This window comes from Microcoleus sp. D3_18a_C4 (genome assembly GCF_036702415.1).
Lineage (GTDB): Bacteria > Cyanobacteriota > Cyanobacteriia > Cyanobacteriales > Microcoleaceae > Microcoleus.
This window is the reverse complement of sequence record NZ_JAUBTI010000044.1, coordinates 1-51,778: the sequence shown is the minus strand read 5'-3', so window position 1 is coordinate 51,778 and position 51,778 is coordinate 1. Positions and strand designations below refer to the sequence as shown.

Annotated in this window: 49 protein-coding genes; 25 read left to right on the top strand and 24 right to left on the bottom strand. The window is 45.0% G+C overall.

Translation table 11 applies throughout. The features are described from left to right. The first annotated feature begins 56 nt into the window (after window positions 1-56). On the top strand, window positions 57-3,296 hold the full coding sequence (locus QUB16_RS19185) for a DUF4347 domain-containing protein (RefSeq protein WP_333318479.1): 3,240 nt from the start codon (window positions 57-59) through the stop codon (window positions 3,294-3,296). A gap of 209 nt (window positions 3,297-3,505) precedes the next feature. Here QUB16_RS19185 and QUB16_RS19180 read toward each other — a convergent pair whose 3' ends face one another. Further along, a complete protein-coding gene (locus tag QUB16_RS19180; RefSeq protein WP_333246673.1) occupies window positions 3,506-4,006 on the bottom strand; it encodes a hypothetical protein in 501 nt (166 codons plus the stop codon). A 992-nt stretch (window positions 4,007-4,998) separates the two neighbouring features. Here QUB16_RS19180 and QUB16_RS19175 point away from each other — a divergent pair. Beyond that, on the top strand, window positions 4,999-6,750 hold the full coding sequence (locus QUB16_RS19175; RefSeq protein WP_333318477.1) for a site-specific integrase: 1,752 nt from the start codon (window positions 4,999-5,001) through the stop codon (window positions 6,748-6,750). A gap of 186 nt (window positions 6,751-6,936) precedes the next feature. Here the strand turns inward: QUB16_RS19175 and QUB16_RS19170 are convergent, their stop codons facing one another. After that, complete coding sequence (locus QUB16_RS19170) at window positions 6,937-7,479, bottom strand: hypothetical protein (RefSeq protein ID WP_333318475.1); 543 nt, start codon at window positions 7,477-7,479, stop codon at window positions 6,937-6,939. A gap of 216 nt (window positions 7,480-7,695) precedes the next feature. Here QUB16_RS19170 and QUB16_RS19165 point away from each other — a divergent pair, with 216 nt between their 5' ends. After that, the gene (locus QUB16_RS19165; protein WP_333318474.1) at window positions 7,696-7,953 is read left to right on the top strand and encodes a hypothetical protein; all 258 of its coding nucleotides are present in this window, start codon (window positions 7,696-7,698) and stop codon (window positions 7,951-7,953) included. 886 nt (window positions 7,954-8,839) lie between these two features. Here the strand turns inward: QUB16_RS19165 and QUB16_RS19160 are convergent. The 5 genes from QUB16_RS19160 to QUB16_RS19140 form a co-directional block, all read right to left on the bottom strand. Continuing rightward, complete coding sequence (locus QUB16_RS19160; RefSeq protein ID WP_333033453.1) at window positions 8,840-9,880, bottom strand: hypothetical protein; 1,041 nt, start codon at window positions 9,878-9,880, stop codon at window positions 8,840-8,842. Window positions 9,881-9,899: 19 nt separating this feature from the next. Continuing rightward, entirely contained in the window at window positions 9,900-11,609 is a 1,710-nt protein-coding gene (locus QUB16_RS19155; protein ID WP_333078719.1) for a DEAD/DEAH box helicase, read from the bottom strand. Between the two features lie 470 nt (window positions 11,610-12,079). Then, window positions 12,080-13,621, bottom strand: coding sequence for a relaxase/mobilization nuclease domain-containing protein (locus tag QUB16_RS19150; protein WP_333318472.1), 1,542 nt, complete (start codon window positions 13,619-13,621; stop codon window positions 12,080-12,082). Between the two features lie 188 nt (window positions 13,622-13,809). Next, window positions 13,810-13,965 (bottom strand): hypothetical protein, encoded by a 156-nt coding sequence (locus QUB16_RS19145; protein WP_333318470.1) that lies wholly within the window; start codon window positions 13,963-13,965, stop codon window positions 13,810-13,812. 50 nt (window positions 13,966-14,015) lie between these two features. Further along, window positions 14,016-14,417 (bottom strand): plasmid mobilization protein, encoded by a 402-nt coding sequence (locus QUB16_RS19140; RefSeq protein ID WP_333318468.1) that lies wholly within the window; start codon window positions 14,415-14,417, stop codon window positions 14,016-14,018. A gap of 476 nt (window positions 14,418-14,893) precedes the next feature. Here QUB16_RS19140 and QUB16_RS19135 point away from each other — a divergent pair, with 476 nt between their 5' ends. Next, window positions 14,894-15,082: a hypothetical protein gene (locus tag QUB16_RS19135; RefSeq protein ID WP_333318466.1), complete on the top strand. Its 189-nt coding sequence runs from the start codon at window positions 14,894-14,896 to the stop codon at window positions 15,080-15,082. A gap of 563 nt (window positions 15,083-15,645) precedes the next feature. Next, window positions 15,646-15,831: a hypothetical protein gene (locus QUB16_RS19130; protein WP_333147938.1), complete on the top strand. Its 186-nt coding sequence runs from the start codon at window positions 15,646-15,648 to the stop codon at window positions 15,829-15,831. Between the two features lie 62 nt (window positions 15,832-15,893). On the opposite strand, the gene QUB16_RS19125 is transcribed toward QUB16_RS19130, so the two are convergent. Beyond that, complete coding sequence (locus QUB16_RS19125; RefSeq protein ID WP_333318464.1) at window positions 15,894-16,082, bottom strand: hypothetical protein; 189 nt, start codon at window positions 16,080-16,082, stop codon at window positions 15,894-15,896. 957 nt (window positions 16,083-17,039) lie between these two features. Between QUB16_RS19125 and QUB16_RS19120 the strand changes: the two genes are divergently transcribed. Then, window positions 17,040-17,276 (top strand): hypothetical protein, encoded by a 237-nt coding sequence (locus tag QUB16_RS19120; RefSeq protein WP_333318462.1) that lies wholly within the window; start codon window positions 17,040-17,042, stop codon window positions 17,274-17,276. Between the two features lie 214 nt (window positions 17,277-17,490). On the opposite strand, the gene QUB16_RS19115 is transcribed toward QUB16_RS19120, so the two are convergent. Continuing rightward, entirely contained in the window at window positions 17,491-20,481 is a 2,991-nt protein-coding gene (locus tag QUB16_RS19115) for a phage/plasmid primase, P4 family (RefSeq protein ID WP_333318460.1), read from the bottom strand. 122 nt (window positions 20,482-20,603) lie between these two features. Between QUB16_RS19115 and QUB16_RS19110 the strand changes: the two genes are divergently transcribed. After that, on the top strand, window positions 20,604-20,726 hold the full coding sequence (locus QUB16_RS19110; RefSeq protein ID WP_263053643.1) for a hypothetical protein: 123 nt from the start codon (window positions 20,604-20,606) through the stop codon (window positions 20,724-20,726). Between the two features lie 134 nt (window positions 20,727-20,860). On the opposite strand, the gene QUB16_RS19105 is transcribed toward QUB16_RS19110, so the two are convergent. The 5 genes from QUB16_RS19105 to QUB16_RS19085 form a co-directional block, all read right to left on the bottom strand. Further along, window positions 20,861-21,091: a hypothetical protein gene (locus QUB16_RS19105; RefSeq protein WP_015179864.1), complete on the bottom strand. Its 231-nt coding sequence runs from the start codon at window positions 21,089-21,091 to the stop codon at window positions 20,861-20,863. 282 nt (window positions 21,092-21,373) lie between these two features. After that, on the bottom strand, window positions 21,374-21,571 hold the full coding sequence (locus tag QUB16_RS19100; protein WP_333318457.1) for a hypothetical protein: 198 nt from the start codon (window positions 21,569-21,571) through the stop codon (window positions 21,374-21,376). Window positions 21,572-21,589: 18 nt separating this feature from the next. Further along, window positions 21,590-22,225 (bottom strand): Uma2 family endonuclease, encoded by a 636-nt coding sequence (locus QUB16_RS19095; protein WP_333318455.1) that lies wholly within the window; start codon window positions 22,223-22,225, stop codon window positions 21,590-21,592. Window positions 22,226-22,488: 263 nt separating this feature from the next. Beyond that, on the bottom strand, window positions 22,489-22,869 hold the full coding sequence (locus tag QUB16_RS19090; protein ID WP_333318453.1) for a hypothetical protein: 381 nt from the start codon (window positions 22,867-22,869) through the stop codon (window positions 22,489-22,491). Between the two features lie 88 nt (window positions 22,870-22,957). Beyond that, a complete protein-coding gene (locus QUB16_RS19085) occupies window positions 22,958-23,242 on the bottom strand; it encodes a ribbon-helix-helix domain-containing protein (RefSeq protein WP_333147908.1) in 285 nt (94 codons plus the stop codon). A 158-nt stretch (window positions 23,243-23,400) separates the two neighbouring features. Between QUB16_RS19085 and QUB16_RS19080 the strand changes: the two genes are divergently transcribed. The 10 genes from QUB16_RS19080 (at window position 23,401) to QUB16_RS19035 (ending at window position 29,420) form a co-directional block, all read left to right on the top strand. Further along, window positions 23,401-24,018, top strand: coding sequence for a hypothetical protein (locus QUB16_RS19080; RefSeq protein WP_333145241.1), 618 nt, complete (start codon window positions 23,401-23,403; stop codon window positions 24,016-24,018). Then, the gene (locus QUB16_RS19075; RefSeq protein WP_333318451.1) at window positions 24,018-24,194 is read left to right on the top strand and encodes a hypothetical protein; all 177 of its coding nucleotides are present in this window, start codon (window positions 24,018-24,020) and stop codon (window positions 24,192-24,194) included. The genes QUB16_RS19080 and QUB16_RS19075 overlap by 1 nt, the downstream gene beginning before the upstream one ends. 2 nt (window positions 24,195-24,196) lie before the next feature. Beyond that, on the top strand, window positions 24,197-24,394 hold the full coding sequence (locus tag QUB16_RS19070) for a hypothetical protein (protein WP_333318449.1): 198 nt from the start codon (window positions 24,197-24,199) through the stop codon (window positions 24,392-24,394). A gap of 20 nt (window positions 24,395-24,414) precedes the next feature. Beyond that, a complete protein-coding gene (locus QUB16_RS19065) occupies window positions 24,415-24,630 on the top strand; it encodes a hypothetical protein (protein ID WP_333318447.1) in 216 nt (71 codons plus the stop codon). A 13-nt stretch (window positions 24,631-24,643) separates the two neighbouring features. Beyond that, complete coding sequence (locus tag QUB16_RS19060) at window positions 24,644-24,934, top strand: hypothetical protein (RefSeq protein WP_333318445.1); 291 nt, start codon at window positions 24,644-24,646, stop codon at window positions 24,932-24,934. A gap of 64 nt (window positions 24,935-24,998) precedes the next feature. Beyond that, complete coding sequence (locus QUB16_RS19055) at window positions 24,999-25,721, top strand: hypothetical protein (RefSeq protein ID WP_333318443.1); 723 nt, start codon at window positions 24,999-25,001, stop codon at window positions 25,719-25,721. Between the two features lie 13 nt (window positions 25,722-25,734). Next, window positions 25,735-26,274, top strand: a complete 540-nt coding sequence (locus tag QUB16_RS19050; RefSeq protein WP_333318441.1) for a hypothetical protein — start codon at window positions 25,735-25,737, stop codon at window positions 26,272-26,274. Further along, entirely contained in the window at window positions 26,274-28,259 is a 1,986-nt protein-coding gene (locus tag QUB16_RS19045) for a hypothetical protein (protein WP_333318439.1), read from the top strand. Before QUB16_RS19050 ends, QUB16_RS19045 begins: the two co-directional genes overlap by 1 nt. A 398-nt stretch (window positions 28,260-28,657) precedes the next feature. Beyond that, complete coding sequence (locus tag QUB16_RS19040; protein WP_333318437.1) at window positions 28,658-29,113, top strand: hypothetical protein; 456 nt, start codon at window positions 28,658-28,660, stop codon at window positions 29,111-29,113. Window positions 29,114-29,222: 109 nt separating this feature from the next. Then, window positions 29,223-29,420, top strand: coding sequence for a hypothetical protein (locus QUB16_RS19035; protein WP_333318436.1), 198 nt, complete (start codon window positions 29,223-29,225; stop codon window positions 29,418-29,420). 500 nt (window positions 29,421-29,920) lie between these two features. Here the strand turns inward: QUB16_RS19035 and QUB16_RS19030 are convergent, their stop codons facing one another. The 4 genes from QUB16_RS19030 to QUB16_RS19015 all read right to left on the bottom strand — a co-directional run bounded on the left by QUB16_RS19030 (window position 29,921) and on the right by QUB16_RS19015 (window position 36,420). Further along, entirely contained in the window at window positions 29,921-33,646 is a 3,726-nt protein-coding gene (locus QUB16_RS19030) for a hypothetical protein (RefSeq protein ID WP_333318434.1), read from the bottom strand. A gap of 1,353 nt (window positions 33,647-34,999) precedes the next feature. Continuing rightward, on the bottom strand, window positions 35,000-35,563 hold the full coding sequence (locus tag QUB16_RS19025) for an SMI1/KNR4 family protein (RefSeq protein WP_333318432.1): 564 nt from the start codon (window positions 35,561-35,563) through the stop codon (window positions 35,000-35,002). A 3-nt stretch (window positions 35,564-35,566) separates the two neighbouring features. Next, window positions 35,567-36,094: a hypothetical protein gene (locus QUB16_RS19020; protein WP_333318430.1), complete on the bottom strand. Its 528-nt coding sequence runs from the start codon at window positions 36,092-36,094 to the stop codon at window positions 35,567-35,569. Window positions 36,095-36,126: 32 nt separating this feature from the next. Beyond that, window positions 36,127-36,420 (bottom strand): hypothetical protein, encoded by a 294-nt coding sequence (locus QUB16_RS19015; RefSeq protein ID WP_333318428.1) that lies wholly within the window; start codon window positions 36,418-36,420, stop codon window positions 36,127-36,129. 354 nt (window positions 36,421-36,774) lie between these two features. Here QUB16_RS19015 and QUB16_RS19010 point away from each other — a divergent pair, with 354 nt between their 5' ends. The 3 genes from QUB16_RS19010 to QUB16_RS19000 all read left to right on the top strand — a co-directional run bounded on the left by QUB16_RS19010 (window position 36,775) and on the right by QUB16_RS19000 (window position 38,451). Beyond that, window positions 36,775-36,903, top strand: a complete 129-nt coding sequence (locus QUB16_RS19010) for a hypothetical protein (RefSeq protein ID WP_333318426.1) — start codon at window positions 36,775-36,777, stop codon at window positions 36,901-36,903. A gap of 102 nt (window positions 36,904-37,005) precedes the next feature. Further along, window positions 37,006-37,302, top strand: coding sequence for a hypothetical protein (locus QUB16_RS19005; protein WP_333318424.1), 297 nt, complete (start codon window positions 37,006-37,008; stop codon window positions 37,300-37,302). A gap of 264 nt (window positions 37,303-37,566) precedes the next feature. Further along, entirely contained in the window at window positions 37,567-38,451 is an 885-nt protein-coding gene (locus QUB16_RS19000; protein ID WP_333318422.1) for a tyrosine-type recombinase/integrase, read from the top strand. 661 nt (window positions 38,452-39,112) lie between these two features. On the opposite strand, the gene QUB16_RS18995 is transcribed toward QUB16_RS19000, so the two are convergent. From QUB16_RS18995 to QUB16_RS18985, 3 genes are all read right to left on the bottom strand, one after another. Continuing rightward, on the bottom strand, window positions 39,113-39,235 hold the full coding sequence (locus QUB16_RS18995; RefSeq protein WP_333318420.1) for a hypothetical protein: 123 nt from the start codon (window positions 39,233-39,235) through the stop codon (window positions 39,113-39,115). Between the two features lie 75 nt (window positions 39,236-39,310). Continuing rightward, window positions 39,311-39,988: a hypothetical protein gene (locus tag QUB16_RS18990; protein WP_333318419.1), complete on the bottom strand. Its 678-nt coding sequence runs from the start codon at window positions 39,986-39,988 to the stop codon at window positions 39,311-39,313. A gap of 58 nt (window positions 39,989-40,046) precedes the next feature. After that, entirely contained in the window at window positions 40,047-40,688 is a 642-nt protein-coding gene (locus tag QUB16_RS18985; RefSeq protein ID WP_333318417.1) for a hypothetical protein, read from the bottom strand. Window positions 40,689-41,377: 689 nt separating this feature from the next. On the opposite strand from QUB16_RS18985, the gene hsdR reads away from it, so the two are divergent. The 4 genes from hsdR to QUB16_RS18965 all read left to right on the top strand — a co-directional run bounded on the left by hsdR (window position 41,378) and on the right by QUB16_RS18965 (window position 49,196). Further along, window positions 41,378-44,734, top strand: a complete 3,357-nt coding sequence (gene hsdR, locus QUB16_RS18980) for a type I restriction-modification system endonuclease (RefSeq protein ID WP_333318415.1) — start codon at window positions 41,378-41,380, stop codon at window positions 44,732-44,734. 399 nt (window positions 44,735-45,133) lie between these two features. After that, a complete protein-coding gene (locus QUB16_RS18975) occupies window positions 45,134-45,988 on the top strand; it encodes a hypothetical protein (protein ID WP_333318413.1) in 855 nt (284 codons plus the stop codon). A gap of 41 nt (window positions 45,989-46,029) precedes the next feature. After that, window positions 46,030-47,481, top strand: a complete 1,452-nt coding sequence (locus QUB16_RS18970; protein ID WP_333318411.1) for an N-6 DNA methylase — start codon at window positions 46,030-46,032, stop codon at window positions 47,479-47,481. Window positions 47,482-47,609: 128 nt separating this feature from the next. Next, complete coding sequence (locus tag QUB16_RS18965) at window positions 47,610-49,196, top strand: restriction endonuclease subunit S (RefSeq protein WP_333318481.1); 1,587 nt, start codon at window positions 47,610-47,612, stop codon at window positions 49,194-49,196. Window positions 49,197-49,293: 97 nt separating this feature from the next. On the opposite strand, the gene QUB16_RS18960 is transcribed toward QUB16_RS18965, so the two are convergent. Next, entirely contained in the window at window positions 49,294-49,455 is a 162-nt protein-coding gene (locus QUB16_RS18960) for a hypothetical protein (protein WP_333318410.1), read from the bottom strand. A gap of 41 nt (window positions 49,456-49,496) precedes the next feature. On the opposite strand from QUB16_RS18960, the gene QUB16_RS18955 reads away from it, so the two are divergent. After that, entirely contained in the window at window positions 49,497-50,432 is a 936-nt protein-coding gene (locus QUB16_RS18955) for a WG repeat-containing protein (protein ID WP_333318408.1), read from the top strand. A 237-nt stretch (window positions 50,433-50,669) separates the two neighbouring features. Here QUB16_RS18955 and QUB16_RS18950 read toward each other — a convergent pair whose 3' ends face one another. Then, entirely contained in the window at window positions 50,670-50,798 is a 129-nt protein-coding gene (locus QUB16_RS18950) for a hypothetical protein (RefSeq protein ID WP_333318407.1), read from the bottom strand. 484 nt (window positions 50,799-51,282) lie between these two features. Further along, window positions 51,283-51,495, bottom strand: a complete 213-nt coding sequence (locus QUB16_RS18945) for a hypothetical protein (protein ID WP_333318405.1) — start codon at window positions 51,493-51,495, stop codon at window positions 51,283-51,285. Window positions 51,496-51,778 lie beyond the last annotated feature (283 nt).

Sequence of the window (51,778 nt, the reverse complement as noted above, 5' to 3'; positions counted from 1 at the left end):
TGATGAGATAACTCCGGGGTGTATCTACTAATAATGCCCTTAATGGAGTCTCCAATATGAGTTCTACATTCGCTCAACTTAACTCACAATCTGCTTTTGAAAAACAGCCAGTGCGCTCCTTAGTCTTCATTGACTCCGGCGTTAAAGATTACGAGTCAATTGCAGCGGGAGTGCTGCCGGGACAGCAGGTAGTAATACTCGATAGCACCAAAAACGGCATCGAGCAAATCACCTCTGAAATTGAAAAATACGCCTCTACTAAGGGGGCGATAGACTCGGTTCACATTTTTTCTCACGGCAATTCGGGCAGCTTGCAGCTAGGTTCTGCAACGTTAAATGCGGATAATTTATCACAATATGAAAGCCAGTTGCAAGGGTGGCGAAATGCGCTAAGCGACCAAGCAGATATTGTGCTTTATGGTTGCGATGTTGCAGCGGGTTCGGGGAGCGATTTTGTCGATCGCCTAGGCGAGTTAACCGGGGCTGATATTGCTGCATCTAGCGATCGCACTGGCCGCGGTGGTAACTGGAATTTGGAGTTTGCCAAGGGTGATATTGAAGCACCGCTAGCCTTGACTCCAGAAGCAATGGCGGATTACCGAGGGACTTTAGCAACTATTACCGTTACCAACAATAATGATAGCGGGCCCGGTTCCTTGAGAAGTGCGATCGCCTCCGCAGCAACCGGCGATACCATTCAATTTGCCTCGACTCTTGCCAGCCAAACAATTACTCTCACTTCCGGTCAACTTGTCATCAATAAAAACTTGACAATTGATGCAAGCGCTGCTATCAATTTAACCATCAGTGGCAACAATGCTTCGCGGGTGATGCTCACCGAAGGTTCAACCAATGTTACTTTAAAAAACCTGATTGTTGCCAACGGCAAAGTTTTAGGAACCGATCTAAATAATGAGGTAACTAGCGCTGGTGGTGGCATTCAAACAGGTGGCAACAGCACTTTAACTTTAGAAAATTGCCAAGTCAATAATAACGTCGCTGGTTACGCTGGTGGCATTTACGCGGGTTTCAAGAGTACCACTAATGTGCTCAACAGTACCTTTACTGGCAACGACGGGCGATCGGCTAACAGCGAACGAGGTGGCGGTGCGATCAGCACAAAAAGTGGAGGTTCTCTCACTGTCAAAGGCTCTACTTTTACCAACAACAAAGGCATTAACGGCGGGGCAATCAACCACCTTTTGGGCAACCTAACCGTCGAAAATTCTACTTTTTTAAATAACGATTCTACGGCAGGAACCGGAGCAAATACCAGTGGTTATGGCGGTGCAATTTACACCGACGGTGCTAATGCTTCCGGCCCAAATAGTACACCTGGGTCTGTCGGTGGGACGATCGCCATTCGCAACAGTCGCTTTGAGGGCAACAAAGGCGCAGGACAAGGCGGCGGGATGTTTCTCTTTGTATATCCCCCAGACAAAATCATTGTTGAAGGCAGTACAATAGTCAACAATCAAGTCGTCAAAAGCAGCAACGGCGATGCTTTAGGCGGCGGCTTACGAATTGGTAACGGCGAATTCACAATCAGCAACACTACTTTTTCTAACAATTTAGCGCAGAGTCAAGGTGGTGCTTTGTGGGTGGGAGAAAAATCCCCTGGTACGATTATCAACAGTACCTTTGCAGGAAACAAAGCAGAGAATACTAGCGGTACAAGTGGTTTGGGTGGTGCAATCGTCTTAAACACCTCTGAATCTATTAGCATTGTCAACAGCACTATTGCTAAGAATTCAGCGGGATTTCAAGGCGGGGCATTTTGGGGTGGTGGTTTGCAAACTACTCTCAAAAATACGATTGTTGCTAACAATACAGCAAATAATGGTGGCAATTCTTGGAATATCAAACAAAATGCCGGTAATAGCAAATTTAGTGATGGCGGTGGGAATTTTCAATGGCCTGCCAAAAATCCCAATGACTCCAGTGATTTTAATGTAACAGATGCTGTGACTATTGCTGACCCTAAACTGGATGTTTTGCAAACTATTAACGGTTTCTCTGTCATGCCATTGCTAGCAGGAAGTCCGGCAATTGATAAAGGTATTGCTGCTGGCGCGCCGGCTGCGGATCAGCGCGGCGTGAGTCGCCCTCAAGATGGTGATGGTAACGGAAGTGCGATCGTGGACAGCGGCTCTTTTGAATTGGGAGGTACTGTCGTCCCAGTGCCAACTCCGACGCCCGCGCCGACTCTTAGTGGTTCTTTGGGTCAAACCAATAATTACAGCAGTGTTAATGACCTGATCACAAAATGGCCGAATGCCGCCCAGAATCAAGGCATCAAACTGTCTGGGATAGCTTTTGATGGCGCGGAAACTGACTATCTTAACCCGAATGTCATCAGCAACCTCACCTTAGCAAGCAACGAAAACCCTAAAAGCTGGATGAGCTACGGCAGTATCGGTGGTATTGGTGTCCCATCCTCTTATGATGGTTGGTTCACCGACGCTAAGAAAATTCGGGCGGAAATCAACCATAACCCCAACACCAATCAATCTCAGGCGCTGAAGGTGAAATGGGCAGATAACCAAGACATCACTAGCACAACGATCGACCTCGCTGGATTGACCCCCAAAACAAGTCCAGATTTGGGCGATCAAGGCAATGAAGTTGCTTTCCTGCAAATCTTTAATAATGGGGTTCTGGTACCAGCCACCAAATTTACGATCGCTCGCCTCAACGCTCCGAGCGCTCCAAAACCCATTACTGTGTCTTCAGATGGAGTGACTTTCATTGGCGATCGCACCGATGGCAGTTTCCAATTCAAGATAGATGCAAACTCTCTGGGCGACGCTACTTTCGACGAACTGCGGTTCTCCACCAAAGCCTACGATAGCCCCACCGCTGCCTACGTCGCCACCCCCTTCAAAAGCGATGGTTCCGACTACCTAGTGGGGAAGATTGAATATCAAGGGATTTCTAATATTGATACTAATGCTGTGCCTCCGACTTTCTTCTCTTACGGTTCGTCTCCCGATCCTATTATTGATGGTGGTTCTGGAGTTGTTACAATTAATCGGACTGGCAATACTTCGGTTTCGGCTTCGGTGGACTATTTGATTGTTGCCCCTAGTGTTGGTCAACCTGTGAACAACGTAGACTACAACATTAGTCCCTTTGCTGTGAATCCTTCGTCCGGTACGGTGAACTTTAATCCCGGTCAAACTAGCGTTAGTCTGACGATTAACAATCTTCCGGGTTTGGCTGGTGGGGTGGTGAATTTGGGCTTGGGCCCAGGTTCGAGTGGCGCTTCGGCATCGACTGCAATTACTCTGCTTTAAGGCTGTTAGTAGGGCGAGGAATCCTTGGTCTACTAATATGTCCCGAAAGTAGTTAAATATTTCATCCTCATACCTAATTACATCACCAACTCTCTATACAAACGCAAAGCTTCCGCGATTGATTTGAACGTCGTGTGGTTTGACTCTGATGAGCGATCAAACTTCATTGGTGCTGAACAACCATTATTCAAAGCGATCGCCTTAAAATCTCATATTTTTTCAACTTTCCATCCAGCCTGATTCCCCACTTTGTCGGCTCGGATGAATACGAAAGCGCCCCGCTTGAATCGATCGCCACTGGGCTTAACTCCGATGAGTGATCTAACTTCGGCTGTTGATAGAATCCAACCAGAGGCGATCGCCTGTTCCAGCGCTGCGTAATGTTGTAAAGGGTCGCGAGTTGCTGCAATATGTCTGGCGATCGCCTCGATGAGTTCAAGAAAGTTTTCTCTGTCTTGATTTATAGCTGTTGAGGTCGTAGGTTCGATCGCTTCTGTTTTGAAAATTTCGGTGTGGCTGCTCTCAAAATCAGATAGGGTGCCGCCAGATTTTAGATGCTGATTTAACTTGTCCAGTTGATCTAGTTGGTCACTGGATATTTTGCCTCGGGCTACTGGTTCGATCGATAAAGCTTTTATGCGATCGTACACAGATTGCTTGCTGCTTAGGTTGTAGCGCTCTTGCAGGCTTGCGATCGGGTAAGTTTCCATGTCCAGTCACTTGTCCAGTTTGGTACTGGACAAATTATAACTCTGCTTAGTCCAGTCGCTCACTGGACAATTGACTGGACTAAAAAAAACCTTTTTTATGGGGGGTAGAGACGCCTTGCGAGACGTTTATAGATTACCAATTGAGTAACGCCTGTAATTGCTCAGCGTTTAATCCTTGCAAGCTTTCTAGTTTTTCAGCCATAACAGCCAGAAACTTCTCAAAATTTGGGCAATTTTGACCAGAAGATAAGTCGTTGGGGACTAAAAAATTGGCACAGGTTGGGTATGGGTTTGGTTCCGCTTGCATTCCTATTGACGACTTTCAGGCGCTCGCTCTCAAATCTCAAACCGACGGTCATTACCACTACCTCTTGTCAATTCGGATTTATTAATGCTATCCTGTTTACAGCAGTCACGACTTTCAGGAATATAACACTTTAGTGGTTTCCAAAAAGTAAGCACTACTATCTGAAACCAGCACTCATATATCTCTCTAAAATTCTGCTAGTCATCTTGTTTTGCAGGCGCTTTTTTTTTAACGCCTCACAACCAAGAATCGGCTTTCCGATTAATCATAATAAAACGACCTATACAGGAGCCCTACCAGGAGCTCCTTTTTTTTGGTTCGTTTCCAGAGCAGAGCGAAGTGAGAGCTGGTTGCAAAATCTAATAAGCAAGGAGACTTTGAAATAGCCCAAAAAGGTTACAAGAGTCAAAGCAATAATTGAATAAAACACCCTTGGCAGGGGCGGATTACCGTCCCGGCTTTTTTGTTTTTTTTCGAGGGGTTGCTAACAGAAACTCAAGTCTAAATAGCGTGATAAGTATTCTTGCAGTTATTTATCACGTTTGAGCTACAGCTTGAGGCTGTAAGGGCTTATCCGCAAGAGTTTCACCGCATTTGTTTGCTTATATCTTAATAGATAAAGAGCAAAATGAGTGCCATTCAATTGATGTTAAAGTGTGATATATCACACCCCAAAGGAGTAAAAATGGACAAACTCATCAATACCGTACCGCAAAATTGGGAGGAGGCTTATCGCCTCTACGAGCAAAATTTTAAGGCAAAAAATCTTCAGGCTAAAAATCATGGTTTAACTCTCCTGCGAACGGCTTTATTCCGATATGTTTTACCTAAGTATGGCTTGCCTTTCCCGGAGGGCAAAAAGTTAACCTCAGTTGAGTCAAAAGCAGCTTGGAAATTGCTGGGGAAAATTCCTACCCATGAATTGAAAAATGCTCTGAGTTATCAAAAGGAGGTTTTTAAAATTCTGAAGTGTACGCTCTCTATCTGTAGAACTTATCGAATGCACTTGACCAAGTTTCTCTTGTGGAGTCAGCAACAACCTTGGTGGAATGGGGCAGTTATTGTTAGCGAGAAAGACCGAGAGAAACGCTGTCCGAAAATGCGGAATACAAGAAGCTTTAGTAAGGACAAACCTCGGGTGACCGAGCGCCAGATCAATCGGGGTTGCCCTAATTTTCAATACACCTTGAAATCTGAAGAGATTTCGCCTGATTTACAGCAGGAACTCGATCTGTTCTTGAAATTCCAAACTGCTCTGGTTGGGAATCGCAATCGCCAAGATCAAGCTCTGCGCCCTGTTAGTGCAATGGCTCACGTTACAGCCGCGAAGAGGCTATTAGGTTGGCTCCATCGTTATCAGGGCATCCCCCTCGACGAGTTAAGTCTCAAAAAATTGGTAGCTTACAGTGGATTAACTCCTGAAGGCAAGAAAGATGAAGCAGAGATAGAGGCAGTGATAGAGCTAATTGACTCTCACTTAGAATGGTTGAGGGAAGCCCGAGGAGCGTCTCCTAATACTGAACTTAAAGCTGTGGAATGTCTGGTAGCTGTGGCGAAATTTCTTTATCATAAAGCATCGAAACAGCGCAGTCGCCACCAAGTTGGTGGCAAGCAGGTCGGGTACAAAGATATTCCAATTATTGAGGAATTGAGGCTGTTGGAAGGCGAGATTATGGTCAGGGTAAATCAAAGCCCGCGCTGTTCCGATGAATCGAAGAAATGGCTCGATTGGCCAGTCTTCTTAACCTGTGTAAAACAGTTGGTAGAGGAATGTAAGGAGCGGAGTGCTTGTGGCAAGAAGCGGCCACTGAAGGCGATCGCCCAAAGTTACCAAATAGCTTTGATTTTTATGCTGTTGAGTGCTTTTCCAGACCGCAGCCGGACGCTGAGGGAACTAGAGGTTGGCCGCACTCTATTCAACCGCGATGGGAAGTGGTTTATTGAGCACAGTGCTGCTGACTTCAAGACGGGTGATAGCTTTTGCAAGAATGGTCAAAAGCGGGTAATAGAACTGCCAGAGAGCTTGTATCCCTTTTTTACGGAATGGCTGGAAAAATGGCGGCCTATTTTCAATCCTAAGCATGGGTATTTTTTTACAAAAGTCAACGGCGATCCGCTTGACACCAGCGCTTTGGGTAATTACTTCCGTAGTCGGAGCTATCGGTTGACAGGCCAAGTTTTTACACCGCATATGGTGAGGGATTCCATTGTTACTCACCTTAAATTATCGGGAGCGGAGGATACCGTGCTGGCAGCTTTGGCGGACTTGATGGCTCACTCTCAGAAGACTCAGGGTCAAATCTACGATCGCCGCACTCCTTCTCAGAAGGTGGCTCCGGCTTTGGAAGCGTTGCAGTCGCTCTCAGCCGGCATTCTGCCTGAACCAATTGTGGAACCGTTGATAGTGATTTCATTTGAGAATGATGCTGAAACTTGATTATTACTGCACTTTTGCAGGTTCGTGAAGTACAAACAACTCGGTTTTAGGGGCAGAACCCCCGTGCCTGCCCCGATTCCGGGTTGTTAAGCTGTACTTCATAAATCAGCCCCTGACATCGGATACTGATTCAGTGACCTAAATCCCGATCGCTCTGGGGAGTTGTATTTTCGCTGCTGCCGAAACTCACTTTAACCGAAACGAATCCAGGAAAGTTTTGGCTCGGGTTGGCGAGTCTGACACCACGATGATTAGATACAAGGTTCCTGGTGCAATGATGCAGCGCTTTATTAGCTTCTGATTTGGATATTTCTCGCTGGTGTAATTTAGTTCAATTCCCGGATTGCCGTTCAACGCAAATTTTCGTTGGCTAATAAGCCTATAATTCGATTGTGGTTTCGCCGCTATGTCGGCTAGTAGATTCGCCTCCTTTCCCCTCACTTTTGCTGACATATCCCACAAGGCTACGGTGAAAACTTCTTGCTCGGTGCGGACTGTGTAATCTTTTTGGGTTCCATTCCCCATTAAGTTTCTTTCGATGTTTCCGATGGGCATTAGGATTGAAAATTGCTCTTCTTTTGGCGATAGTAATTTCCATTCAGCGAATGCGATAGTCTGGATGTGCGATATCTCGCCTTGTGCTGAGGTTGAATCCCCGGTTGCTGGATAACTGAATCCTGTAGCCAGTAAAACTGTCATAGCAATTAATGGTTTTTTCCACCAAGACATAAGCAGGCTTACCTCTAAGTTTATCCTTCGATCTTACGGGGTTAAAGGTTATTCAGCTAAATCTTGACCTCTGCAAGTATTACGTGCGCGCTCTCCTCTATTAGGCGTTGCTGAATACAGGTATGAATCAAGTTTTTGGAATGGCTATAAGCCAAGTAGAGTGAGTTTTGTAACATCAAACGAAAAGTTTATTCATACCGTGAATCAGCAACGCCTATGCCTTTTCCGGTTGTTGCCGGAGAACTCACAAGCTTTTTGAACTGGGCAAATTCTACCTTGCCAACGATCACCAAAACATCGGTGGATGCAAGAAAGACCCGCGTCGGTTGCCTCCGCAAAATCCTCCTCAATAGCTGGAGCTACGGCGCGAGATTGGTAGCCGTGAGCCTGTTTGATTCTATGAGCTCCGGCATGGGCGATCGAGCTGTCGCTCAAGCCGATCGCTCGCTACCCAGGTGTGGCGACAGCAATTGATGCCAGTGCTGCTAGGAAGTTGTCACAACAACAGGAGCAATGTGAGCAATCGGCACAGTCGGAGAGCGGGTAACACTCAAGCCCCTTGACACCTATGATGCCCCATTCATAAAGGTGCATTATTTTTTGTCTGCACGTAAAAGTCAGGTTTGTGATCACAAAACCATTGCTTGCTACCGATTGAGAACAGCCAAAACCAGCCTCAACAGGCAAAGGCAGTCCTTGCACCAAAAAGCAGTAATTTGACCGAAAAAGTCAGGCATTTGCAGGATATTTGCAGGTATTTGCAGGTAAAGTGCACCCCCTGCAAACCCCTGACTTTATACTGCACTTGCCTGACTTTATACTGCACTTGCCTGACTTTATAATGCACTTGCCTGACTTTAGCTGACGCAACAATTAGCTATTTTTTAGCCCTTTTAACAAAATCCGAATTGATTTAATAGTCAAGTTACAATACCTAAGTTGAATTAAGAATCAAGTTGCTGCATCTGAATTGAATTAATAGTCAAGTTGTTGCATCTGAATTGAATTAATAGTCAAGTTGTTGCATCTGGATTGAATTACAGCAAGCGTATCTTTTCGTTTGGTCACTCAACTCAAAACCTGGACGCACCTTTGGGGTACAGCCGAGATACCTGCAAAATAGGACATGACGTAAAGTTTTGTAAATATAAGACAAAATGACTTGAAGTAGCAAAGCCTGAAATGTTTAGCAGTAAAAGATTTCCGCTTTTTGGGTCTGTACGAGGGCAGAGTAGTAATACTACTCTGCTCTACCTGACTGAGTGTTGGCAGCTTCTGTAGGCGGAAGGGACATTGAAAAGCGGCATTGTTACAAAACTTTACGTCGTGTCCTCGGAAAGCCCGTATCTCGGCTATACCCCTATCTAGTCCAAACTGTCGGGGAGATAATTTTAGCTGATAGATCATCTAAATAGAAATCGTAAACAGGTTCTCCTGATAATTCACAGCAAAGAGGTTCAATAATTTTAGTGAACGGATTCCAAACTACTGTTACAGTCCGTTTCGTTTTCTTTCTTTGCAACTCACATTGAATATGTACTGTAGGTAGATGGATAATCATTGCACTGTGCAACCAAGCTTCTACACTCATTGCATAACGCTCTTGGATATCTAACAATTTTCGATCTAGCTCTCTATTAGTAGCTTCAATTCGAGCTAATTCTTTGTCTAATTCATCACCAATCAAATTTTTTAACTCAATCTTGTGGCGAATCCCAGAGCTAATCGTGTTGTAATAATCCTTGAGTCTTTCTTCATCCCTAGCTCTTGCTCTTGTTAATTTAGCCTGCCAATTATCTAAAGATTTTCCAATCAATATTCCACTTTGATGTTCGATTAACTTCAACAACTCATCAAAAGGAATAGAAAATGGTGTTTCTTGATTATCCACATCCATTCTGTCAGACTCCCAAAATAAAGCATCCCCAATTTGTACTGGTGTTACTCCTGTTATTTCATTGATAATAAACGAAACTAGACCAATCCTTTTTTCTTCGGCATTCGCTGTGTAAGCCACATTACATAAAATGTAGCGAGTGGTTGATGGTTTAGCATCTACAAAACGAATTAACCCATTTTGAGGTTTGAATCTCTCTGGTATGCTTTTGTCAAATCCCGTAGCTTTTAGATAGCCATCAAATTTTACACCCAAGGCACTAATCTGCCCTTTAACAGCTAATAGTTCAGATAATTTATTTAATACTTCTGAATGATAAGTAACAAAAACACTTTGAGGTACATCAGTGATAGTTGTAAAAGTTACTTCTTCTGGTAGAGAAAGTAACGAGGCTATGTTTTCATTTAACAGCGCATTTAAAACGTGTTCCCCAGCCGGTTCAGCTATTCCGTCATGGAGAGCTACAATTTTTTCTAAAGTAGTAATTATTGGGTCGGATAACATATTTAATCAAATCAATTTTTCAAGCTTCAAAATCTTCGCCAAAAATCTGTTCATCCAGTTCTTGAATTTGCTCATATTGTTTTTGGGCTTTCAACAAATTATCTGCCAATTGCTCAAAGGCTTGATCTAATTCGGGTTTAACTTGATGCTTAAGCCAGATATCCATGACAACTTCACTAAAGTCAAATTCATCATCCACATTGCCTAAAATTGTTTCAATTTCTCCGACTACCAGTTCAAACATATTAATTTTGTCGTGCAGTATCCGCAGAATATACTCTTCGATACTGCCTTTGAGACAGAAGTTAAAAATAAAAACATCCTGGGTTTGTCCGATGCGGTGGATACGACCAATGCGCTGTTCAATTTTCATTGGGTTCCAGGGCAGGTCATAATTAACGATCGCATTAGCAAACTGGATGTTACGTCCTTCTCCCCCTGTTTCCGATGCTAAGAGTACAGAAACATTATCCCGAAATGCGGCTATAGCCTCATCTTTCTGTTTAAGGGACATTCCGCCAGTAAATTCTGCAAAGGGGATATTTTCCGCTTGCAGCGTTTTAGCTAAATAGGTGCTAGTTGCTTTATGGGTTGTGAAAACTAAGGTTTTCTGGCGAGATTTGGAGAGCATCTCTACTAAGGTTTTTGCTTTCTCGACCTGCTTGACTTGGGATGCTCGTGCAGCTAAAGACTTCAGTTCTTCATCGGGTAGGCGGATAGTCAGTTGCTTGAGGGAGTCAGCTAAAGCATTAGGGGATGAACCCGCTCGCATTAGCAAATTAGTACGGGAGAGTCTGTCTAGTTTGTCCTCTGAAGAACGTAGATACTTGCTCAAGTCTTGGTAAAGTTTCTCCTCTCCGGCTGCCGGGGTAACGGTAATTGTGGTGGCGAAGCGTTTGGGCAGTTTGACATCTACTAGGGCGCGGGTATTTCGTACCATAACTTCCCGCATCAGAGTGCGTAACTTTTCGGGATTTTTAGGGACTCGTCCATTCTTGGAATTGACGTATTCTTTTTTAAAAGCGGCTTCTGTTTGTAGCAGTCCCGGTTTGAGGAGGGTTAGCAGATTAAACAGTTCCACAAGGGAGTTCTGCACTGGCGTAGCAGTAAGCATGAGGATAAACCGCTTATTGAGGGCGTTGACCAGTTTCCAGTTGAGGGTACTGCGATTTTTTAGATGGTGTGCCTCATCGACAACAACCAAATCCCAAGTACGACTGGTGACGTGAAGATAATGTTTAGCAGACTTAGCCGTGTTTAATGAAGCGATAATTCGCGGATTATTTGTCCAAAATTCGTCTATCGGTTGTTGTGGGTCACGGTTATCTGTGGTGATAGTAGCGATATTAAATTTGTCACTTAACTCTGATTGCCACTGGGAAACTAGGGATGCCGGAGTTAACACTAGGATGGACTTTACCATTCCCCTAGCTAAGTATTCGGCGATGATTAGTCCCGCTTCAATGGTTTTACCCAATCCGACTTCATCCGCTAGTAATGCCCGTCCACCCATTTGTCTGAGGACTTTTCGGGCTGTTTCAATCTGATACCAGTATTTGTCGATAGCAGTTAATGTGGGTAGGCAAATGAGTTGGTCATAGTCTGCCATTACCGAGAGGTTAAACAGGTCTAAACGCGCTTCGTAGAAGTTAAGGGGGTCGTATTTACCAGCTTTCAGGGCTTCTAAGGCAGTGGAAGGATTGAATTGAAATGTATAGTTTTTTTCCATATTTATAGTTTTTCCTTACTTGGTCTGCTAAACAGACCTGTCCGCTAGCCTAAAAGCTTTGCTAGGTAATAAGTGTAGTCATTATCCTTAGCGTTTGAGGCTAAGAATACGGGCGACCCACGGCTAGAACCCTTTATTGTACAGCAAGCGTTATGATGCTTGGTAGTGATACGGAAGTAGTGGTGAGACATAATCCTTGTCCCATAAGCAATACGGAGGACAGTTTTATATCTAGTCGAGTCTCCGAAACCCTTACTGGCTATATGCTGGACTATTTTTTCAAGGTTTAAGTAAGCGCGCACTCGTTTCAGAAAATGCGTAAAAAATGGCAGGGCTTCCTCGCCCTCGGCGGTGCTGGGCCGTTAAAAAACTGTCCGAAGTATTGATCAACAGGTTTTATCAAACATATTGATTGTTTTATGAACCTAAGCACTTTGTTTAAATTCTAGACAAATTTAAGGTAGCAACAATTAATCCAGTTCAATGTTTGGGATTGGCTGTTTGTGCTGTTGGTTATTTTGTTTGTGACTTCGCTGTTCTTGCTCAATTAATTGTATCCAGATATCATTCCAACTTGACTGTGGACTGACAACTTCTGCATTTTGCAGCAGCGCGAGCGCATTTTGAGCGAGCTGAGAATCTTCTGCCAGTGCTATAATAACGCTATCAAGTTCTTGTAAGAATTGTGTAGGCAGTTGTGAAACTCGTTCAATTCCTATGTAAATTGTGGGGAGTTCTGTTGCAGAGTTATTCGGATTATTTTCTAGTTCAATCAGCAAAATTGAAAGGGCTTCTATTGGGTTACAGGTAATCACAGCTCTCTCAATTTCTCCGGTAATGGCTACCCAAAAAGCAGCTTCAGATGGCAGGGGATGCGTTGTAGTCCAGTTGCCTCTTGCATCGAGAACAAAAGCGAACCGGGCTTCCCCCTCAAGCGTCCGTCCTGTAAAGACAGCCTTTTCTGAGTCGGCATACAGCCAAGAATGAGCGTGCAATAAATCGAGTAACTCTAAAGGTAAACTGTACTCGACTGCTAGATGCGATCGCACTTTTTGCCACTGATTTTCATTCCTTTCAGGCAGGATTGACAGTTGTAACTCTAACTCATTTGCTGTTGCAGGAGTTCCAGGTGCGGTTGCTGCTAGCTCAGATTGTGACAACTCTAACTCATTTGCTGTTGCACTCGTTGCAGGTACGGTTGCTACTAACTCGGATTGTGACGATTCTAACTCATTTGCTGTTGCAGATAGGGATCCTACTAGCTCAGATTGTGACGACTCTAACTCATTTTCCTCTGCCTCGCTGGGGGCGATAGCTAAGTGTTGTGGCTGCATTAAAGCATCAATTAGGGCGTTATCTCGCCCTTTGTCATAGCTAACGCCTCGATGCTTCTGCAATCCAGAAAAAGTGTAGGCTTTACCCAACTGAGTACCACTTAAAGCAACTCCATCTAATTTGTAAGAAATGCCTTTATTGAAGCCGATTCCAGTTCGAGTCAATCCGACTTGCACCTCTACGCCTTGTTGCTGCAACCGCTCAACGAATTCTGGCATACTTGGGTTGTCTTGGGTAACTTCATCAATTAGGTCTTGCAATTGCACTCTGACACTCTTATTTCCCTTGCTTTGTAAATATCTGTGTTCTCCTGTAGTCGGAGCTCGCTTATCTATTTCCCAACTGGGTGCAATAGTTTCTAAATTGTAGTCTCGTTCAAGCTGGCGAATAGTTTCTTGGCTTTTGTAATAATCCCAGCTATCGTCAACGATACTTCCATCTAGGCGAATGCGACTGGCGACAATGTGAATGTGGTCATGGTTTGTATCGTTGTGCTTGACAACTGCATACTGGTTGTTGTCAAATTCCATCGCTTTCATGTAGTCGGCTGCAATCGCCAGCCAGCGCTGGTCATTGTCAACATCTACTTCTAGTTTCTGGGTAGAATCGACAGATAAAGTAGCATGAAATACTGCTACTTTCAGGTTAGGTCTTAGGTAAGGATTCAGGTCACTCAACTCCTTGCTGGGCAAAGACTTTAGATATGGAGCTTGATACTAAATCAATCTTTATTCTCAATAAACCACGAAAAACTGTCACTTCTCCTCGTTTATTGACAATTAACCACGAAAGACAAAAACCCTTATTTTGCCCTAAAACCCTTGCCAGACAAGCGTTGGAGCCGCAAGTTTTTAGACCTGAATCCTTACGGTCTTAGTTGTCGGGCAATCCCAAATTCAGCAGCCAGTTCTTCAGGAGTCTGTCCGCACATAGTACCGCCAATTAGAGCGGCGTCTTTTTTGCCCAGCACGTAGTTCAGACAGCCCCGAAAGCCTGTACCTTTGATTTGTTTGCCAATCATAACCGTTTTGCAGTAGGTTTATTGCATCGATTGCTCAGGCTTGTTAAAAATTAGCGGACTGTAGAATTGGCAAGGTTTGCAACTATTGTTTTAATTGTAGTTTGGTTTTCTCGAATGAATTGCTGTACGCTTTCTAAGAGTCCTGTATTGACAACAACTGGTTCTCCCAATGCCACAGCACTATTGCAAGCTTTAGCAATTTGATTGAGGTTGTTTCCGGCAACTCTAAGTTGGGCATTAATTTGGCATAAAACTTGATAGGCTTTCAAGTCAAATACAGTTAGAGGGCGTGGCATGGCTCTTTTCAAAGCTGCACGACGGATGAAGTCGCTCATACTCAAATTTACTTGGTTCGCTAATGTTTGAATTTGGCTATAATCCGAGTCAGTTAGGCGAATGTGGATATGGTTTGATAGCCGTTCTCTGGGTCTTACTTTCAGTAAAGTTTTCATAGCTTTTAATCAGTAAAAATCTATTGCCAAGATACAAGTTAATAACTGTAATCGACAAGCGCTATTCAGGTGAATTTATATCCCCCAATTGGAGAGGGCTGTTTAGACAGTTTATTAAGGTAGAGACTGACTATAATTTTCTTTATTTGTATAGAATAGTGGGTTGAGGTGCGATCGCACTTGAATAAGTGATGAGCTTGTTGAATTGCTTTTGAAGCATTTTCTCCCTCTAATTTCTTATAGCTGTATAATATTCAGCTTGAATTGTAGTACAAATAGTTACAGTTGTCATTAAAGCTTAAAAAAGTATTAAACCCGACCTTATGGTTAGGCTTCCGTAAAAGGAGGGTGCATTATTTCTATTTCTGCACGTAAAAGTGCGATTTGTGATCACAAAAACATTGCTTGCTATCGCTCATCTCTGCTTTTTTCCTTGGTTTCCCAGCTTGCATAAATTTGAGTTTTTGTGAGTTTTCATGAGTAAAACTATGCAAGCTCAGCTTGAACTATTAGCTGAAGTCGAAGCAGTATTTGCAGCAAAAAACTCACAAAAACTCACAAAAACTCAAATTTATGCAAAAAAAATCATGAAAAGCCAGTCCAAAAAAGTTAATTTTGAGGTTTTTCCCTGTCCCGGTACGCTTAATACCAATTTAACAATTTAACAGCAAACTCTACAATCCTATTTTAAGCAATTGTAGCAGAGGCAAAGCGTGCTCCCGCACTTTTGTACAAAAAAAGTGAAGTGCCTCAATATTTTTTTGCTGCCAGAATGCTAATAGCGTTACTTCCGCAAGCCAGTGAAATTTGTAGTCAAAGCAAATGCGGCGAAACTTGTTAAACTAGGCAATTTGAAGGCAGCGACAATTGTGGGGCGTTGGTACGGTTGTACTTGATTTCAGAGAGAGCGCGTGAGCCTCGCGCCTCTAAGTTTTAGGCCGTAACGATGCTACCCAAGTTCAATGGGGACAGTTGCGGTAATTGATGCCAGTGTTGCCAGAAAAGTCGCCACAACACTAGGAGCAATCGGCACAGTTGAAGAGCGGGTAAAACCAAGCCTTTTGAAACACTTGGCTAACATCGCATCAGTGGTATTGATTGGGAGGCACAGTTGAAGAGCGGGTAAAATTAAGCCCCTTGACACTCCATCTCTAGTTTTTAGGTGTTTGTGGCGATAGCTGCACGGCGATCGATTCAAAGCCAAATCTTTGTGGTGATTTGAATTATTTTGACTTTAAAAACTACAACTCGCGACTCGACTCCGCTGCCCTTACTCGAATATCCGAATCTGCCGGATTGTCGCTACCACTGGCTCACCATTGACCCTATCAAGTCGATGCTCGCTGTGATTATCGTTCGTCCGACAGCTAGCAAGAGCGCGATCGCCTTGCACTTAGGATTACCGCATTCATGAGGGTGCATTGTTTTTGTTTCTGCGCGTAAAAGTCAGGTTTGTGATCACAAAAACATTGCTTGCTACCGAGAAAGAACAGCCATAACCAGCCTCAACAGGTCAAGACACGAACAGCACAAAAAAGCAGTAATTTGACCGAAAAAGTCAGGCGTTTGCAGGATATTTTCCGGTAAATACAGGTAAAGTGCAGCCCCTGCAAATACCTGCAAACGCCTGACTTTATACTGCACTTGCCTGACTTTATACTGCACTTGCCTGACTTTAGCTGACGCAACAATTAGCTAATTTTTTAGCGTTTTTAACAACAAGTGGATTGATTTAATAGTCAAGTTACGATACCTAAGTTGAATTAAAAATCAATTTAAGCAAGTGCGAAAAAATTGGTAACACAGTAGCCGTTATCTAAATTGAATAAAAAATCAAATAAGGAGTATGAGAAAATTGGCAACACAGCAGCCGTTATGTCAGCCTTGACAGTCGCGTAAATTGCTGTTGTCGGACTCGCGCTTTGCAATCGGCTAAACTGTTGTTGTCTGATAAAGCTTGACAGTCGGCTAAACATTTATTCCCTGACTTGGTTTACAGCAGTCGCTCGACTCCTAGCTATTAATGGCGGTTATAATTCTCCACCCTATTAGTCCAGGTAGTAATTTCTAAGTAGGTAGGCGGGATTAAACCGAATAATGTAACAGTATGTAAATAGGCTTAAGTCAGCCAGTAGAGAGCATTTGAACACTTTACATCGTTTACATAGTTGCGTTTTAAAGCGCCGACTTACTTAGGCGTAAAGAGCGATCGCTAATATATTTCAACAACAAAATAGTTGGCAGTGCCTGTCCCATACCTTACCGCTCTTATTGATGTATTTGGGCTTCAGTCGCGATCATCGCCGTCGTTCCTTATTCTATATCAATAAGGTTTGAACTGCGGGTAAGCAGTATGCTCAATATTCATGGGGGGTGGATATTTTTCGTCTGGACGCATTAGTCACGGTTTGCGATCGCAAAACCATTGCTTGCTACCGAGAAAGAACAGCTATAACCAGCCTCAAAACAAAAATACACTCTCGGCACAAAAAAGCAGTAAAGGGACATGAAATTGCAGGCGTTTGCCGGATATTTTCGGATAAAAACAGGTAGAGGCCAGTCCCTGCAAATGCCTGTATTCTCACTGATTTTGTACAGTACACACCTGATTTTATACTGCAAATGCCTGACTTTAGGGCACACAAAAGATTAGCTAATTTTTTGGTGACGGCTTCGATCAACGGTGCGAGTCGCGAACAGATAAGTCTTCTGGCGGGCGATCAAGTTACCGCATCAAGCCGATCGCCTGGTTCATTCCGTGTCAGCACGAAGAAATCAAAAAACGGGGCAACGATCGGCAATCTGCTTAAACCGGGCAAGTTCTGCCTCGCCGACGATCGCGTAAGAAATTTATATTAATGGTTCTATCCCTTCTAGCCGTAGGAAATATACGCGACCGGATGCGTCGCCTGCGACAATTGTGGCTCCATCGGTGCAACAACGCAACAGGCGATTGGGCGTAAGCGTGTTTATTGATGCCTACATCAGTTTGATTTTGAGGCAAAACAAGGACAACGAGCTACAAGTCACTGAAACCGGACAATTTTGTGTGGTTTTTTATTGACTGTCAAAATTAGCAGCTACCCTCCGAGCGTCGGCGAATCAGTTCGCCTATCCGCTCACGCACTACGGCATCCTCAGAGGCTAGCCAAGCGGTAATGGTGGCGACACCGTACCGAGTCCCCGGCGCACCCCAGCCAAACATCTGTGTAATCAGGGTTTGAAGCTGTTGTAGGTAGTATTCGGGCCACCAAACAGTCGCAATTTCTCGCAATTTTTCGGCATCGGCGGGGGCGATTAATTCCGGCTCTGGCGCGGGTTGCAAGGATTCTGGTTCTTGCGGATTGCCGGTAAGTGCGATCATCGGCGGAGCCGATAGCGCAGAGAATGTCGTCCGCTCCGATTCGGTTAAAGCGGCCCAAACTTTCTCGCGGTTTGCAGCTCCCCTGGCACAGACATCTTTGAGAATTGGCAGAATGTCGGCCGCTGCCCGTCGTGCAGCTTCGGGGTCGGGTTCTGCCGTTGCCACACGAATCATCTCTACCAGGTTGAGCTCATCTTCGTTAAGTTCTGCGGGATTCGATGACGGATTCGGTGACGGATTCGGTGACCGGTCACAATCGGCTACTGGCAAGGGTTCGGGCGATGGTGACGGATTCACCGATACCTCATTATCTGCATTGCTGATAACACTCTCGTTGACCTCGACGGGAGCTTTTTTTATTTCTGTTTGTATTTCGACATTTTCTTCCCCTTGAGATAAGGGTTTATCCGTCACCGAAGCTGTAATCGTCTCTGAGTAAAGGTTCTGACCCGTCACCGGAACCGTCACCGACCCGTCACCGCATCCGTCACCAGCTTTGCAGCGCAATTGCAATTCGTAATCGTAGGTCGGGATATGCTCGTCTGCTTTGGTTCGGAGACGCAAACCTTTGATGATTTTGCCTATCTTGGTATGCGCTTTTTCTATCTGCCATCCGAGGATTGTGCTGGCGCATTCAATTAGATTGGGGCTGAAGTTCTTCACCGCCTGCGGTTTGTGGCCCTGGTCTGCACAGTATTGGTGGTAAGCCTGATAAAGCGTACCTTCAGCATTAGGGGAATCCCCTATGCTGGTTTGAGCGAATGGGTCTAATATCAATTTGTCATTGAGGAAGCCGGCCACACTATCCTCCCGAATCTTGCTCTCCCAGAATTGGGCCCCAATCTCAGGAATATCCATCACACCACGCAAGGTATTCTCCACCCAAGCATCATCAAGTGAGAGCAGGTAATTGGTAAAAGCCGCCAGTTCTGGCAGGAATTCCTTGTCCAAATCCCGACGGGTTCCGACGGCAGCGCTAAAAGGCACAGAGATTGTACGGCGGGCCATGCCACTGCCTGAATCAGCGCCGAAAATAGGGAACTCTGAGGCGACAACAACCATGCCTTCAAACTTGAATTTAAAAGGTTTCTGACCCTTCTCTTCAGCTCGCAGCCAATCCCCGCCCGTCACCTGTTTGAACTTGCCTAGCGACCGCGTTCCTCGGTTTTCATCTGGGAATATTAGCAGCCGTTTACAGTAAGCTTGGGCTGCTTCAAAGCGATTGTTGCACCAATCCTCTAAAGTGCTGCTGTGCGTATTTTCTATTCCAATTAGCGCTACTAACAACCGAATAAATGTACCCTTTCCACTGCCTCCGATACCGATTAAGTGCAAAAACTTTTGGACTTCCGCTCGGCCTTTAAGAACAGCAGCAGCAAAGGCTAACAGAAGATTCTGCACATGAATGTTGCCGTGTGTGGCAAAGTCTAGCCATTGTCTGATTTTTCCCCACTCAGTATCGACAACTGAGTGCGGGCGTGGCAACGCCCATGTGAATTTGTAGCCGGGGGAGTGGGGATATAATTTGCCCGTAGCAATCTCTAAAGCTCCATTCTGAAAGGGAAGTAAGCCAGCTTTCGACTTCCATTTCCGCTCTATTAATTCATGTCGCAGGAAACGTTTTACCGAGCTGACGTAAGTTGGCGGTAGGTTTGTTAAGCCCTTAGATTTGATGATTTGGTAGATAATAGATTCAACGTATTCATCCGTTTCTGGACTCCAAATACCCGGTGTATCGGCTTCGTAGTGATACCAGCAAAGCACTTCATTGTTGAAGGCAAGCTTATCTCGATAATCCTCTGCTATCTCTCTCGACATCGCATCAGCGCTAGGGAATTTGCTTTTCTTCTCGCCATCGGCATCACCCTCTTTCTCGCCAAACAGTTTTGCTTTGGTGAGGATTGCTCGGAATTCCTCAATCCCTTTGTGCTGAATAAAATCGTCCATCCCTTTAAATTCACCGTTCGGGCCTTTCTCCCAGTCGCCTGTGACACTTCTCACAGGCACATTGAATTTAGCCAATTGCTTGGCCAATTTCCGCTCGGCTGCGCGGACATTTTGATTTGTGGCCGCATCAGCATCAAAGCCAATAATAAAGCCAAAACCAGCTTCTGCAAGCCTTCTCAGTGCGGGCACTAGAAATCGCTGATTTTCGGGGTCGCGGGCTTTACCTGTGAGGCCTTGCTCTACTCCCAGCAAGGAAATCGTAGGGATACCATTTGAACACCCGGCAATGGCTTTGAATACTCCCTCAGTAATCAGGATGTAGGGTACACCATTGATATAAAAAGCTTCTCGCTTTAGGGCTTCAATCTCCCAGTAGAGCGGGTTGTCGGGGGATGGGGGGAGGAAAGCGTCAAATTCTCCGCTTGGGGAAAGGTATTTCGGGGGTTCCTTTTTACCTCGCTTCGGCTCCCGGATATCGGGTCGGTATTGTACTTGCCCATCTTTCCCCATAAATAGGATGCCCGGTGATTTTACTGAATACCCCAAATAATGTGAAGCTTGGGCGATGCTGGCACTGTGGCAGCAGGCGCGGACCCAATCATTGAGTAAGCCTCTACCTGAGATGTGGGCTTCGTGGTCGGCGGTGAGGGATTTTTTGTCAATGCTGCATAGCGTTCCTAACCCCTTCACATCCGGCGTGGATTGCGCGGTATCAAGTCCTTGGCTTTCTTGTGTAGATTGTGTGGTACTCATTACACCGCACCCCCGATCACAGCTTCAAAATCAACAGCAGAAAATTCCCGGTTAGTTGTCGTATTTAGCGGGGAATATAGTGAAATTGAGTTACAGCGTAGGTTTGAAGACTTTTTGAAGCTATGAAAGCTATGGGTAGTGTCAGATTTCGGGGAACCTGCGATCGTACCGCTACAGCTAGCCAGCAAGTTAGCACGAAGGCTAGCATTAACCGCCACGTCGCCAATGGGGCGCGTGTTTCTTGAAACCAGGTGTGACATAATATTGGTAAGAGCCGCCCTTTATTGCGGTGTGATTCCTAACTTTGTTTGAAAAACCCGCCAAGATTTTTGTTGGCAAAGTTAGGGTGTATAAAAAATCGTAAAAAGCGCTGGAAAGCTTACGCTGCCAGCGCTTCTTCGTTGTGTTCGTGCGAATTAGTGCCGTTCTCTCCGTTTTCTGCTAGCAACTGGCAATGTTTTTCGGCGGCGTGCCGAATGTAAAGTTTTAAAGCTTCATTGATAAAGCCAGAGCAAGACAGGGAGAAATATTCGGCATAGGTATCGCAGTTGGCGACAACTTCTGGTTGCAGCCAAACTGCAACTTGTACTTTGTTTTCCGAATAGAGCATACGGTTTGCCTCAATAATCGATCAGCAAGTAAATAGATTCTAGCACCTGAAAGTCAGTTGCGATCGAACCGTGTATTTGGGCAGCAAAACAGGTGCAAACCTTACTGGCTCGATCGTCCAGCTCCCCAAAAGAACTTGTAAGAGTTCTTGCATAAACAGTTTGGACTGTGAAGAGAGGACGAACAAATATCAGTTATTCGCAAACGCAAAGATGGTTCGGAAATTTGAGTAAAAGTACGGGGCAACCGATGGTTAGCAAGCAATTTTGACTTATTTACGACTTTACGCAAAGTGGTAAATTTTACGCAAAAAAACGGCAGCTTGAACTATTAAAAACAAATAAATTCCAATAAATTCAAGTAAATTCAAGCCGATCGCCCGCAACTCCCCGCAACTCTCCGCACCGCCGATCGTCCGCGCCGCCACAACTCCCCGCAACTCTCCGCACCGCCGATCGTCCGCGCCGCCACAACTCCCCACGGGCGATCGATCCAGTCTCTAGTTCGGTTCGGTTGGTGGCAAGCCAGCGCGAAAAATCTGTTTGGCTGTCAACTTCAGTTGTGGGAAAGTTAGCGACTCAATCAGGTCATCTCCCCGAAACTGGCTGATTTGATACTCGCCGTCAACCAACTGGTAAACCGAGAGAGTGGGTTGTTTGGGATTGCCAACGAACCGCCGGCCACCCAAAGCAGCATAGTCAACAACCCAATATTCCGGGATACCCAATTTTTCATAATCGGCAAACTTGAAATGGTAATCATCCTGCCAATTAGTGCTAACGACCTCTACAGCCAGCCGTACAGAAGACCCCATCGTGATGATGGATTCCCTATCCCAGCGCGGTTCGTTTGCGAGAGCCACTTGGTCTAAGACAATTACGTCGGGCTGATAACCTGCCTCATCACGAATGGGTTTAAGCAGACAGTCACCGGGGATAAAGTAAGGCAATTTCAGTCGCCTGATTTCTGCACTGATTTCATCCCTGGTAAAACCTGTAACACGGGAATGGGGGCCAGTTCCTAAAGGCATTTCGACAATTACTCCTTTGTGTAGCTCGTAGCGGCGGACTGAGTTCTCTGGATACCAGGCCGCGAACTCGTCAAATGTGACTGTCTTGGTTTGGGTTTGGATCATGGTTGCCTGTTTCCTTTGCTAGACATTTGCTAGATACTTGCTAGATAGTTGCTAAATAGTTGCTAAATAGTTGCTAGACATCAACTAGCACCTTTACTGACCTTACCCCGCTTGGCTTTCGCTGCTGTCGCTGGTTCCGATTCTGTTGGCTCCGATTCTGTTGGCTGCGGGTCGGGAGTGCGATCGGGAGTTTATACCAAGCTTTGTTAAGAAGCCGATCGCCCGCACCGCCCCAACTTCTCCACGCTTGATCGGCAGCCGCTTCAGTTTTGCCCGCCGCCGTTGCCACGGTTTCGGAGCTGGTTATTGAGGTACTGCCAGAGGTCGCGAATTTCTGTTTGAATGATTCGCATTTGCTCTCGCCATTCGTTGTTCTGCTGGGAAATCAGCCTCAGCGCTTCTTGATGGCTCCCGATTGCTGAAACCAGACCGTCAAAACGTTGAGCCAGTCGGTCAACGCGATCGGTCAGGCGATCTATGGCTGTCGCATTGGCAAGAGTTTGAACTTCCAACCGCCCGATCGCTTCGCTGTTGGCAGAAGTCTGAGCTTCCAGCCTGGTCAGAGCCTCGGTGTTTGCCTGCTGCTGCACTGCGGTGGCGGCAAGGATTGCTTCTATTCGGTCTAATCGATCGGAACTGTTCATTTACTTCTTTGTAATAAAGGTCAAGGAATGGCGGTCGGCATAGTTTGGGTTGAATTGTGAGAATTTAATGCTAGAGGGTTACTAGACATTAACTAGCACCTTTACTTGCCTTACCCCGCTTAGCTTTCGCTGCTGTTGCTGGCTTTGCTGCGATCGGCTCCGGTTCTGTGGGCTGGGGGTCTGCGGGGCGATCGGCAGCATCTGCTAAGTCAGCCTCGGTATTTTTTAAAGAATGCCGCTTGCGGTACTCTGCAATCGCTTCTCCTAAAAGGATTGCTGCCATCTGGCTTTTGGTACGCATTTCGCGGTTAGCTATCTCATCTAAAGCTTCCCAAGTTTCATCGGGAATTACAGCATTTAGTTTTCTACTCATTAGTTCATATTCAATATCTCTCCTTCCATCATGCTATGTTCTGTCACCTTCTGTTTTGATTGTACTATGTGTAACCATGATGTGATGTGCTATGATGGCAAACATCAGAATCGATTCCAAATCGATTCTGAATTGATTCTCCCAAAGCAGGCGAAACTATGGAACTTAAAAACCAGGCTGTGATTGACGTAGAGGTTACAGAAATCGATTCCTCTCTCAGAGAATCGATTGAACGTTGGTACTCAGCGGCGCAAGTGCAGCGCATCCTTAATTTGAATAAGTCTGGGTTGCAGAAGGCGATTGCCAAGCTACAAGATATCTACGGCATTGAGCTTAAAGCCTTACGGCGTGGGGGTGCGCGGGCCACTCAATACTCTGAGCTTGCCCTGAAAGCTTGCAAACTACTGAATGCTGGAAAACTCAGCGAACTCCGCAAGCTGGTAGAAGCCACACCGACCGCACCTTCTGCGACCCCAGCCGGAGCATTGACAATCAACGAATACACCCCAGCATTGGATCAACGCATCACTCAACTTGGTCAAAATGCTGCAACTACCTCGGCATCTTTGAATCAGTCGGTTATGCAAGTTCTGGCTCAAATTGCCTCAGAGAATGAAGCGGCACAAAAACGTGATTCTGACTTAAGCCAAGCCAGAATCAACGCAGCACAGAACCGGGGCGCAGCACAAGGCTTGGCAATATTTCAAGCTGAACAGAAGGCACAAAACGAAGTATTAGCGCAATTGCGGGCTATGCAGTTAGGGGGAGTAGAATAATGGCTTTTTTTAAAGTGAAAGTCAGCCGGGAATGCAACACAACGAGAACCTTTAATGTTGTGGGAAACCGCCCACAGGAAGCTATACAGGCTGCTGCATTACAGTTGCGAGATGAAGGTGTAGCGGATGCTGTAGCGATTGCAGTAGTTGGTCAAATTAGTAGTTTGAGGGAGTAAAAATGGTACGAATTATTAACGGTGTGGTGTTTGAAGACGGTAAACCCGGCAAACGGGTTATTAACACGAACGGTGGTAACTATGTCGAGAAAATCGAGGGTGATTTTATCGCTGGCACAGTTATCAACCAACACCAACACCAACACCAACACCAACACGCAAGGATTTGTCGAAAGACGGTGATGATGCAATTGACGTGAAATCTGAGGAGGTTTAGGCGATGCTTGATGATGACAAAGACTTCGACAAAAACCTGACAAAGATAATGGTTAGCGGTGCGTTATTGACCAATGCTCTTGTCTTTGCAGTTGGCTTTGACACAGGCTATCAATCTGGCGCAAAACGAGTCCCGGAACCGACAATTATTCACGGAAACGTCACGATTAACAACAGCATTAATCTGAATTCAGATGATGCTGGAAGCGTTTCTAAATAGGAGGGCTTGAGCAATGACCAAAGTTTTTGAAATTACGTCTGAATCCAATCCAGAAATCTGGGCAATGTTGCAGCCGCCTGTTACCGATGAGCCAGAGCGTCCGTGCATCAATTGCGATAACCTCGGATTCCCGGAGTGCCAATTTATGGCCGTTGGACTGGATTTGGCAACGGCGATCGAACTTTCGGAAAGCTGGCGACGCGGTGAATTTCTGCCCGTTATTGGTCATCCGGCGGGCGATCGAGTATCTGACAAGCTCAACCAAATGACAAATCAAAGCCAGCCGATCGCCCTGAGAAAGTAAATCGGCTGGCCGCGTAAATCATCCCCTAGCTTGCGCTGGGGGAATCATCTAAGGAGATTTTACTATGGATTTTGGACGAGACACTAGCAGCGTAGCAATAAGGAACCCCGCAGCAGGTCACAGCCCATACATTGACGAGAAGGCGGGCGAGTGGGCTGACACCGAGGCGGACATTCTCTCTTACTTGAGCGATGTTACGAAGCTTGAAGCGATGGCAGATAAAGCAGCCAATGCCGAACAGCTTGCCTTAGTTTTAGAACCCTTCCTTGATAACGCTACAAGCTACTTAGAGTCGCTGGAAAAAATCAGCGATGGTCAGGTCAGATGGACAGAAATTAGGAAAAAATTCGGCTCCAAAGTTGCAAATGCCATCGCTAAAATTCGCAAGCTCAATGCGGAATTCGGCTCGGAGATGGAGCAACTAGACGCGAAAGACCGTGCAGCGATGCTGAAGATTGAAACCAAGCGTCAGCACGGACTAGCCGAGATTGCTTCCGAGCTCACAGGCGACTTACAGGCCGAGCTTTGGCGACACGAGAACAAGATGGAAGCCATCGCAAATCGGGGTGAGGTGGCAGAGAAAAGGCAAACAATTCAAGAATCGCTCCGAGAACGCCGACAGAAGCTGCTCAGTCGCGCAACAGTCGGCTCGGATAAAGGGATTCAGGAGAAAGTGCCAGTGACTATTGGATCTGCCAGCAACAACAGCGCCAGCGTGTCGGCAACTGGTTCGCCTAGAGGATTTGGGGGCTGGTTTGCGAATGTAATGAATTTCAACAACCGTTAAAAGTGAGGGGACTATGCACGAAGGTTTTATCGGGGCAAGTCCCCTCTCTTTTGTGGGGGGACAGCACCAACAACAGCAACAGCAGCAATATCAAACTACAGCAGCACCAACAATTGACCAACCGCAGCCAGAGGAAACCAACGCCGAGCGCCAGTACCGGGACGCTGCCAATCTCTGTGAAGTAGTAGCGCCCACAGTCTTAGGTTCGGCAGTGGTTTTTATGTTCCATTCAATGCAGGTTGCAGGCGGGTCAATTGTTGCAATTGGTATCTACCAGATTTACTTAGCAGCCAAGATTACCGGGCAATCTAAGCATCGCTTACCTACTGCAATTGTCGGCGTTGGAGTGACGCTTGGCATGATTGCTAGTCTCGCTGAACCATTATCTGAATCGCAGCAAGTAAGCGATGTAGAACCACGTCTGGAGACAGGTATAAAAGAAATTCAGACGGTAAAAAAACCAACTTCTAGCAACTTTGATTACTTGCCTTCAATTGCGCTTGTGCTTATCGTTTTCTGCCTAATGTTCAAAGCCAAAGGAGGGAGCAAGTAATGACACCATTAACCGAAAAACACGCTCAATTACTTAAGTCAAACCGCGCACTACTTCTGACCTTTGAAAGACTCCCGGTTGGCGCTAAGCTGTCGGCAGTCGGCTTGGCACTGATGCTGGGGGTGTATAGCGGGATAACCGCAATCCAGGGGACGGCAAGCAATCGGGTGCAACTTTGCATCCGTAACAAACAAGCCTTGCAATGTCTTGATAAGGCAGGCAAACCCTACATAATGACCGAGTACCACGCAGAGAAGTGGAAGGCTAATCCCAACCTAATTTTCCATAAGCAAATACCCGCCACAAATCCACATAAAGCATTATGGATGGCGCTTGCTGGTTGCAGTTTTTGGATTGCAGGTGTTGGCTTGAGAAGTCTGCAAAACTCCGAGCGTCAGCTTGCAAACTATGAGCTTCTTACCGAAAAACGCGACCTAGCAAAAGGTCAACTGGCGGCTCGTACTGAGCTGCTGGAAGATTACCGGGCAATGAGGATTAAAGAAGTACAGGCCGAGGGCGATGTGGAGGCGGTCGCGAATGACTGTGCGGTGGTTTTAAAACAGTGTGAAGTTTTGGGTGAAGCCGATATCAGAATTGCTCAAATGGAAGCTGAGGAAGCAGTTTTCGAGGCGGAAACTGCGGGATTGTCTGAGGATAAAAAGCAAGAATATATCGCTTTTCTGCGGAACCAAAAGAATCCCTTTCAACTTCAGCTAACGGGGACACAAACATTTGACGGCATTAACAACCCTAGCGACAAGGTTGAATCTTCAACAGCAGCGATAATTGAGTTAAGCTCCAACCTTGAGATAGCTCGGAAAATAGCAGCCAGAATCCTAAATTCCCTAGCGGGCATCAATACATCAATCTTCCTAGCTGGCCCTACTCGCACTGGCAAAACTCGCACTCTGCACAAGTGGCTGCGAGACACAAAGACGCGCTTTCCGCAGGCTGAAATCTACGTGATTGCCCAAAAATACGAAGATTTTCCCGGCGTTCCTCGCAACCGAATTGCCATATTTGACCCGCTATTTCCAGAGGAGTCGATGAAGTTTCTGGACGAAGTTTACGCGAAGTTGCAGAGTCGGAAATCCCAACCAGCAACCGAGGAAACCTACCGCAATCGACCAATTAAATTAATCCTCGAAGATTGGTTTGCTACTCACCAGTGCTTAGTGCAGAAACGAAATGCACAGCTATGGGAAGATAAGGCTTCCAAGTTGGGAAGTATCGCGACTGTTGGCGGTCAGTACAATGTGGGGTATTTTATTTGCACCCAAACTTTTAACCTTGCATCAAGTGGAGTCGCTGACTCAAACATCCGTCTCAATTTGGCGCTCATAGCTCAAGGTTTGGTGAGAACTACGAGCAATGATGAGGAGCAAGGTTCTTATGGAGTAATTGAACAGTTGTTAAACAATCAAAGAGTCATCGCCAGCAAGGATACCAGAGACAAATTAACCTCTGATTTGAAGCAATTAATTCCTATTTCGATGGCTGAGCAAACCCCAGTCATCCTCTCCACAATTGGCAACCCAGTATTAGGTTTGATGCCGGAAATTGAATTGAGCTTTGGAGGCAACCAGCCATCATTTGACGATGTTCCGACTGTTCCGAATTCTGATATCTCGGAACAGGCTGGAACGCCTTTAGACGCTCTCGGAACAGGCTCGCAGAATCCCGGAACGCCTTACGGAACAAGAGCGGAACGCATTTCAGCTATGTTTGAGGCGATCAAGGCTGGAACACACCAAACACCAGTTTTCGCCCCTGATTCTCCCCTGGAACACGAAGAAAAACTCGAACTAGCAAAGCTTGTTATTGAGCAAAAATTAGGACTCAAGAAAACGATTTGGGTACTTTGGGGTGTCACCCGTGGCGGGCGCAATCATCAGCTATTCGTAGAGGCCAGAAAAATGCTGAAAAATCTCAAGGGAATCAGTGATAGCGAGGATGACTTGAGCGAGGATGATTTGGACGACTAATAAGCATTAATCGGGGTGACATTATATCCACTAAAAGAGGACAAAACAATGGCTAGAAGTGCAGAATATATCACCTATATTCAATCCGTGAATTGGCGCAAAAAGAGCAACAACGTACTCGCAGCAACAGGTAAGCGGTGTGCGCTACATCCCTGGAAACCAGCAACACACGCGCACCATTTGCATTACAAAAACTTACGAAATGAATGGGTTGTTAGAGATTGCGTCCCTCTTTCGCCGGAAGCGCATAAACTGATTCATCGAGATATGTTTTGGAACCTAAATGGAGACTCCCGAACTCCGTCGCCATTACGTCTGATTGTTTCCAATTATCTAAGGCTCTCGACCGTGTGCTTGATGATTCTGAATCCATTTCTAAACTTGATGGGGAAGGGGAAATGAAAACGAAATCAGATCGCACGTTTCTAATTTCAGTCCGTCCACGTTGGGCATCTACGTTCTTCCTTTCCCATAATCCCAAGTCGATCGAGCTACGCAAAGGCAACTTCGGCGCATCACTCAAACCAGGCGATAACTTAGTTATCTACTCAACCTTGCCACAAGGAAAAGTGATCGGTACGGTTAAAGTTGTCAAACGTGAACCTCTGATTATTGAGCGTTTGTGGGAGCAGTCACAACGAGGTAAGCTCGCCTACGTTACGCAATCGGAATTTGACACCTATTATTCAAATACCATTTGTGGCGTGGGTATTTGGGTCAGCGAGCCAAAGCAGTGGAAGCGCCCGATCGGGCTTTTTGAAATGCGAGAAATATTAGGCAGACGCTGGCAACCCCCACAGCAACTTCAGCAGTTAAATGCTGATCAGTTGACAGCACTGAACATCGCCCGCTGAACATCGACAATATAAACGAGCGCTACGGTATTAGAGGTGATTTGGCATCGTGGCGCGGGCTAATAGTGGTAGCTACTCTACTAATAGCCAATACCCAATAACTAACACTATGGGCCCGATTGACCCGATCGAAAGTATCTTTTTTTATCACGACTTTCTCTGCTTTCTCTGGCCGTCGCGCTGGGAAATTCACTGCCTAAGCTACGGATATTTTTGTACGGGCGAAGGAACTCGGACACAAGCGAAAGAGAAAATTGATTATTTCTTGAAACAGCGGCACGACAAAACCGATCGCCAAAACTCCTGAAGCCGTTTATAGTGTTGGTAATGGGGTGAAATGAGCAGTCGTACAGAAACTTACGCTAAGGCTGAAAGTTTTACTGGATAAGGATTCTGGGAACTACTTTTTTTGTCTCTCAAAAACTTAAAGAGTTAAAAATTAAACTGTACCAATTAGAGCATAGGTTTTTTGGTACAGCTTTTTTGTACGGCACAGTAAGGATTTGAGGCTTTTAAATTTCAGACAGATCAATTGGTACAGGTTTATAAGAGGCGAGCGCAGTATTCAAAACGACTAATCAATTCCTTAGCGTAAGTTTCTTTACGACTGCTCATTTACCCCCCAAACCGTAATTTGCTCTCCCCTGCACTCCCATGCAGGGGTTTTTTTCTGTTTTTCTGACTGTAATTAAATAAAGTGCGATCCGGTCAAATGATCGCTCTACTAACATCTTAATCTTATGGCGCTCGCCTGAACTTTTCAAGAAGCTATATGAATATGGCTTTACATTTAAAGCCGCTTCGTAGTTAATCTATTTGGCTTTCTTCATCAAATTGATGCCACAACTTGGCCTGGTGTTCACAGCTATCAATTTCGTAATCCGCCCATTCCCTAATTCTCCGCAGGGGATGATTCAGAAAAATTTTGGCTATTTCAGCTTCTTTTTGCTTCTGGGATGCTATATCGCCACTATAAACCTGTAAGCTGTGAGAACCACGACAGAAATTTTGAAAAGTATCTTCATCATCCTCAAATTCTGATAAAATAAACTCTGTCAGAGGTGGCACAACAGGTTGGTTCTTCTCATCTAGGTAAGGAACCCGCAGGTTTTTGGCAAGACGCTGCGCTCCAGTTACTCCCACTAACAAAAGCCATTTTTTTACGGCATCAAGAGGAAGTGATTGGATCAGAAAACGATATTTTTCGATAAAAAAATGCCATCCTTGCTTTTCATCAAGTATCAATTCTCCCAATTTTTGCATTACTATATCTGGATTAGATTGAGCCATTTCAACCAGAATTACTTCGGCATCATCCTTTTGTTTGCTGCCATTACCAACCAACGCTAAAGTAGCAATTTTTGCAGCTAGATCAAAATCAATTGGAGCCAGGCTTTTCAGAACTTTAGCCCAGTAGTAAGCTTCTCCAAAGCTCAACACTGCCGTGAATTCGAGAAGTGTCCATATTAAACTTTGAATAGAGGCATGGTCTGTAATACTCCTTAGATTATCCGTTTGCTCCTTCTCTAACCGATAGGCAACAAGTTTAATAGCTATCTGAATCGTAGGGATACTTTTCTCCTTTTCTAAAGAGTTCATTAACCTCTTTAAAATTTCATAGAATTCATCTTTAGAAAGTAGTCTGTGAGGCATACCAGCGACAAAACCACCGAGATATTCTAATGGCAGAACTCCCTTGTCTACTAGATTTAATGCTCTCTGAACTGCTCTAGTGGCATCACCGCCTGCTTTAAATAACTCATAAGCAACAGCGGGAGACTGAGCTTCAAACTGGTCGATCCAGGCATTCACAACATCAGTATGTTGAGGGTAATTTTTAACCAAACTTGCTATATATTCCCTGGCTAAACCAGTAGCGTGATTTTCTGCTAGTGAACGCATAATAATGTTCAAACAACCTGCATTAGTATCGTAGGCTCCCATTGCATCAGCTAATGCCCACACACTCAATGCTTGGGGCGAACAAAGCCACTCCATATTGGATTGGAGAAGTTCTTGGTGATCGCAAAGCTGTCTGGCAAGACTTTCGATTTCTCGATGCCAAGCCTCTTGGTCATTTCGATCCAAATAGTGCCAGAGCGATTTACCCACAATTTCAATCAATTTTCCATGAAAATCATTAGGAATGAGGGTTTGCAACCATTCCCGCACTTCTTGAAAAGCATTTGAATCATCATTAATGAAATCTCCCCCATCCCCCCTCAATTCCTGCACTTCTTGGGAAGCATTTGAATTATCTTCAATGAAATCTTCCACATTCCTAATCAATGGGAACAGGAATGTTGGTGGTATAGTACCTGTGGGGAAAAGTGCTTTCATCTGCTCTAAGTAGCCATTAGCCAAGAAAAAGCGCATATTTTGTATTGCAATATGTAGAACCCCACTTTGAAGATAAGGCAAAGCGCTGTTTGCTGCCTTCAACAAAAGATGGAGTGCTAATTCTTCACATGACCTAATCTCTAACTGATTCCCAGGTTTCCATTCTTCAGGGGCAATTCTTCCAGAGACTATAAAAGAACCAACACCCCGCCATCTACCAGTCTCAAAAATCTTGTTAAAGCCTTTGAGTGCCAGAGTTATCTGTCCTTCATCTTGATTGAATAACCGACGTTCTAATAAAGTTAGTCTTTCAGCAAAAGGGGTCGCTGTCCCTGAGTTGAGAATGCGGAATAATTGCTGCCAGATGTGGGTGGCGTTATTGACTAGATTAGGCTCCGTTTCGACAATAGCTAGCTTCCCTAAAATGGACTCTGCCTGGGGGAAGAACTCAGGAAAACTAGCCATCTTTTCCGCTAGCCAGACTAATGAACGTCGGGTATTTGGGTATCCTCCAGAAAATTTTAAAAGTTCCTCCAGAGACGCTCGCTCGATAAGTACAACAAGTCTTGGCAGATAATCACCGGGGTTGGTTTCTACCAAAACTACCAGCCGGTTAACTCGCTCGATATCAATTAGATCGAGCGGTTGAAGTTGGGCAGACCAAGAGCGAAAAAAGTCTCCGACAATGCGGCGTACCTCCTGAGAAGCACTGATAGATACGCGCTTGAGAAAAGATTGAAGAAGCCCCGGGGGAATTTTTGAAAGAAATGCAGGCGGATCGTAGGCGACCCATCTTTCCCACGCACCTTCAAAAGCAACTCGAGCAATAATTTGAGGCGTTAGGTAAATGTAACGACCGGCATAGGAAACGAACCCAGGAACATCTTTTAATTTCCAGGCAATTTCTAAAGTTTTTTCTCGATTTAAGTTTAGCCATTCACATAAGCTGTTAAATTCTTCTTCGACATCCTCGCGGTATCCCACCTTCCAGACAAGTGAGATCGCTTCCACAACCCGTAATTTTTCATCGTTATTTAAGCGGTTTCTCAGGTAGCTTCTTACATCTAACAAAATTGAGCTAAAATTTCCTCGGGCTACTATCTGCGAGTCTTGATTGCAGAGATCTGCTGCCAGCTTGACAAATCCCCGCGATAGATTTACATAAACATGGCGACGATCTAAAGGGACTGTTGGGAAATTTTGCTCTAAAATGCGCTCGACATCAGCTTCCGGTATGCGAGTCAGCCAAAGCTGTTCGGAGAAACTACGAATAAATTCTCCAGAATTGTCGATACAGATAACCCGCACCCTGTCTCTAACATTATTAAGCCGAAGCTTAAGTTCTGATTGAGTTTCAGGTAAGCATTCATCTGCTACTAATATAACTTTGGTTGAGCGATCGCGAATCAAGGAATAGGCAATGGTTAACGCGGCATTATCTTTTGTATAAAGCACTAATGACTGAGCGCCTTCTAGACCCGATAGAGATTCGTAAACCAGTCTAGTTTTGCCGACACCTGATTCCCCTTGAATGAGCTGAATAACAGAATTACTTGTACTGGCAAAATTAGCATGGTCTACGATCTGCTGCTTAATCGAAACCCAGTCTTGTATTTCAACACATTTTGGGGTCAGTTCTACAATTTCTTCTCCCCAGTCTATAAGCGTCATGCAATTGCTCAGTTCGGTTTGGCAAAACTGAACGATTATAGCCGGAATCTGGCTAGCCCATGCAGCTAAGTCAGATGCAGTAATGACTCTCGCATCTGGGGCTGAAGCCTTCAGCTTTTTTACTTCATCATTCAGAATTTTTTCCCAATCTCTTTTCTTTTCTGGTGTTAAGTCATCAGCAATACAAAAACGATAACCATAACCTTTTTTTATAAGTTCTTGGGAGTAAGATTTATTGATTTCTTCCTGTAAATTTGATGCTGAAATTCCTGCAAATTGAGTAGCTTTGTATTGCCAACAAGTAGGGAAATTAGTCCACCCTGTTTGACTAGGGATTGCTTGGCGCAGTTCGGTATCCACGCCCCCATCACCGAGATTTGTCCGCAGGTTTGTAGCAATTTCGGATTGGGGTAGGCTGTGAATGTATGCTTCTGCCCTGATTAAGGCATCAACAAACTCGGCGAAGCGATCGCCCCCTGGCGTTCTTAGAGCAAAAATCTTGTATGAATTAATCGTCCACATCTAATTTCCATCCTACAACCCTAAGCGAATTAGCAACACCGATACCAATTCGGGAGTGACTTCTACTTTTCGACTCAACTGTTCCCGCCAAGTTCGTTCCTCCTGGGCTAGTAGGTTCAGTCGGTGGGTTTTAACCTACGACAGTCCAAGTCGGTCAATAGCACGGCGGCGGGCTTTTAAACACGCTCCTTGCTTGTTCTTAACAATAGCAGCAAGAGGTAAGTGCTGGCATTAGAGAGCTTGAGGACAGCCGTAGAAAGCAAGAACAGCTCCTATGAAACGAATATAAATGCTACAGTTGGTAGCTTGCCTCTGCTACATTTGCTTAAATTGGGGAGTGTAGAGCTTGCTGTTAAATTATTAAATTGATATTAAGTGTACCGGGACAGGAAAAAACCTCAAAATTAACTTTTTGGGGCTGAGTTTTCATGCCTTTTCATGCGTTTTTCGCGGTTTTTTATGAGAATGTGCGAGCAAACTTGTGCAAACTAAGCTTAATTGTTAGCTGATTTTGGGGGCTTGTTAGCAACAAAAAACGCATGAAAACTCAAACTTATGCCAGAGAGGAAGCTTGCACAAAAAGCAAAGATCGCTGGTAGCAATAGCAATGTTCAGAGATATATTTATACCCAAATATAAAAAACTTCTCCAATAAAGAGGAGCATTTGTATTGTAGAGCCACAACACGATCGGTATTGAACAAAAATTTAATGAGGCGAACGATCGCCCTCGCAGTTTTAGCAGACTTAGCAAACTCAACAAATACTTTTCGATGCAGTATTCGGGGGTAAATGAGCAGTCGTAAAGAAACTTACGCTAAGGAATTGATTAGTCGTTTTGAATACTGCGCTCGCCTCTTATAAACCTGTACCAATTGATCTGTCTGAAATTTAAAAGCCTCAAATCCTTACTGTGCCGTACAAAAAAGCTGTACCAAAAAACCTATGCTCTAATTGGTACAGCTTAATTTTCAATTCTTTAAGTTTTTGAGAGACAAAAATAGTAGTTCCCAGAATGCTTATCCAGTAAAACTTTCAGCCTTAGCGTAAGTTTCTGTACGACTGCTCATTTACCCCCGTAATTAGGGTAAAGGGTGATTCCAGTTACCAGTTACCAGTTATCGATTACCCATTGTGAAAAAACCCTCCGACATCGCCGGGGGGTTTTCTGTTTTGGGCGATCGGGCGATCGGTTGAGTTCAATTAACTATTCCAAAGAATCTACGATCGCATCCACAATGCCTTTAATTCGTAGTTAAGTTCTTCCTTCTCAAATTTTGAGTCACGTTGTAAATTTTTGTAAGGCTAATTGTCAAAACCCTTTCAAGTCTGCCCAGTGAGTTGACGTGGCAGCTTACATATCATCTACGTTGACTATACCTCCGTCTTCCTCGGAAAAAACAAACTGTCCTAATTTCAAGCCTTCAGCATATTGCTCCAACCACTCCCTAAAACTTGGCGCAACAATTTGCCTTTCAAGTTCATCGTGCCACATTGTAATAATTTGTCCACGCTTTCCACCCTCACCAGGATTCAAGTCTAGACAATCATGATTACCTGCTCCGTCATAGGTTAGCGGAATCCACTGTGGACTCCACCAATCAGAGCGAATACCTGCATCAGGGGAACTTTTAAAGTCTTCAAACTGCCCGGCATCTAAAAGTTCTTTCCACACCGCCCATTCCTCTTGTATACGCTCTAAAGAGAGAAATTCCTTCCCTTCTAAAAAGCCATAGCCATCATCTGACTGCCCGTTATGGATACGATAAGAAGCCTTAACCTCTGCCGGGAATTGGATAGAAAGAAAATCTTCTGCTGCTTTGATTTGAGTATCAGAAGCTCCAGGTTGCAAAGTGTCGAGGACTTTGGGGGCATTTGCATAAAACCAAGATTCTATATATGTCCAAATTTCTTGCATACCTTAATTGATATCCCCCCCTAGGATTTCTAAGATTTCCTCAACGTCTGCCAAGTCCGCCCTCGACTTTTTCCGCTTAGCTTTCAACTGGTTGAGCAAGTCGGCGGCCTCTGGTAATTCGATCGCTGGTGGCGGGTTCTGTGCAGTAGCAGGCGGCGGATTTTCTTTAAGTTTTGCTAGTTCTTCCCGTGTGCTGGCTAATTCGGTTTGGAGTTGCTGGCGATCGGTGCGTTCTGCTGCAAGTTGCGATCGGAGTTCGGCTTGGGAAGCGGCACGATCGGCTGTCAGTGTTGCAAGTTGCGCTTGCAGTTCTGCGAGTTGGGTTTCGAGTTGCGCTCGATCGGCGCGTTCGGCTTCGAGTTGCGATCGCAATTGCCGAATATCCTCTCGCAGATTGTCCGCCACTGCGGTACTAGATTCTAGAAGCTTGGCGTAGTCCGCGCGGGCTTCGTCGCGTTCCTCCTTGAGTACCCTGCAATCGCCGCGAACCTCATTCAATTCTTGCTCTACCCAACCTACATCAGCCTGCAATTCAAGCCTGAGCGATTCATCGTTGCCGTCGATCAGGCACTCAATTTTCCCAGCCGTTCCTCAAAGCTGGCTAACTTCTCTGCTAGCAACTTGTCTAGCTCTTTGGCGATGGTTGATTCTAAATCCCCACCTGTCGGCGCTGCACTAGCAGGTTTCATCCCCGTCGCTGACTCCAGCAACCCCACAACCCAAGAATTGACGCTTAAGCCGTTGGTTTCGGCAGTGGTCTTGATAGCTTCTAGCAAGTCTTCCCGTCCGTCCAGTCTCAAATTGAGTTGAAGCCTTTTATTTGTAGGGGTTTCGGGCTTATTGGTTTTGCTCGTCATAGTCTTGTCTAGTAATAAACTAGCCACAGTCTAGCATAATGCTATTTAATTGTCTAGTATCACGCTAGCTTAAAATTAGCGCCTCTAGCTTTTTGTCTAGCATCTTAATTGGGCTTTTTGTCTAGTGTCTATGCTCTAACAAATACTAGACATTAAATGCTCAATATACTAGACATTATGCTAGTACAAAAATAGCTTTTTATCTAGCATCTTAATTGGGCTTTTTGTCTAGTGTCTATACTCTAACAAATACTAGACATTATGCTAGTATTTGTTAGAGCGAAACGGAAACGACACAAACCGCTCGCTACATACGCTTCACAACCAGCACACACAACCAAAGGACGAAGAACAATGACTCTGTTAGCCAACAAGTTCGTTCAAATCGCCTCAAAAATCGACGCCACGAATGCCCAAATCGCAGCGCTACAAGCCAAGCTCAGCGAGCTCCAAGACTATCAGCAACAGTTGCCTGACCACTAGCGAACCCTCCCATCGCTAGCGGTATCTAGTACATAAGCTAGACAAAAATACTAGCATGGACTCCTGAGAAATACTAGACACAAAAACTAGCTTAATTACTAAATGTCTACTAGGCATAGTGCTAGTATTTATCTAGTACAAACAAAACCAGTGCCCGAAAAAACTCCGACCGCCCCAGAATCGATCGCCACACCGACGCTACCGCACCAACTACGGAGAGTGCTTACGGCTAAGCCGATCTCCACCAAGAAACTAATGCTCTCGTTAGTCTCGGTCAAGCGCATAGTATCTGATTTGCCTACCAGTAACTTTGATCGCAACGAACTAGAAATAGCAGGCGAGTTGAGTTTGGCTCACGGCGGCTTGATAACTCCCAGGCGTGCTGGTGCGAGACAGTAACGGGTACAAGGTTGTCGCCGGCCACCTGCAATATCATGCGGCTACGCTGGCACCTCGACTCAATCCGGGCCCCCGCAAAGCGAGCATATCCCAGCGCGAGTCCTAGAATCCGAAAATCAAACGACAGCCGGCTTTGGCCCAACTTAAGATGCTAAAGTTCGTCGCAAAGACGCTGTGTAGCCCCATCCCAGCCCTCGGATGGGGCCATTTAAAATCGAGGAATATGACATAACCAGCATAATGTACTATTCAAGAATGCCTAAAATGACACTTGCAGCTTCCAATCCACCGGCTCCCCAAGTCATCGCTCCCGGCACGGACAATGCCGAAATAATTGATTTGTGGACTCATGGCAAGTCTGAAAATACGGCGGATCTCTACCGTCGTGTTGCCAATTTGTTATTAACTACCACTGATAAACCGCTTCAGTGGTTGACTCTCCAAGATTTTCAATATTTCGCTGATACTTTAGAAAAAAACGATTTATCTCCTTCTTCCCGCCGTACCTATATATCTGTTGTCAAAAGTTTACAGTCTTTCGGCCACCGCACTGGGCTGATTCAAGTTAACGCTGCTGCTGCGCTAGTTACACCCAAACCAAAGGATACTCTCTCGCAGAAAATCCTCTCTGAGCTTGAGGTGTTGACGATGATTGCTCTGGAACCGTGCGAGCGCAACAAGTTGATTCTCAAAACCTTTTACTACGCCGGACTCCGAGCTTCGGAATTGTGCGATTTGAACTGGGAGGATTTGAGTCCGAATGCTGAAAACGGGCAACTCTTGATTTATGGCAAGGGTGGCAAGACTCGCGTGGTGCTACTGCCAAAGACTTTATATAGGGAAATTTTGAACAGCAGAGGGGATGCTGGAAATTCTGAGCCAATCTTCAGGAGTCGGAAAGCGACTAACGGTGGCCGCTTGCACAGGATTTCTGTCACGTACTTGGTAAAGGAAGCTGCTAAACGCGCGGGAATTTCTGAGAAGACTAGCGCCCATTGGTTGAGGCATTGTCACGCCAGTCACGCGCTCAACCGTGGGGCCCCGATTCATTTGTTATCCCAAACTTTGGGCCATGCCTCGATTGCTACAACTAGCAGGTATCTGCACGCGAAACCCAATGATTCTAGTGGTCTGTATCTGATAACTTAGCGGGCGATCCGGATGCAATTTAAGTTGAAGGTCTTGAGGAAAAGACAGTCCAAAACAGAGCGATCCAAACTATCCATATTGATCGTATATACTTCTAATAGTTTCATCTAAAAGTCTATGTTTATTCCATTGATTATCGCCTTGTCACAGCCTGTTAATATAGCACAATCTCAACCTTGCAAGCTCTCGGTAATTGGCGATAAATAAATTAACAATTGTCCACTTTCAACGGGAATATTCGCCTCAAAAGAATGGACAATTAAGCTTTCTTATTGGGAACCCGGAGCTTATGTTCTTAAAGGAATCAATCGAGTTAACGGCAAAAAGATTAACGCTTCAGGATCTGAAGTAAGAGGAACTGTAGATCGACCACAATATCCATTCAGTGAGGAGACAGGAGAGACTTTGTACCTTGTCACATTTCAAAGGAATGACCGAAACACGATTCGACTCGAAATTTTTGCAGATGCTGTTCCCGTGTACAACCAGTTGCTGCATAAGACATCTTCAAACGACCCATTTTTTGGACGATAGGATAAGTATTTTAACCCTGTTTTATGGACACAGAACCCCTATTGGTCGCAGCAGGCGATCGCCTTTGGCAACCGCTAACAGAGTGTCGGCTGGTCTTTTTAGTCAAAAAAGCAGGAATCAAAACGAATCAAACGGAATCAAGTGTGCTTGGTTTCAATCCCTGATAGGGCTTTATATAAGTAATGCCGTCATCCCGCAGGACGTGGCACAGGTTCCAGAGTTTTTGGACAATATCAGTCGTTGCGTTCACTCTTTTCTCTTTTAAGGTTTAACGTGAGTAATAAGTCTACTTAGTGAAAGGTTAGGTGTAGAGTCAATTTCCACTTCAGAGATTGTCTGTTGGAGGAAGTAAACCGATTGGTTCCACCCTCTCAATCAAACCTTTTAAACCTTCACTCCGTTGTCTTTGAATCTCCATATGTCCTGCTATCCCATTACCTAATGAAAGGTCTTGAATTAAAACTAATTTTCCCTTATCAAAAGTCATTTTTAAAAGAGTTTCGCAAGCAATATCGGGTATAAGACCACACGAAATCAATGAATAATTTAGACCCTTACATAAAAGAACTCTTCCAGTTAATGGAGTAAAAATATTTAAATTTTTATAGATAAAGCTATCCTTGAAAGACAGCCCTAGGTGCAATGTTGGCATAACTCCTTGTATGGGTTTATGACCATCAGCAACGTCGCCCATGGTCATTTCTTTCAAAAACAATCCTTCATCAGTAATTTCATAAGTAGAATAAGAATATCGATTCGCCAAACTCATTGGACACGGTTGCATTCCATAGTCTTCCGGTCTAATTAAGCCTTTTCCCTCTATCACGTCGGCTAATTCTAATCCTTCATCCTCTAGAAATTCACTTATTAGTTTACCAGGAAATATATACCCTTCTGATGTAGTTTCAATCCAATCAATGGGCTGCTTTAAGCGATGCTGTATCTCAAGTAACAAGTAGTTTTCTTCATTGTAAATAAAAAAATCATATATGTGACCACCCATAAGAAAAGACCTTAAAGATTTTGAACTATTACCTAGAGTGATGACAGAGAGTTATAATCTACCAATTATCGTAGTCAGTAGCATCAATCACATCACCTGTTTCCGTATCTTCAACTTTGACGGTAAAGCCTGTAGCTCCCAGACTCACTTGAGCAAATTGATAAATATATCTGGGTGTAAGAGCTTGCTCATCGCTCCAGTTTTTCCACTGTCTTAAAGTCTCATATTCCTGCCCCGCAATCTTACAAACAAGCATGGAATTTCGCTCTCCAGTCCAAGGGTGGTCAAGTTCCTCATCAGTCACATATGGCAAAAAAGAAAACTGAATCTCTGGCTCTCTTACCATTTCGAGTAGGGTATTCGCTTCCTTTATATCTGCCTCTAAATCTAAAGCATCACCTGTTAGAAAGTGTTCAACTCTCAAATTACATTTAGAACCATTTAATCGAAATTTATAGGCACAGGCTCCACTACTTCCCCCAGCGCCGTAGTAAGGCATGATTTTCCCCTGTTGCTCTGCCTGTTTCATCATCTCTAGGAGAAACCCCTCGATTGAATAGCGTCCTTTGTAAGAACCAGTTGCTAACTGTTCTTTAAAAACTATTTTATCGACTGAATATTCCCAATCATGTAATTGTTTAAGCAGTTCGCCCGAAACTCGAAAGCCGATTTCTGTATATAGCTTTTGCACCTCTATCATGGCGTGCACTCCCTACCTTTTGAGTATGGTTCTATCAATTAGCTAGCCTCTTCCCAAACCGTGCTAGCAATTTGGCTCAAAATCTCTTCCAATCGCCCCTCAAAAGTCTTGTTTAAGCGCTCAAATCCTCCACCTTGAGCCTTGAACGCTCCCCGGTCAAACGCATCCCGGTCTACAATAACAAAAGTTTACCATGGCTGGGGGGTAAAAATAGGTTCTGTCCCTGGGGGGGCTGTGGTGTGTAAGCGGCTAGGAGTATTGGACGATAGCTAGCGGGTAAAAATAAAGCCCCATCCAGAAACGGATGGGGCAACTGGGATTAGAGATTGCTAGGCACTCCCCGGACTAGATAGAATTCGACTGCTACCCCTGACGCTCGCAACCGCCGCTAAACGGTAATAGCCATCAATCATCGCCATCAGCTTAAGCTTTTAGCTAAGTGTTCCCAGTGTGAAGCACAATTCAAGATACCTGCGCTGTGGGAGAATGGGAGATGCGATCGCTGTCGGTTGCCGTTTGGGGAGATGGCAGAGTATCAGAAAGCTATTTGAGCGAAATGTTTTTCTGGATAAAGTTCGTGTTCAGCAGCTACCAGTAACTTTCGCGATGCACTAGAAGCTTTCGTTAGTCCGCTGCAACACAGTTGTTAAACTGCTTTGCCGAAAAAAGTCCTCTACAGACACTAAGTAATGTCACAGGATAACACGCTCAATTCACCCAACTTTGCTTTCCTAAAGGTTCACGAACCACTGTTAGTAAGCTTAGGGACGCTGGCAGAGCAATACTTTGCCACTGACCCAGTAACTTGTTTGATGAAACTGCGTCAGTTTGGGGAAGTTTTGGCGCAGTTGGTCGCCGCGAATGCTGGTCTTTACAAAAGTGACACCGATGAATCCCAAATTGAGTTACTTAACCGCTTACGGGATAAGGGCTTTCTTCCTGGTCAGATTAACCAATTCTTCCACGAGTTACGCCGCGCGGGAAATGATGCCAACCACGCCCTATCGGGCGACCATCGCGCAGCATTAAGTAATTTAAAGTTGGCCAGGGAACTGGGTATCTGGTTTCACAAGAGTTTTGGTAGAGATACGAACTTTAAAGCTGGGGCGTTTATTCCACCACCTGACCCGGTGAGAGAAACCGAGGCACTCAAGCAGGAGTTAGAACGGCTGCGGCAGCAAGCCAACGAAAGCCGAACGGCTGTGGAAATGGCGTTAGCGAAAGTAGCGGAGGAGGCGCAACTGAGGCAGTTAGCCGAACAGTTGCTGCAAGACGCTGAAGCAGAAGCAAAAGAAGCCTTGAACCATCTGACTCAACTGCAAGCGAGTGCTGTTAGTCAGCCCCCTGAAGTTCTACAACAAACCATTAGCCAAGCACAGCAGGCGGAGAAGGAAGTTGTTCTGGATGAGCCAGAAACACGTCGTTTAATTGATGCTCAGTTGAGGGCAGGGGGTTGGGAGGTAGACTCAGAGGAACTTACCTATGCTAGTGGCACCCGTCCTCAAAAGGGGAAAAACTTAGCGATCTCAGAATATCCTACAGCAGACGGACGCGCTGATTATGCGTTGTTTGTGGGATTGCAAGTTGTGGCGGTGGTGGAAGCCAAGCGCAGGAGTAAAGACGTTTCCGGAGCAATTGACCAGGCGAAGCGCTACAGTCGGGGCTATCAAATCCAGGGGAACGAAACCTTACCAGATGGCAGTCCTTGGGGTGAGTTTAAAGTGCCGTTTGTCTTTGCAACTAATGGTAGGGAGTTTTTAGAGCAACTGCGGACGAAAAGCGGTATTTGGTTTTGTGACTTACGCCGTCCGGAAAACTTGCGCCGTCCTTTACAAAGTTGGTATTCTCCCCAAGGATTGCTTGATTTACTCGAACAAAACATTGAGGAAGCGCATCGGAAGCTGGCTCAAGAAGAATTTAACTACAACTTCACGCTGAGGGAGTATCAGAAAAAGGCAATTCAGAAGGTTGAGGCAGGACTTGCCTCTGATAAGCGGCAACTTTTGGTGGCGATGGCAACAGGGACGGGAAAAACCAAAACCTGCATTGCCTTGGTTTATCGGTTGTTAAAAACTAAGCGCTTTCGTCGGGTGCTGTTTTTGGTAGACCGCACAGCGTTGGGAGAACAGGCGGAGAATGCGTTTAAAGATACTCGGATGGAGAGTCTTCAGACATTTTCCGATATTTTTGAGATTAAGGAATTGGGAGAGCGCGACATTGACAGCGATACTAAAGTTCATATCGCTACTGTCCAAAGCTTTGTCAAACGCTTGCTTTACCCTTCGGATGAAACGACTATCCTAACCGTTGACCAGTATGACTGCATTGTGGTGGATGAGTGCCATCGGGGGTATTTGCTTGACCAAGAGTTGAGCGAAACAGAATTAACGTTCCGGGACTTCAACGACTACATATCGAAGTATCGACGGGTGCTGGATTACTTCGATGCGGTGAAGATTGGTCTGACGGCAACTCCAGCACTACACACGACGCAAATCTTTGGAGAACCTGTTTACACTTACAGCTATCGGGAAGCGGTGATTGATGGCTGGTTGATTGACCACGAACCGCCCTATCGGATTAGGACTGCCCTTTCTGAAGATGGTATTGTCTGGAACCCAGGCGACCAAATGGAGTTTTTTGACCCCAAAACAGGGCGGCTAGATTTGGTTCACGCCCCGGATACTGTCCGCATTGATGTTGAGCAGTTTAATAAGCGGGTGGTAACGCAAGAGTTTAATCGGGTGGTTTGTGAGTATTTAGCGGAAAATATTGACCCTGCGTTACCGGGAAAAACTCTGATTTTCTGCGTCAATACCAATCATGCCGATATTGTGGTTGACCAACTGAAAATTGCTTTGGAAAACAAGTATGATAGCGTCGAAGATGACTCGGTGCTGAAGATTACCGGGAATGCCGATAAGCCGTTGCAGTTGATTCGCCGCTTTAAAAATGAGGTCAATCCCAAGATTGCTGTGACGGTAGATTTGTTGACGACGGGGATTGATGTCCCAGAAATATGTAACGTGGTGTTTATGCGGCGGGTGAATTCCCGGATACTTTACGAACAGATGTTGGGGCGAGCAACTCGACTGTGTGACGAGATTGGTAAAGAGGTGTTTCGGGTGTTTGATGCGGTAGATATCTATACCGCCATCTCAAAGGTGTCCGAAATGAAGCCTGTGGTCAATAAGCCCGATTTTTCGTTTAGCCAGTTGATTGATGAGTTAGGGACGGTACAAGATTCGGCGGCAGTTGAGAGTATTATTGATGAGCTGTTGGCGAAGTTACAGCGCAAAAAGCGATCGCTCTCGGATGACAGCAAGGAGGCAATTGAAACGCTGGCGGGAATGCCTGTTGAGGGCATGGTAAGCCATTTACGCGAATCTAGCCCCAGTGAGGCGGCGCAGTGGTTGCGGGATAGAAAAGAAATTGCCCAAATGTTAGACCGACGGGATGGCGGGATGCAAGCAGTTATCATTTCCCGCCATCAGGATGTGTTGAGGAGTGTGGAACGAGGCTATGGGGATGCCGAACGACCGCAAGACTATTTGGATGGCTTTAGAGCCTTTTTGCGGGAGAATTTGAATAATATTCCGGCGCTGTTGGTGGTGACTCAGCGACCGCGTGACTTGACCAGGGCGCAACTTAAGGAACTGCGTTTGTTGTTGGATGCGGCAGGATTCTCGGAAACTAATCTGCAAGTGGCCTGGCGGGAGATGACAAATGAGGATATTGCTGCTTCGATTATCGGGTTTATCCGGCAGGCGGCGTTGGGAGATGCGTTGGTGCCTTATGGAGAACGAGTAGATAAGGCGATGAAGAAAATTTTGGCGAGTCGTAGTTGGACTGCACCTCAGCGCAAGTGGTTGGAACGAATTGGTCAGCAGTTGAAGACAGAGGTTATTGTAGACCGAGATGCTTTTGACCGGGGAGCTTTTAAGGCTCAAGGTGGAGGATTTGAGAGAATTAATAAAGCGTTTGATGGGGGGTTAGAGGAGATTTTAGTGGAAATTAGCAGTAACCTTTGGGACAATGTAAGTTAGAATTTGTAGAATTTGAACAATTAGAAAAATTTTTAAGAGGGCGTTGCTGGATACAGGTATGAATTCAAGATTTAGGATTGCTATAGCAATCCTAAATCAGTTTCAATAACTGGTTAACTGGTTCCCAAGCTCTGCCTGGGAACCGATGTCCAGAGGCTCTGCCTCGGCCCAGACTATGGAGGCAGAGCCTCCGGATATGCGTTACCAGGCAGAGCCTGGTAACGAGTACAGAGCCTGGTAACGAGTATAATCATTTAGGATTGCTATATAAGCCAAGTAGGGTGAGTTTTGTAACTTCCGATAAAAGTCGATTCATACCGTGAATCAGCAACGCCAATTTTTTAAGGATAACACACAGGGTTGTTCTGAATATTTTTGTTTTTTTATTTCAAACTGACTATGAAGGATAGTACCGATAATATACCTAAACATCGCTCCCTATTCAATACCAAAGCTACGGTAATTTCGCTGGTAGTAATGGTTATTGGTTCGTTGATGTTGCTGTTAGAGTTCTTTCCCTGTCAATCGAGAGATCGATTTATTCAATGGAAGCTAGATTTTTGGCTTCTTACTATGGGAATTTTGTATTTATTTTTTATAATTCTCTTTCTCTGGCCGATTTGGTGGTCAATTTATTCAGATAACAACTTAGCTAGAAAACACATTTCAGCTATAAAGATTTCTTTAGTTTGGACAATAGCTCTCTTATATCCTTGGCTTATTGGGCTTAGTATACCTACAATAGCTTTTCCGAAAATCTATACTTTTTTGAGGTCGGGAGTTGCACTACTGGTACTCAATCGGAGTTTTTGGAAGCAAATCGAGCCACGGGAGAGAAAAGCCGCTTTAGTTCCTTGGGGAATTAGTTTAATGTTTTGCTTGGCTATCTTTTTAAGCGAAACCCCTTATATTACGCCTAAAAATTTCACTTCAAAGTTATCGGAATTTGAAGCGGTAGTGGCTTTAGTTGATTCCGGGAGTTTGATTCCTAATAATGAGGGTTTTGCCGAGCTTCCCTGCCGATATAGCTATCTTGCAAATAGAGGCAATAAGTTCATTCGAGGAAATATCACAATCACTAAAGAAGGAGAGGCGAAAATCATTCAATTCCGGCAACGGACTTATGGATTTGGAGATGGAGCTGCTGATTTTATTTACAGGTCAGATAAAGATATTTCCCGTCCTTATGATTCAATGGGTAATGGAGTTATTAAAGTTAAAGACAATTGGTTTTGGCAATCTTTAAGTTACTAAAATTGCTAAACTGTTGAAGGCATATTTTAATCAAGAACCGAGTGAACGCAACGACCGATATTGTCCAAAAACTCTGGAGTTTGTGCCACGTCCTGCGGGATGATGGCATTACTTACCTGCAATACGTCACCGAACTGACTTACCTGCTGTTTCTCAAGATGGCGCAGGAGACGGGGGTAGAAGACCAATTGCCCCAAGGGTTACGCTGGGCAGATTTGACGGCGAAAGAAGGGATAGAACAATTGACATTCTACCGCTCTCTGCTGCTGGAATTGGGATCTAAAGCTTCATCGCTACGGGTGCAGGCAATTTTTGCCAACGCTCAAACGGCGCTGAAACAACCGCGCATTTTAAGTAAGCTGGTCGAAAGTATTGATAAGTTGGACTGGTATTCTGCCAAGGAGGAAGGGTTAGGCGACCTCTATGAGGGGCTATTAGAGAAGAATGCCAGTGAGAAGAAGTCCGGGGCAGGGCAGTATTTTACGCCGCGTCCGCTGATTGACTGCATGGTGTCCTTGATTAAACCGCAAGTGGGGGAATTAATCCAAGACCCAGCAGCGGGAACGGGAGGGTTTTTGATTGCGGCTGACCGCTATGTTAAACGACACACGGATGACTTGTTTACCCTCTCGGAAGCTGAACAGGTTTTTCAACGGCAACAGGCGTTTTATGGGATGGAGTTGGTGCAGGATGCCCACCGCTTGTTGTTGATGAATATGATGTTGCATGGGATTGAGGGGGAGGTGACGTTGGGGGATACTCTCTCACCGGATGGGCAGCGGTTGGCGAAGGCTAAGGTGATTTTGACGAATCCGCCTTTTGGCACGAAGAAAGGAGGTGGCAGTCCAACGCGGGATGATTTTACTTATCCCACTTCTAACAAGCAATTGGTATTTTTGCAGCACGTTTATCGCAGTCTGCTACCAGAAGGACGGGCGGCGGTGGTGTTACCGGATAATGTGTTGTTTGAAGATGGGCAGGGGCGCAATATCCGCGCTGACTTGATGGATAAGTGCAACCTGCATACGATTTTGCGGCTACCTACGGGGATTTTCTACGCCCAAGGGGTCAAGACGAATGTGCTGTTTTTCCAGCGGGGGACGACGGAGAAGGGCAATACTAAGGAAGTGTGGGTGTATGACCTGCGGACGAATATGCCCAGTTTCGGGAAGCGGATACCCCTGATGCGATCTCATTTTAATGAGTTTGAGTTGGCGTATGGGGATGACCCGAATGGGAAGAGTCTGCGTGTAGATCAAGGGGAAACGGGGCGCTGGCGCTGTTTTACTCGTGAGGAGATTGCCAAGCGGGGGAATAACCTCGATATTTCTTGGTTGAGGGATGAGAGTTTGCAATCGGGGGATGATTTGCCGGAACCGGAGATTATTGCGGCTGAGATTATGATGAGGTTACAGACGGCAGTAGAGGAGATGGAGGCGCTGACGGCATTGCTGGACAATGAGGAAGAGACTGAAACCGCGCTTCTAGAATAGGAAGACGATTAACAAGAATAAAGAGTAAGCATTAATGAGCGTGTCATTTTTGTGTTGAGGTTACAGGAGGCAATGGAATAGATGAGATTACTGACAGAATTGTTAAAGGGTGAGGAAGTAGCTTGAGCGTGGAAATAAATAGTGATTTACCTCAAGGTTGGTCATCAATAGCATTAAATCAGATTACGACGAAACTGATTGATGGTTCACACAACCCTCCTTCAAAACAAGAGCATGGTTTACCTATGCTCAGTGCTAGAAATATAGAAAATGGAAAAATTAATTTTAATGATTTTAGATACATTGATGAAATCGCATTTGAAACAGAGAATAATAGAACTAAGGTACGACCTGGCGATGTACTCCTAACAATTGTTGGTGCAATTGGTCGAGCTACGACTGTACCAGAAAATATTGAACCATTCACTCTCCAGCGAAGCGTTGCCGTTCTTTCGCCAATTGGTATTACGCCTGAGTTCCTTATGTATCAACTTCGCTCTCCAAGGAAACAAGCGGAATTATTAGATAAGGCAAAAGGTACAGCACAAAAAGGCATTTATCTCAAAAAGTTGGGTGGTATAGAACTACTTGTCCCACCCCTCAACGAACAACGCCGCATAGTTGCCAAGATTGAGGCGTTGAAGGCTCGAAGCCAGCGGGTAAAGGAGGAACTTGAGACGATCGCTCCCCTCTTAGACCAGTTCCGTCAATCAGTCCTCGCCGCCGCTTTCCGTGGCGACCTCACCGCTGATTGGCGAGAGAAAAACCCTGATGTTGAACCTGCATCAGTTCTGTTAGAGCGCATTCGTGCTGAACGTGATAGACGCTATGAACAAGAGTGTCAAAAGTCTGAAGCAGAAGGGCGTAAAAAAACAACGCCATTCAAACAAAATATAGAACCTATCGATCTTTCAAGTCTTCCCGCCATACCAGATACGTGGAGCTGGGAAAGGATAGTTAATATATCCAATGTTATTGGAGGTGTAACAAAGGGACGCCAATTTGGTAATCGCAAAACAATTATGTTGCCTTACTTAAGAGTCGCAAATGTTCAAGATGGTTTTTTAGATTTAAATGAAATAAAGGAAATTGAGGTCTTGCCAGAAGATTTGCAGAAATATCATTTAGAGTATGGGGATATTCTCTTTACCGAAGGTGGAGATAGAGACAAGTTAGGTAGAGGTACGGTTTGGTTAAATAATCTGGAAAACTGTATACATCAGAACCATATTTACAGAGCGCGACTGTATTACCCAGGTGTATCTTCTAGCTATATTTCGATTGCTACTAAATCTAAGTATGCTAAAGCTTACTTTTTTGCTAACGCCAATCAAACGACTAACCTAGCATCAATTAACATCACTACTCTTGGCAATCTTCCTTTACCAATTCCTCCCAAAAAAGAACAAGAAAAAATTGTTTATAGAGTCAATAAATTTTTCAAAGTTGCTGACCTAATTGAACAGCAATACAAAGAAGCCCAAGTCTACCTAGATCAACTCGATCGCTCCATCCTTGCCAAAGCCTTCCGAGGTGAACTGGTTCCGCAAGACCCCAACGACGAACCCGCCTCCGTCCTCTTAGAACGCATCCGCGCCGAACGGGAGAAGCTGGATACAAAGAAAAAGGCAAAAGGTAAAACTGAAAAGAAAAGCCACAAGGCAAAACCTGAACCCGCAGAACCGAAACAATTGAGCTTACCGGGATTCGAGTAACCCTGTAGCTTGCGTCAAAGCCGCCATCACTCAGAACAATTACTGCGTCAGAACCTAATGCTATTCAAAACGTTGAGAAAAGGGGTATTGGCTCGGTTCATCGTCGGTGCAGCCACAATGGGATTTGCGATCGCCCTACAACCCCTACTGCATCCAAGCGTAGCAACTCCCCCTCCATTACCACCCAATCTCCCCGCACCTTCTTCATCAATACCGTCCTGCCTTCAATCGTGCCCAAAGCCGCGCCTCCTCTTTTCACCTGCTAGCCGCTTTTCTGAAGGGCTAGCCTCTGTAAGGATTGTGACTTCAGATGCTCATAGAGTTGGTTACATAGACCCTAGCGGTAGAGTTATCATTCAGCCACAGTTTGACTATGCTGATGACTTTTCTGAAGGACTGGCAGCCGTAGTAATTGGCACTAAATCCGGCTATATCGACACAACGGGTCGCATAGTTATCGAGCCATTATTTACTTCAGCCTCTCCCTTCTCAGACGGGCTAGCCCAGGTCATGATTGGTAATAAGTATGGGTTTATTGACAAAATGGGCTTAATCGTTATCGAGCCGCAATTCGATCTTGAGCAGATTGATAATTTTTCCGAAGGGTTAGCACGAGTCGATATTAATGAGCAGTGGGGCTTTATTGACAAGACAGGCAAAATTGCGATCGCGCCGAAGTTTCAGTTTGCCTATTCCTTTTCCGAAGGCGTCGCAGAAGTAAGAATAGGCGGTAAATTGGGCTATATCGATAAGACGGGGAATATCGTCATTCAGCCTCAGTTTGATAGTGCTTCTGACTTTTCTGAAGGACTAGCAGCAGTAAGCATCGGCGATAAATGGGGGTATATTGACAAAACGGGCAATATCGTCATCAAACCTCAGTTTGATGGTGCTTCTCGCTTTAAAGAAGGACTGGCACTGGCAACCATTGACAACCAGTTGAACTATATTGACAAGACGGGCAACATTGTTATCAAGCCGCAGTTCCAGTATGTTTCAGACTTTTCCGAAGGATTGGCAGTGGTAACAATTGGTGAGAAATCAGGCTTTATCGACAAGACAGGAAAGTTTGTTATCAAGCCAAAGTTTGATGATGCTTCTGACTTTTCTGAAGGGCTGGCTGCGGTAAAGATAGGTAATCAATGGGGCTATATCGACAAAACTGGGAAGGTAGCTATCAAGCCACAGTTTGGTTTTGAACGCGAAGGTCTTAGCCAGCCACCACCTCGACTATAAGGGAGGTATAGTGAAAGCGAATCAAGATAGAGGCTAACTCAAACAATCGTTATTTTTATGCGATCGCTTTTGTTGTCCTCTCTGCTCCAAATCCTTTGCCAGTCGAATGGTGATTTTATCCGTAAGATGAGCATTTGTTCATCTTATACTTCAAAAATCAAGCGTTCATCTTATGCTTCAAAAAAATTGATCAATCAAAATCCGAAGGACGTATAAGGGAATTAAAAAAATTAATTCTTACAGACCACTATCGTCAAACTTCTTAGCAGTATGTTTTTTTGTTTCCAAACCTAACTCTTGTCGTACTTCTTCCAGCACAGCAGTAACCAGTGGCTCTCTGAAGTAAGCTGCATAAGTCCTGTACATAACTCTGAAGCCATCGAATGGATATCCCCGTATATCTAGCAATTCCGGCTCAAGAAAATTTTAAAAAAATCAGCCGCTCAATTAAGGCTTTAGTTTAGGAGTGAAATCTGTTTATATTGAGAATTCTCAATAAACTGACGACTAGAAATTTTACATTTAAATCGCTGTTTCCCGTAATATTTTTTTCCCTTTTTGATATAACAATCGCTTTAACACTTAGAACCTTTCATACTTTTACCTCAAAAATTTATGTTGATTTAATATTAAACCATTACTGTGCATCACTACCCGAATGACTAATGGCTATCGAGGTTTGAAGCACGAGCCTAGATTTAAATTATTGTTTGAAAGTGGTATCACCAACAGGATATCGGAACGATCGGTAATTGCGCGTTTGCCGGAAGTAAGGGAGAACACGCAGAACATAAATTCCGTGCGATTGCGGATGGCAGTGCAGCAGAAATAGGGGAAACTAATAGATAGGTTAAATAAAAATGAATGAAATAAACAAGGTCGCTGGCAGTTTCAAAAGCTCTGACTCCAAGGCTGTATCTACCGCTAAACTCACTTTTGGAGGACGCACTATGTTGACTTCTTTAAGGGAAACGACTTGCGCCTCGGAATACGCAAATTCCCCATCCAAGAGCTTTGTATTCAATGGCTCCAGCATCAATGAAGGTGGATATTTTGTTGCCATAATTTAGGCTGGGAAATCTGACTGCATGGATAAAATTACCTCGGCACTTCAAAAAAATGCCTCTATCCTTAGAGAGATTGACAAAGTTCGCACAACTTTTGACGGCTGCTCGAATCAACTGCAATTAGGCTGTGTTATCTTCAGTTCAGATTACCTCGATTCATACAAAAGTCAATTGCCAAAATCGCATATTTATTAAATAAGTTTGATGAGATAACTCCGGGGTGTATCTACTAATAATGCCCTTAATGGAGTCTCCAATATGAGTTCTACATTCGCTCAA

Bases quoted from the DNA above. Each gene is read 5' to 3' on its own strand.
- QUB16_RS19075 (WP_333318451.1), top strand. From the start codon at position 24,018: ATGGCTTTTTTTAAAGTGAAAGTCAGCCGGGAATGCAACACAACGAGA.
- QUB16_RS19015 (WP_333318428.1), bottom strand. From the start codon at position 36,420: ATGACGAGCAAAACCAATAAGCCCGAAACCCCTACAAATAAAAGGCTT.
- QUB16_RS19080 (WP_333145241.1), top strand. From the start codon at position 23,401: ATGGAACTTAAAAACCAGGCTGTGATTGACGTAGAGGTTACAGAAATC.
- QUB16_RS18985 (WP_333318417.1), bottom strand. From the start codon at position 40,688: ATGATAGAGGTGCAAAAGCTATATACAGAAATCGGCTTTCGAGTTTCG.
- QUB16_RS19090 (WP_333318453.1), bottom strand. From the start codon at position 22,869: ATGAACAGTTCCGATCGATTAGACCGAATAGAAGCAATCCTTGCCGCC.
- QUB16_RS18950 (WP_333318407.1), bottom strand. From the start codon at position 50,798: ATGTACAGGACTTATGCAGCTTACTTCAGAGAGCCACTGGTTACTGCT.
- QUB16_RS18945 (WP_333318405.1), bottom strand. From the start codon at position 51,495: ATGGCAACAAAATATCCACCTTCATTGATGCTGGAGCCATTGAATACA.
- QUB16_RS19085 (WP_333147908.1), bottom strand. From the start codon at position 23,242: ATGAGTAGAAAACTAAATGCTGTAATTCCCGATGAAACTTGGGAAGCT.
- QUB16_RS19155 (WP_333078719.1), bottom strand. From the start codon at position 11,609: ATGGAAAAAAACTATACATTTCAATTCAATCCTTCCACTGCCTTAGAA.
- QUB16_RS19060 (WP_333318445.1), top strand. From the start codon at position 24,644: ATGACCAAAGTTTTTGAAATTACGTCTGAATCCAATCCAGAAATCTGG.
- QUB16_RS19170 (WP_333318475.1), bottom strand. From the start codon at position 7,479: ATGTCTTGGTGGAAAAAACCATTAATTGCTATGACAGTTTTACTGGCT.
- QUB16_RS19135 (WP_333318466.1), top strand. From the start codon at position 14,894: ATGAGTAAAACTATGCAAGCTCAGCTTGAACTATTAGCTGAAGTCGAA.
- QUB16_RS19145 (WP_333318470.1), bottom strand. From the start codon at position 13,965: ATGATTGGCAAACAAATCAAAGGTACAGGCTTTCGGGGCTGTCTGAAC.
- QUB16_RS19110 (WP_263053643.1), top strand. From the start codon at position 20,604: ATGAAAGCTATGGGTAGTGTCAGATTTCGGGGAACCTGCGATCGTACC.
- QUB16_RS19070 (WP_333318449.1), top strand. From the start codon at position 24,197: ATGGTACGAATTATTAACGGTGTGGTGTTTGAAGACGGTAAACCCGGC.
- QUB16_RS19165 (WP_333318474.1), top strand. From the start codon at position 7,696: ATGCCTTTTCCGGTTGTTGCCGGAGAACTCACAAGCTTTTTGAACTGG.
- QUB16_RS19180 (WP_333246673.1), bottom strand. From the start codon at position 4,006: ATGGAAACTTACCCGATCGCAAGCCTGCAAGAGCGCTACAACCTAAGC.
- QUB16_RS19065 (WP_333318447.1), top strand. From the start codon at position 24,415: ATGCTTGATGATGACAAAGACTTCGACAAAAACCTGACAAAGATAATG.
- QUB16_RS19055 (WP_333318443.1), top strand. From the start codon at position 24,999: ATGGATTTTGGACGAGACACTAGCAGCGTAGCAATAAGGAACCCCGCA.
- QUB16_RS19030 (WP_333318434.1), bottom strand. From the start codon at position 33,646: ATGTGGACGATTAATTCATACAAGATTTTTGCTCTAAGAACGCCAGGG.
- QUB16_RS19050 (WP_333318441.1), top strand. From the start codon at position 25,735: ATGCACGAAGGTTTTATCGGGGCAAGTCCCCTCTCTTTTGTGGGGGGA.
- QUB16_RS19000 (WP_333318422.1), top strand. From the start codon at position 37,567: ATGACACTTGCAGCTTCCAATCCACCGGCTCCCCAAGTCATCGCTCCC.
- QUB16_RS19185 (WP_333318479.1), top strand. From the start codon at position 57: ATGAGTTCTACATTCGCTCAACTTAACTCACAATCTGCTTTTGAAAAA.
- QUB16_RS19115 (WP_333318460.1), bottom strand. From the start codon at position 20,481: ATGAGTACCACACAATCTACACAAGAAAGCCAAGGACTTGATACCGCG.
- QUB16_RS19175 (WP_333318477.1), top strand. From the start codon at position 4,999: ATGGACAAACTCATCAATACCGTACCGCAAAATTGGGAGGAGGCTTAT.
- QUB16_RS19140 (WP_333318468.1), bottom strand. From the start codon at position 14,417: ATGAAAACTTTACTGAAAGTAAGACCCAGAGAACGGCTATCAAACCAT.
- QUB16_RS18975 (WP_333318413.1), top strand. From the start codon at position 45,134: ATGAAGGATAGTACCGATAATATACCTAAACATCGCTCCCTATTCAAT.
- QUB16_RS19010 (WP_333318426.1), top strand. From the start codon at position 36,775: ATGACTCTGTTAGCCAACAAGTTCGTTCAAATCGCCTCAAAAATCGAC.
- QUB16_RS19040 (WP_333318437.1), top strand. From the start codon at position 28,658: ATGAAAACGAAATCAGATCGCACGTTTCTAATTTCAGTCCGTCCACGT.
- QUB16_RS19160 (WP_333033453.1), bottom strand. From the start codon at position 9,880: ATGTTATCCGACCCAATAATTACTACTTTAGAAAAAATTGTAGCTCTC.
- QUB16_RS19005 (WP_333318424.1), top strand. From the start codon at position 37,006: ATGTCTACTAGGCATAGTGCTAGTATTTATCTAGTACAAACAAAACCA.
- QUB16_RS19045 (WP_333318439.1), top strand. From the start codon at position 26,274: ATGACACCATTAACCGAAAAACACGCTCAATTACTTAAGTCAAACCGC.
- QUB16_RS19120 (WP_333318462.1), top strand. From the start codon at position 17,040: ATGCCTGACTTTAGGGCACACAAAAGATTAGCTAATTTTTTGGTGACG.
- hsdR (WP_333318415.1), top strand. From the start codon at position 41,378: ATGTCACAGGATAACACGCTCAATTCACCCAACTTTGCTTTCCTAAAG.
- QUB16_RS19035 (WP_333318436.1), top strand. From the start codon at position 29,223: ATGGGCCCGATTGACCCGATCGAAAGTATCTTTTTTTATCACGACTTT.
- QUB16_RS19095 (WP_333318455.1), bottom strand. From the start codon at position 22,225: ATGATCCAAACCCAAACCAAGACAGTCACATTTGACGAGTTCGCGGCC.
- QUB16_RS18990 (WP_333318419.1), bottom strand. From the start codon at position 39,988: ATGGGTGGTCACATATATGATTTTTTTATTTACAATGAAGAAAACTAC.
- QUB16_RS19025 (WP_333318432.1), bottom strand. From the start codon at position 35,563: ATGCAAGAAATTTGGACATATATAGAATCTTGGTTTTATGCAAATGCC.
- QUB16_RS19105 (WP_015179864.1), bottom strand. From the start codon at position 21,091: ATGCTCTATTCGGAAAACAAAGTACAAGTTGCAGTTTGGCTGCAACCA.